Here is a 56,395-nt window from a genome sequence, read left to right as displayed (position 1 = left end):
GGCTCGAAACGGGCGACGTGGTGCGCGTGCCGCCCATCCGGGTCGCGCAGACATCGGGCCCGGTATACCCCGCGCCGGCCGCGCACTTCACCACGCTGTTCGAAGACGACTACATGATCGTCATCGACAAACCCGCGGGCGTCGCGGTGCATGGCGGCAGCGGCGTCGCGTTCGGCGTGATCGAGCAGATGCGCGAGGCGCGGCCGAGCACCAAGTTCCTCGAACTGGTGCACCGGCTGGACCGGGAGACGTCCGGCGTCCTGATGCTCGCGAAAAAACGCACGGCGCTGGTCGGCCTGCACGAGCAGATTCGCGAGAACCGCATGGACAAGCGCTACCAGGCCTGCGTGCACGGCGACTGGGCGAGCGACTGGGGCCGCCGCCGCGCGGTGAAGGAGCCGCTGCACAAGTACCTGACGCCGGACGGCGAGCGCCGCGTGCGGATCCAGCCGGACGGGCTGCCGTCGCACACGGTGTTCAACCTGCTCGAGCGCTGGCAGGATTACGCGCTCCTCGAAGCTGAACTCAAGACGGGGCGCACGCACCAGATCCGCGTGCATCTCGCGCATCTCGGTCTGCCGATCGTCGGCGACGCCAAATACGGCGATTTCCCGCTGAACAAGGCGCTCGCGCGGGCCGACGCGATGCCGGGCATCAAGCGCATGTTCCTGCACGCGTACCGGCTGAAGCTCACGCACCCGGTGACGGGCGAACCGCTGCAGTTCGACGCGCCGCTGCCGGCGGAATGTCAACGTTTCATCGATCAACTGAACTCACTTGGCAACCTCAAGAACGGGACGACGACGCATGGCTCGCCAGCAATTTGACCTGATCGTGTTCGACTGGGACGGCACGCTGATGGATTCGACCGCGCACATCGCGCGCAGCATCCAGTCGGCCTGCCGCGACCTCGGCCTGCCGGTGCCGGCCGACGAGGCCGCCAGCTACGTGATCGGGCTCGGTCTGCGCGACGCGCTCCAGATTGCGGCGCCGACGCTCGATCCGGCCGACTACCCGCGGCTCGCCGAGCGCTACCGCTACCACTATCTGGTGAAGGATCCGCATACCGAACTCTTCATCGGCGTGCGCGAGATGCTTCAGTCGCTGCGCGACGAGGGCTACCTGCTCGCGGTCGCGACCGGCAAGAGCCGCGTCGGCCTGAACCGGGCGCTCGATCAGGTGCGCTTGACGAGTCTCTTCGACGGCACCCGCTGCGCGGATGAAACGTTCTCGAAACCTCACCCGGCTATGCTGCACGAATTGACGCGCGAACTGGGGCAGGATCCTGCGCGCACGTTGATGATCGGCGACACGACGCACGATCTGCAGATGGCGATCAATGCGGGCGTGGCCGGCGTCGGCGTGACGTATGGCGCGCATCCGGCGCAGTCGCTGGTGGCGCTCGGGCCGAAATACGTTGCCGATAGCGTCGACGCGCTCGCGGCCTGGCTGCGCGAGTACGCATGATGGCCGATACCAACGAAGCCGTGCGTGTGTGTGCTGCCGCGGAACTGGTCGACGGCGGGATGGGTATCCGGCGCGACGCGCAGGTGGCCGACGGCACGGCAGTGGTGTTCTTCGTGCGCTACGACGGCAAGCCGCACGGCTACCTGAACCGCTGCGCGCACGTGCCGATGGAGCTCGACTGGGCCGAAGGGCAGTTCTTCGAATCGTCCGGCTTATACTTGATGTGCGCCACTCACGGCGCGATCTATGAACCCGACACGGGCAGGTGCGTCGGTGGTCCGTGCCGCGGCGGCAGGCTGCGCAAGCTGCAGGTGGAAGAGCGCGATACGGCGGAAGGCCCCGCTGTCTTCTGGTTGCCGGATGGCGATCTGAAGCCCGTCCAGTCGTGATCTCCGTTTAATTTCCCTTATCTCCCCGACTACTCGCATGGCCGACAATCAGACCCCCGACGCCCCCGAACCGTCCGCGCCGCGCCGCGAGCCGCCCGCGGGCGCGGAACCCGGCTGGGAGCGCGCGGCGCTCGAACGCATCGCGCTTGCCGCGATCAACGAGCAACGAGCCGCCCGGCGCTGGCGCATCTTCTTCCGCTTCGCGTTTCTGGTGGTGCTGCTCGTGATCGCGTGGGGCGTGTTCGATTTCTCGGTGGACAAGGTGTCGACCAGCGGCCGGCATACCGCGCTCGTCACGCTGGATGGTGAGATCTCGTCAGATACGTCCGCGAACGCCGACGATATCGACAGCGCGCTGCAGGATGCGTTCGAAGACGACGGCACGGTCGCGGTCGTGCTGCATATCGACAGCCCGGGCGGAAGTCCGGTGCAGGCGGGCATCATCAACCGCAACATCCGCCGGCTGCGCGCGGCGCATCCGTCGATTCCGCTGTATGTGGTGGTCGGCGACATGTGCGCGTCGGGTGGCTACTACATTGCCGCTGCGGCCGACAAGATCTATGTCGACAAGGCGAGTGTGGTCGGCTCGATCGGCGTGCTGATGGACGGCTTCGGGTTCACCGGACTGATGGACAAGCTGGGTATCCAGCGCCGTCTGCATACTTCGGGGGAGAACAAGGGTTTTTTCGATCCGTTCTCGCCGGAAACGCCGCAGATGGATGCACATGCGCAGGAGATGCTCGACCAGATTCACGCGCAGTTCATCGATGCCGTCAAACAGGGGCGCGGCAGCCGGCTGAAGGAAACGCCGGATATCTTCTCGGGCCTGTTCTGGACGGGCGAGAAGAGCGTCGAGTTGGGGCTGGCCGACGGTTTCGGCGATACGGATTACGTCGCGCGCGACGTCGTGAAGGCGCCGGACATCGTCGACTACACGGTCAAGGAAAGCCTGAGCGATCGCGTGGCGAAAAAGTTTGGCGCATCGGTTGGCGCGGGCGCGATTCACGCGCTGATCGCCACAGGCAAGCTGAAACTTCGCTGAGTGTAAGAGGGCGCTGTTCGGCGCTAATGTTATGCGATCAGCGCCGAAATCCGCTCAATTTGCCAGTATCAGGAAGATCGCAGGGCGCTTCTGCAGGTCCGGCGCCTGAGCCTTCTTCCAGTCGCTCACGTTGCGGCTCGCGATCGTCTCGCCCGGCAAGGTCAGGTCGACGGCCACGCAGACGAGCGTCGACGGCGCACACGTGGCGAGCAACGTGTCGAGCAGCGCGCGGTTCCGGTACGGCGTCTCGATGAAAATCTGCGTCTGCTTCGCCTTGCGCGACTGCTGTTCGAGTTCGCGCAGGCGTTTCGCGCGTTCGCCGGCATCCACCGGCAGATAGCCGTGGAACGCGAAGCTCTGGCCGTTCAGGCCGGATGCCATCAACGCCAGCAGGATCGAACTCGGGCCGACGAGCGGCACGACCTTGATACCTTTCTCGTGCGCGCGCCGCACGAGCAATGCGCCCGGGTCCGCGACGGCCGGGCAGCCCGCTTCGGATACGAGCCCGCCGTCCGTGCCGGCGAGAATCGGCGCGAGCAGCCGGTCGATCTCGCCGGCGGGCGTGTTCACGTTCAGTTCGCGGATCTCGATTTCCTGGATCGGCCGTTCGGTGCCGGTGCGCTTGAGGAAGGCGCGCGTCGTCTTCGCGTTCTCGCCAATGTAATAGGCCAGCGATGCCGCCCGGGCGCTGACCGGTGCGGGCAGCACGGCGGCGAGCGCGTCCGCGTCGCCATCGCCGAGCGTGTTCGGGATCAGGTAGAGGGTGCCGGTCATGCTGCCTCCGCTTTCAGGATCGGATAGCTCACCGCCATCAGCATGCGCGTCAGCGCGATCAGCGGCAGGCCGATCAGCGCGGTCGGGTCGTCGGAATCGATCGCGTCGAGCAGCGCGATGCCAAGGCCCTCGGACTTCGCACTGCCCGCGCAGTCGTACGGCGTTTCGGCGCGCAGGTAGGCGTCGAGCGCCGTATCCGGCAGGTCGCGAAAGCGCACGCGGGTAATTACGTCGACGGTCTGCGCGGCGTCGGTGGCGCTATCGACCAGGCTCAGCGCGCTATGGAACAGCACTTCGCGGCCGCGCATCGCCTGCAGTTGCGCGAGCGCGTTTTCGTGCGAACCGGGCTTGCCGATCTGATGGCCATCGAAGGTAGCGACCTGGTCGGAGCCGATCACAAGTGTGCGCTCACTACGCGAGGTACCGACCTGCAATTCGGCTGCGACCTTGCGTGCTTTCGCTTCCGCAAGTCGCAGCGCGGTCGCTTCGGGCGTCTCGCCGGCGTGCGGCGTTTCGTCGATCGCGGGCACGATCACGTCGAACGGAATGCGCAGGCGCTCCAGCAGTTCGCGCCGGTAGCGCGAGCTGGAGGCCAGCACGAGGCGCGGGCGCGCCTGATTTGACAGGGGTTTCAGCGAATCGGGCATGGTTGGACGGCAGGGGTGGAACGGGCCCGCTGGACGATTCGCAAAAGCGGGCTTAAGTGATTGACTCGAAAAGACAAAACGGATATGATTTTGGGCTTTTCATCGGTACGATGCTTTGCCGACGCAGGAGCGCACATGAGTTCACACCCTGGCAAACCTGCTGGTCCCGCCGATCCGCTTCACGCTGGCCGCGAAATCGACCTGTTCGAATTCGCACGGACCGGGCGGCAGGCAGCGGGCGCGGTGCGCGTCTCGCAACTGCCGCGCATGTTAAACGAAGTGCCGGCCGACGCGCCAGACCGCGACACCACGTTCACGTGGCAAGCCGAAGGCTCTACCCAGCCGGAATTGCAGGACGACGGCACCGAGGGGCCGCAGCCGTATCTGCGGCTCGCGCTGCACGGTTCGGCGTGGCTCGAATGTCAGCGGTGCCTGTCGCCGTATCTGCAGGCGTTCGATGTCGATGCGGTCTACCGGATCGTCAATACCGAGGCCGAGGCGGAAGAGTTTCCGCTCGACGAGGATGAAGTCGACGTGATCGTGGGTTCGAAGCAGTTCGATCTCGTCGACCTGATCGAAGAGGAGTTGTTGCTGGCGCTGCCGCTCGTGCCCAAGCACGACGTCTGTCCGTCGGTGCACGAGAGTCTCGTGTCGGGTGTGGCGGGTGAAGAGGGTAGTGACCCGGGCAGTGACCCAGACAGCGATCCCGAAGCCGGGGATCAAGCAGCGGGAAGCGAAGGTGACGAGGCGCACAAGCCCAATCCGTTCGCAGCGCTCGAAGCGCTGAAGCGGGGCGGGCCGGGCGGCAAGCACTGAACAGGTTGCAGGTGGGTGCGAAACGTGGCGGTCGGTCACCTGGATGGTGACGGCGCGCGGATCGCGCTGTGTTAGAATTCGGAAAATTTTCAGGAGTTATCATGGCAGTTCAACAAAACAAGAAGTCGCCGTCGAAGCGCGGCATGCACCGCTCGCACGATTTCCTGTCGGCAGCGCCGATCGCCGTCGAACCGAGCACGGGTGAAGTGCATCTGCGTCACCACATCAGCCCGAATGGCTACTATCGCGGCAAGAAAGTCGTCAAGACGAAGAACGACTAATCGCTTCACTGCGTTGCGCTCCCCAGCGTTTCGCGTGGCGACCGGCTCGCTTGACATTTTCCCGGCTTGGCAAAAAGGCGGCAGTCTACTGCCGCTTTTTTGTGCCTGAAATCCGTCGCATTCCATGACCGTAAAGCTCACGATAGATTGCATGGGAGGCGACCACGGGCCATCCGTGACCGTTCCCGCGGCCGTCAGCTTCGTTCGTTCGCATCCCGACGCGCAGTTGATGCTCGTCGGCATCGAAGGTGCGATCCGCGCGCAGTTGAAAAAATGCAAGGCGCAGGATGAGCCGGCCTTGACCGTCGTGCCCGCGTCGGAAGTCGTCGCGATGGACGATCCGGTCGAGATCGCGCTGCGCAAGAAGAAAGACTCGTCGATGCGCGTCGCGCTGAACCGGGTCAAGGAAGGCGAAGCGCAGGCCTGCGTGTCCGCGGGCAACACCGGCGCGCTGATGGCCGTGTCGCGCTACGTGCTGAAGACGCTCACTGGTATCGAGCGTCCGGCCATCGCGTTCGCGATGCCGAATCACACCGGCTATACCACGATGCTCGATCTGGGCGCGAACGTCGACTGCGAGCCGCAGCATCTGCTGCAGTTCGCGGAGATGGGGCACGCGCTCGTCGCCGCGCTCGAAGGCAAGGACCGTCCAACCATTGGACTCCTGAACATCGGCGAAGAGGTCATCAAGGGCAACGACACCATCAAGCGCGCAGGCGAACTGCTGCGCGCGAGCACGCTCAACTTCCGCGGCAACGTCGAAGGCAACGACATTTTCAAGGGCACCGTCGACGTGATCGTCTGCGACGGTTTCGTCGGCAATGTCGCGCTGAAGACTTCGGAAGGACTCGCGCAGATGCTTTCCGATATGATCAAGGAAGAATTCGGCCGCTCGTTTCTCACGAAGCTGATGGCCGTCTTCGCGCTACCCGTGCTGCTGCGCTTCAAGAAGCGCGTCGATCACCGGCAGTACAACGGCGCGGCGCTGCTCGGCCTGCGCAGTCTCGTGATCAAGAGCCACGGTTCGGCGGATGCGTACGCGTTTGAGTGGGCTATCAAACGCGGGTATGATGCCGTCAAAAATGGCGTGCTGGAGCGCCTCGCGCGGGCGATGGAGGAAAATGCCGGTCCTCTCGAACAGGCCGCGCGCGACGCCGGCGGTGGCGGGGGCTACGCTAGCCCCGTCGCGGGCCAGCCGGCCGAGCCCTACGCTGCGTTATCCTCGAAGGCATAATGGCTGCTCAATCTATTTACTCCCGCGTGCTGGGCACCGGCAGTTATCTGCCGCCCAACCGCGTCTCGAATCAGGATCTGGCGGACCGTCTCGCAAAGCAGGGTGTCGAGACGAGCGATGAATGGATCGTCGCGCGCACGGGCATCCATGCGCGTCACTTCGCCGATCCGGATGTCACCACCAGCGACCTCTCGCTGATCGCCGCGCAGCGCGCGATCGAAGCGGCGGATGTTGATCCGCAATCCATCGATCTGATCATCGTCGCAACGTCCACGCCGGACTTCGTGTTTCCGAGCACGGCCTGCCTGCTGCAGAACAAGCTCGGCATCCGCAACAACGGCGCCGCGTTCGACGTGCAGGCTGTCTGCTCCGGCTTCGCCTACGCGGTCGCGACGGCGGACAGCTTCATCCGCAGCGGCCAGCATCGCACGGCGCTCGTGATCGGCGCGGAGACGTTCTCGCGCATTCTCGATTTCAGCGACCGCACCACTTGCGTGCTGTTCGGCGACGGCGCCGGCGCGGTCGTGCTGCAGGCATCGGACACGCCGGGCGTGCTCGCGAGCGCGCTGCACGCGGACGGCAGCCATTCGAACATTCTGTGCACGCCGGGCAACGTGAACGGCGGCGTGGTTGCGGGCAGCGCGTTCCTGCACATGGACGGCCAGGCGGTCTTCAAGCTCGCGGTCAACGTGCTCGAGAAGGTCGCGGTCGAGGCGCTGGAAAAAGCGAACCTCGCGCCCGGGCATATCGACTGGCTGATTCCGCACCAGGCCAACATTCGCATCATGCAGAGCACGTGCCGCAAGCTCGGGCTGCCGCAGGAACGCATGGTCGTCACGGTCGGCGAGCACGGCAACACGTCGGCCGCATCGATCCCGCTCGCACTCGACGTCGCGGTGCGCGACGGCCGCATCAAGCGCGGCCACAACGTGCTGATCGAAGGGGTCGGCGGCGGCTTCACATGGGGCGCGTCCGTGATCCGCTACTGAGCGCGATCGCAGGACCATCGCTCGAGGGTACGCAGGCGGGCCGGCCGGACCGGCCCGATTCCGGCGGCCCGTGAACGGCGGACGGCCGGCGGCCAGTGCTTCACGCATGACCAGCCTCGCATCGCCCACCTCCGCACACAACGATTTTTGGGGACGATATGAAATTCGCGTTCGTTTTTCCCGGTCAGGGTTCGCAAGCCGTCGGCATGCTGAATGCATTCGCGGACAGCGCCGTCGTGCGCGATACTGTGCAGGAAGCCTCCGATGCGCTCGGTCAGGATCTCGGCAAGCTGAGCGCCGAAGGTCCGGCCGATGAACTCAATCTCACCACCAACACCCAGCCCGTGATGCTGACCGCCGCGTACGCGATGTACCGCGCGTGGCAGACGGCAGGCGGCGCGGCGCCCGCGCTCGTCGCGGGTCACAGCCTCGGCGAATACACGGCGCTCGTCGCGGCTGGCGCGCTCGCGTTTCGCGACGCCGTGCCGCTCGTGCGTTTCCGTGCGCAGGCGATGCAGACCGCGGTGCCGGTCGGCGAAGGCGGCATGGCCGCGATCCTCGGGCTCGACGACGACACGGTGCGCGCGGTGTGCGCGGAAGCGGCGTCGGCGGGTATCGTCGAAGCGGTGAACTTCAATGCGCCGGCGCAGGTGGTGATCGCGGGCCACAAGGCCGCGGTCGAGAAGGCGTGCGAAGTGGCGAAGGCGAAGGGCGCGAAGCGCGCGCTGCCGCTGCCGGTGTCCGCGCCGTTCCACTCATCGCTCCTGAAACCCGCGTCGGACCAGTTGCGTGAATATCTGTCGAACGTCGAGGTCAAGGTGCCGCAGATTCCGGTGATCAACAACGTCGACGTCGCGATCGCCAGCGAACCGACCGCGATCAAGGACGCGCTCGTGCGCCAGGCGGCCGGCGCGGTGCGCTGGGTCGAATGCGTGCAGGCGATGGCGCAGCAGGGCGTCACGCATGTGATCGAATGCGGTCCGGGCAAGGTGCTGTCGGGCCTCACGAAGCGCATCGATGGCAATCTGGTCGGCGTATCGATCACCGATCCCGCTTCGCTCGACGAAGCGCTGAAGCTCGTGAGCGCGGCAGCGTAAGTTACGCACGCGGCAGCTCCGGTCATTCCGGCGGACGGCGAGAAGCCGTGCCGCGCGGAATGCCCGCAATGATGTCAATCTACCCAGATCGGGTACTCCGGAAACAGAGATGGATAAGAGCCTCGACAAACAGATCGCGATCGTCACGGGCGCTTCGCGCGGCATCGGTCGCGCGATTGCGCTGGAACTGGCGCGCCAGGGCGCCACGGTGATCGGCACGGCGACGAGCGAAAGCGGCGCCGCGGGCATCGGCGAAGCACTCAAGGCCGAAGGGCTGGCGGGTCGCGGCGCGGTGCTCAACGTGAACGACGCCGCGGCGGTCGAAGCGCTGATCGACGGCACTGTGAAAGAATTCGGCGGCCTGAACGTGCTCGTCAACAACGCGGGCATCACGCAGGACCAGCTCGCGATGCGCATGAAGGACGACGACTGGGACGCGGTGATCGACACGAACCTGAAGGCCGTGTTCCGGCTGTCGCGCGCGGTGCTGCGCCCGATGATGAAAGCGCGCGGCGGTCGCATCATCAACATCACGTCGGTGGTGGGTTCGGCGGGCAATCCCGGGCAGATGAACTACGCGGCCGCCAAGGCGGGCGTGGCTGGCATGACACGTGCGCTCGCCCGCGAGATCGGCAGCCGCAACGTCACGGTGAACTGCGTCGCGCCGGGCTTCATCGATACCGACATGACCAAGGTGCTGCCGGAAGAGCAGCAGGCGGCGCTGAAGACGCAGATTCCGCTCGGCCGCCTGGGCAGCCCGGAGGACATCGCGCATGCGGTCGCGTTCCTCGCGTCGCCGCAAGCCGGCTACATTACCGGCACCACGCTGCATGTGAACGGTGGAATGTACATGTCGTAACCGGTTTCGGTTACTATCCGCGCCGTGATGCGCATCGTGATGCGCTCATTCTGCCTTTCGCGCGGTGGCAACCGACGCTTCTGCGGTGCCGTTGGTTAGCCTTTCGGCCAGCTTTTCTGCAAAGGCAAACCTGATAAAATGCGCGCACCTGTATTTTTGAACTTCTTTCCCTTGGAGGGGTAATGGACAACATCGAACAGCGCGTCAAGAAGATCGTCGCGGAACAACTCGGCGTCGCCGAAGCGGAAATCAAGAACGAAGCTTCGTTCGTGAACGATCTCGGCGCAGACTCGCTCGACACGGTCGAACTCGTGATGGCCCTCGAAGACGAATTCGGCATGGAAATTCCGGATGAAGAAGCCGAGAAGATCACGACGGTTCAGCAGGCAATCGACTACGCTCGCGCGAACGTCAAGGCCTAAGGTCATTCGCGTCGGTTTTGCGGGCTTCGTGGCGGGCGGCTGCAGTGCGCCGCACGAAGCCGTGGGACTGACGGGCGCCCGGGCGGCATGGCCGAATCGCACGTCTGGCGCGGCGAACACGCCGCATATTTGTACCGTGCCGCTTCAGCCGGCGCGGCAGGCGTCCATGCAGTTGCCGGCGAAGTTGCCAGCGCAGTTGCCACAGCGGTTGCCACACTAAACAGCCACAGGGCAGACGGGGCCGGTCCCTGTCGGCGCTGTGGCTTTTGTTTTTGTCATTCTTTGGAAAGGGGTTACCGTGAGCCGTCGTCGTGTGGTTGTTACAGGACTGGGCCTGATTTCGCCGGTGGGCAATAACGTCGCCGACGGATGGGCCAACCTGGTGGCCGGCAAGTCCGGCATCGCCGACATCACGAAGTTCGACGCTTCGAACTTCTCGACCCGTTTTGCCGGCGAAGTGAAGGGCTTCAACATCGAGGAGTACATCCCCGGCAAGGAAGCCCGCCATATGGATACGTTCATCCATTACGGCATCGCCGCGGGTTTCCAGGCCATGAAAGATAGCGGCCTCGAAATCACGGAAGAGAACGCAGAACGCGTAGGCGTCGTGGTCGGCTCCGGTATCGGCGGTCTGCCGATGATCGAAATCACCCAGACCGAGCTGCTCAACCGCGGTCCGCGCCGGATCTCGCCGTTCTTCGTGCCGGCTTCGATCATCAACATGATCTCCGGCCATCTGTCGATCAAGTTCGGCCTGAAAGGCCCGAACCTCGCGATCGTCACCGCCTGTACCACCGGTCTGCACTGCATCGGCGAGGCGTCGCGCCTGATCGAATACGGCGACGCGGACGTGATGATCGCGGGCGGCGCGGAATCCACGGTCTCGCCGCTCGGCATCGGCGGCTTCGCGGCGGCGCGCGCGCTGTCGCAACGCAATGACGACCCGGCCACGGCGAGCCGTCCGTGGGACAAGGACCGCGACGGATTCGTGCTCGGCGAAGGCGCCGGCGTGATGGTGCTCGAGGAGTACGAGCACGCGAAAAAGCGCGGCGCGAAGATCTACGCGGAAGTCGCCGGCTACGGCATGAGCGGCGACGCGTATCACATGACCGCGCCGCTCGAAGACGGCGACGGCGCGCGCCGCTGCATGCTGGCCGCGATGAAGAACGCGGGTATCAATGCCGATCAGGTGAACTACCTGAACGCGCACGGCACGTCCACGCAGCTCGGCGACCTCGCCGAAACCACGGGCATCAAGCGCGCGTTCGGCGATCACGCGAAGGGCATCGTCGTGAACTCCACGAAGTCGATGACGGGTCACCTGCTGGGTGGCGCGGGCGGCCTCGAATCGGTGTTCACGGTGCTCGCCGTGCATCATCAGGTGTCCCCGCCGACCATCAACATCTTCAACCAGGACCCGGAATGCGATCTCGACTACTGCGCGAACACCGCGCGGGAGATGAAGATCGATGTCGCGTTGAAGAACTCGTTCGGCTTCGGCGGCACCAACGGCACGCTGGTTTTCAAGCGCGCCTGAGCGTCGGTCCGACCGCTTGAGTCTGTCCGACGCACTTCCCAGGGCTGATCGATCCGACGGACTGCCGCGGCACTTCGTGCTGCGGCGGTCCGCGTCGCTGCACGCTTGCGCGATCGCATTCGCCATCTGTGCGACTATCGCCTTTCACGTGACTTTCGGTGCACGCTTCGGCACGTGGCAAGTTGTGCCGCCGAGCTGCGCCGTCATGGCGCTCTTCGGCATCGGTATCGTGCGCTGGAGCCGCGCCCAGCCCGTCTCGCTCCAGATCGGAGCCGACATGCTGACGCTGCGGAACCGCGCCGGCACGAAACTGGCGGAAGGGCCGGTCGCGGCATGCGGCCAGTGGAGCGGACACCTCCTGATGCTCACGCTCGCGGCGGGCGGCAGCCGGTCCCGCCCATTTCTGATCGCCGCCGACATGCTCGATGCCGACGCGTTTCGCAGGCTCGCGGTGCCAGGCCGGCGCGGTGCGCGGGCGGCACTGTAAAGACTGTAACCGTCGTTAGCAGCTTCACGTGACAGCATGAAGGGGACGCTACAATGGTGCCCCCGTCGACATCGAAGGCAACCCAGGCAAACGGATTCATCAGGTGAGCGAAAAAGAAATCGACCAGGTGCTGGTCGAACGCGTGCAGAAAGGTGACAAGGCCGCGTTCGAGCTGCTGGTCGCCAAATACCACCGCAAGATCATCCGGCTGATCTCGCGCCTCGTGCGCGACCCCGCAGAGGTCGAAGACGTGGCCCAGGATGCCTTCATCAAGGCATACCGGGCGCTACCCCAATTCCGCGGCGAATCCGCCTTCTATACGTGGTTGTACCGGATTGCGGTCAATACGGCCAAGAATTACCTTGCCACCCAGGGCCGGCGGGCGCCCACTTCCACCGAAGCGGACGCCGAAGAAGCTGAAACTTTCTCGGATGCCGACCAACTAAGGGATATCAACACGCCCGAGTCGATGTTGATGAGCAAGCAGATCGCACAGACGGTCAATGCTGCGATGGCGGTTTTACCGGAAGAGCTGCGCACCGCCATAACTCTTCGTGAAATTGAAGGTTTGAGCTACGAGGAAATCGCCGAGATGATGGGGTGCCCGATCGGCACCGTCAGATCGCGAATTTTCCGTGCTCGCGAGGCCATTGCGGCAAAATTGCGTCCATTGCTGGACACACCCGAAGGTAAGCGCTGGTAAGGAATCCGGCGGCACCGCAGGGGCAGGGGCGCAATATCTGGGTCAGTTGGTGTCACTACCGGTGTCAACTACCGGTGTCAGTCAGGAATGGGGATCATCATGGGGTCGGTCTCGGTGCAATCGCAAAGAAACTCGCAAAGCAACGCGCAGGCAGGCTCGCGAGGCGAGCGTCTGTCGGCATGTGTCGACGGCGAGCTGTCGGGCGAAGCGCATCTCAACTCGCTGTTTTCGGAACTGGATCATGAAGATCGCGCGGCCTGGTCGTGCTATCACCTGATCGGCGACGCATTGCGTTCCGACGATCTGGCGGTCAGTCCAGCCACGAGCAGCGCGTTTCTCGCGAAATTTTCCGCGCAGCTGGAAAGCGAGCCGCATGTGCTCGCGCCGGCCGCGCTGTCGGCCGCGCGGCGCCTTGCCGTGCTGCGCCGGCGCGTCGTGCCGGCGTTCGCGGTTGCCGCGGCGGCCGCCACGCTCACCTGGATCGTCGTGCCGCAGCTGCAGGGCGTGCCGGGCGCGGGCGGCAATGTCGCGCAGATGGCATCGGCAGGTTCGCACGGCGACAGCGTCCAGCATGTGGCCATGACGGCGGCGGTCGCACCCGCGCAGCCGGTGGCGCAGGCGCAGGACGTGAACATCATCCGTGACGCGAGTCTCGACCAGTATCTGGAAGCACATCAGCAGTTCGGCCAGCAGCCCGTCATGCCGGGCGCTCCGCTGATCCGTGCAGCCATGACTTCGCAGGGCCAATAGTTCGATGCAGGCATCGCGGTTGAAAAAAACAACGTATTGGGGGCGGCTGCCGGCGTTTCTGTTCTGCGCAGCCGTAATGCTGTCAGGGGCGTCGCACGCGTTCGCGCAGGGTGACGCTTCATCGGCAGCGTCAACCGCCATGCCGCGCAGCGCGGCGGCCGCCTGGCTCGATCGCATCCACGAGGCGGCCCAGCAGCAGAACTACGTCGGCGCCTTCGTCTATCAGCGCGGCAATTTCGTGCAGTCGTCGAAGATCGTCCACTATGCGACGCGTAGCGACGGCGAATTCGAGCAGCTCGAAAGCCTCGACGGCAAGCCGCGCAAGATGCTCCGCCATAACGACGACCTTTACACGTTCGTGCCCGAGCGGCATATGTGCGTCGTCGAAAAACGCCAGAACAAGGACGCGTTCCCCGCGCTGATGCAGTCGAGCGGCGACGACGTGATGAACGTCTACGACGCGAAGACGATCGGCAACGACCGTGTGGCGGGCGTGGACAGCCAGGTCGTCGAGCTCGATCCGAAAGATTCGTACCGCTTCGCATACCGGCTGTGGGCGGATACGAAAACCGGCCTGCTGCTGCGCGCGCAGACGCTCGACTCAAACGGCCAGGTGCTCGAACAGCTGTCGTTCTCGCAGATCAGCATTGGCGTGCCGGTCGACAAGACGCCGATCGTCAACGGCATTCGCGATATCTCCGGGTGGACGGTGGTGCGGCCGCCTGTCGAGCCGGCCGACATCGAAGCGCAGGGCTGGCAGTTCGCGCCGACGGTGCCGGGCTTCCACAAGATCCGCGAACTGCGCCGGCCGATGGCCGCGCGCGACGCGAACGAGCCGGCGATCGAAGTCGATCAGGCGGTCTTCTCCGATGGCCTGTCGGCGGTGTCGATCTTCATCGAGCCGGTCAAGAACAACTCGCGCAAGGAAGGCTCGGGAAGCAGCGGCGCGACGCATGTCCTCGTGAAGCGCGAAGGCGACTTCTACATCACGCTGCTGGGGGAAGTGCCCCAGAGTACATTGCAGCAATTTGCGTCTGCCATAGAATACAAGGCTCCCAGGTAAATTCCTTCGGCTGACTACGATATGACGAACTTCCCGGTGCGAAATTTCTTCGCGGCCGCGCTGGTGGCAATGTGTCTGTCGCTGACGTCCCACACGGCGTCGGCAACGAATGCAGCGAACCTCCCCGATTTCACCGATCTCGTCGACAAGGTCGGGCCAGCGGTCGTCAATATCCGCACCACGACCCGGGTATCGACATCGAAGAACGGCCTGCCTCCGGGCATGGACGACAACGACATGTCGGAGTTCTTCCGGCGCTTCTTCGGTATTCCGATGCCGCAGTCGCCGCAGCAGACGCCGCCGGGCAATGGAAACGGCGGCAACGGCGGCAATGGCGGCTCCGATTCGCCGGACAACGGCGGCAATGACACCGAGCAGAACACCGGTGTGGGCTCCGGCTTCATCCTGTCGGCCGACGGCTACGTGATGACGAACGCGCACGTGATCGACGACGCGGACAGCATCTACGTGACGCTCACCGACAAGCGCGAGTTCAAGGCGAAGCTGATCGGCGTCGACGATCGCACCGACGTCGCGGTCGTGAAGATCCAGGCCGAAAACCTGCCGGTCGTGACGATCGGCGATTCGAACAAGGTGCGCGTCGGCGAATGGGTTGTCGCGATCGGCTCGCCGTTCGGCCTCGAAAACACGGTGACGGCCGGCATCGTCAGCGCGAAGGGCCGCGAAACCGGCGACTACCTGCCGTTCATCCAGACCGACGTCGCGGTGAACCCGGGCAACTCGGGCGGCCCGCTGATCAACATGCAGGGCGAGGTGATCGGCATCAACTCGCAGATCTACAGCCGTACCGGCGGCTTCATGGGCATTTCGTTCGCGATCCCGATCGACGAGGCGATGCGCGTGGCCAACCAGCTCGAAACCACCGGCAAGGTGACGCGCGGCCGCATCGCGGTGGCGATCGGCGAAGTGACGAAGGACGTCGCCGATTCGCTGGGTCTGCCGAAGGCCGAAGGCGCGCTCGTCAGCAGCGTCGAGCAGGGCGGTCCGGCGGACAAGGCGGGCGTGCAGCCGGGCGACATCATCCTGAAGTTCAACGGCCAGCCGGTCGATACCGCGACCGACCTGCCGCGCATGGTGGGCGATACGAAGCCGGGCACCAAGGCCACGATTACCGTGTGGCGCAAGGGCCAGACGCGCGATCTGCCGATCACCATCGCCGAGACGCAGACCGACAAGACCGCCAAGGCGGACGAGAAGAAGGCGCCGCCGCCGAAACCGCGCGCGCTGAACTCGCTCGGCATCGCGGTGACGGACGTCCCCGCGGACCAGCAGAAGTCGCTGAAGCTGCACGGCGGCGTGCAGATCGACCAGGTCGACGGTCCGGCCGCGCGCGCCGGTCTGCAGAAGGGCGACATCATTCTGCGCGTCGGCGATACCGACATCACCAGCGCGAAGCAGTTCGACGAAGTGACTGCCCATCTCGATTCGTCGAAGATGACCGCGATCCTCGTGCGGCGCGGCGACAACACGCAGTTCGTACCGCTGCGCCCACGCGCCGGCGGCAAATGACGCACCCCGCGCGGATGGTGCCGCTCACGCTCTACGGGCGCGCGTGGTGTCATCTGTGCGAGGACATGCAGGCGGCGCTCGCGCCGCTTCTCGCCGAATTCGGCGCGACGGTCGAGGTGATCGACATCGACGCCGATCCGCTCCTCGAAGCCCGCTACAACGACTGGGTACCGGTGCTCGTCTGCGACGGCGAGGAGCTGTGCCACTACCATCTGGACGTCGAGCGCGTACGTATCGCGTTGGCGGCACGCCTTTTCGGCTAAAATAGACGGGTTTTTCTTTCTATCAGCAAGGCGTGCTCCGCAATCGTCCGAGCGCGCCTTTTTCGCTTGATCGGCACTGAATGGATCATATTCGTAACTTTTCGATCATTGCGCACATCGACCATGGCAAGTCGACGCTCGCCGATCGCATCATCCAGCTGTGCGGCGGCCTGTCCGACCGCGAAATGGAATCGCAGGTGCTCGACTCGATGGATCTCGAGCGCGAGCGCGGCATCACCATCAAGGCCCAGACGGCCGCGCTGTCGTACCGCGGCCGCGACGGCAAGCACTACAACCTGAACCTGATCGACACGCCGGGGCACGTCGACTTCTCGTACGAAGTCAGCCGTTCGCTGTCCGCGTGCGAGGGCGCGCTGCTCGTGGTCGACGCGAGCCAGGGCGTCGAGGCGCAGACGGTGGCGAACTGCTACACGGCGATCGAACTCGGCGTCGAGGTCGTGCCGGTGCTCAACAAGATCGACCTGCCAGCTGCGAACCCCGAGAACGCGATCGAGGAAATCGAGGACGTGATCGGCATCGACGCGACCGATGCCACCCGCTGCAGCGCGAAGACGGGTCTCGGCGTCGAAGACGTGCTGGAAGCGCTGATCGCGAAGGTGCCGCCGCCGAAGGGCGATCCGGACGCGCCGCTGCAGGCGCTCATCATCGACTCGTGGTTCGACAACTACGTCGGCGTCGTGATGCTCGTGCGCATCGTGAACGGCACGCTGCGCCCGAAGGACAAGATCAAGCTGATGGCCACCGGCGCGCAGTATCCGGTCGAGCACGTCGGCGTGTTCACGCCGAAGTCGAAGGATCTCGAACAGCTGTCGGCGGGGCAGGTGGGCTTCATCATCGCGGGCATCAAGGAGCTGGAGGCGACGAAGGTCGGCGATACGGTCACCCATGTGGCGAAGCCGGCTGAAGAACCGCTGCCGGGCTTCAAGGAAGTGAAGCCGCAGGTGTTCGCGGGTCTCTATCCGGTCGAGGCGAACCAGTACGATGCGCTGCGTGAATCGCTCGAAAAGCTGAAGCTCAACGACGCTTCGCTGCAATACGAGCCGGAAGTATCGCAGGCGCTCGGCTTCGGTTTCCGCTGCGGCTTCCTCGGCCTGCTGCACATGGAGATCGTGCAGGAGCGGCTCGAGCGCGAGTTCGACATGGACCTGATCACCACCGCGCCGACGGTGGTGTACGAGGTCGTCCAGCGCGACGGTTCGCTGATCATGGTCGAGAACCCGGCGAAGATGCCCGATCCGTCGAAGATCGAGGAAGTTCGCGAGCCGATCGTGACCGTCAACCTGTACATGCCGCAGGACTACGTCGGTTCGGTGATTACGCTGTGCACGCAGAAGCGCGGCAACCAGATCAACATGCAGTACCACGGCCGCCAGGTGCAGCTCACGTACGAAATCCCGATGGCGGAAATCGTGCTCGACTTCTTCGACCGGCTGAAGTCGGTGTCGCGCGGCTACGCGTCGATGGATTACGAGTTCAAGGAATACCGCGCGTCCGACGTCGTGAAGGTCGACATGCTGATCAACGGCGACAAGGTGGATGCGCTGTCGGTCATCGTGCACCGCTCGCAGTCGCAGTATCGCGGCCGCGAGGTTGCCGCGAAGATGCGCGAGATCATCCCGCGCCAGATGTACGATGTCGCGATTCAGGCGGCGATCGGCGCGCACATCATCGCGCGTGAAAACATCAAGGCGCTGCGCAAGAACGTGCTCGCGAAGTGCTACGGCGGGGACATCACGCGAAAGAAGAAACTGCTGGAAAAGCAGAAAGAGGGCAAGAAGCGGATGAAGCAGGTTGGGTCAGTGGAAATCCCGCAGGAGGCATTCCTCGCGATCCTGCGCGTCGAAGACAAATAAGTCGAATAACGGAAACTCCCCATGAATTTTGCGCTGATTCTTTTTGTGCTCGTCATCGTGACGGGCATCGCCTGGGTTGCTGACAAACTGATTTTCCTGCCGCAGCGGCGCCGTGCCGCAGAAGCCGCCGTCGTCGAATTCGACCGGCAGCAGGCCCGCATCGGCGAACGCTTCGCCGACGAAAACGCGCCGCAGACGCGCGCGCGCCTTCGCGACGAAAAGCTGCGCCAGCCGTGGTGGCTCGAGTACACGGCGAGCTTCTTTCCGGTGATCCTCGTGGTGTTCGTCGTGCGCTCGTTCGTGGTCGAGCCGTTCAAGATTCCGTCGGGCTCGATGGTGCCGACGCTGCTCGTCGGCGACTTCATCCTCGTGAACAAGTTCGACTACGGCATCCGCCTGCCGATCACCAACACGAAGATCACGCAGGGCCGTCCGCTGCAGCGTGGCGACGTGGTGGTGTTCCGTTACCCGAAAGACGAATCGGTCGACTACATCAAGCGCGTGATCGGCCTGCCGGGCGACACGATCGCCTATCAGGACAAGCAGCTCACGATCAACGGCAAGCCGGTGCCCGAAACGCAACTGCCCGACTACTTCGACGAAGAACGCATCGGCTACGCGAAGCAGTTCGAGGAAGACCTCAACGGCCGTCAGAATGCGATTCTCAATAATCCGCAGGTGCCGCCGTACGTGATCGGCGCCGAAGACTATCCGTATCGCGACAACTGCACGTACAACGCGCGCGGCGTGATCTGCAAGGTGCCGCCGGGCAACTACTTCATGATGGGCGACAACCGCGATAACAGCGCGGACAGTCGTTACTGGGGTTTCGTGCCGGACGCGAACCTCGTGGGCCGCGCGTTCTTCATCTGGATGAACTTCAGCAACCTCAAGCGCATCGGTAGCTTCCACTGATTCACCGAACGCGTTTTCGCATGACCGCACAACACGCCGCAATCGATCGCGGCGTGTTGTGACGACACTTTAAGAACCATCGATAAAGTCGCTTCGCGACGCTTTTTCGTCCGCCGTCGCGCGTTTTCGCCGGGGCTGGCGCCCGCGTTATACTCTGCCCATGCCCCTATCTCCGCTGGAAAGCCGGTTGCGCTACGAATTTCGCAATGCGGAATTGCTGCGCCAGGCTTTAACCCACCGCAGTCACAGCTCCTCGCATAACGAACGGCTCGAATTTCTCGGCGACTCCGTTCTGAATTGCGGGGTGGCGGCGCTTTTGTTCCAGCGCTTCGGCAAGCTGGACGAAGGCGATCTGTCCCGGGTACGGGCGAATCTGGTCAAGCAGCAGTCGCTGTATGAAATCGCTCAGGCCCTGAATATCTCCGAAAGCCTGCGCCTTGGCGAAGGCGAACTGCGCAGCGGCGGCTTCCGCCGGCCGTCGATCCTCGCCGATACGCTCGAAGCGATCCTCGGCGCGATCTTCCTCGACGGCGGTTTCGACGCCGCGCAGACGGTGATCAAGCGGCTCTACGTGCCGATCCTCGACCACATCGATCCGCGCACGCTCGGCAAGGATGCGAAGACGCTGCTGCAGGAGTATCTGCAGGGCCACAAGATCGCGCTGCCGGCCTACACGGTCGTCGCGACCCATGGTGCGGCGCACAATCAGCAGTTCGAAGTCGAATGCACGGTGCCGAAGCTGGAGGTGAAGGTGTCCGGCTCCGGCGCGAGCCGGCGCGCAGCCGAGCAGGCCGCCGCCCGCAAGGCGCTCGACGAAGTGATGGCGCTGGCGCCCGCGCTCGGCGCGAAGCCGAAGCGTTCGCGCAGCGCGCGCGGCACGCGTAACGTCGAGCAGGAAGTGGTGCCAGGCGTGACGGGCGTGCAGGGCGCGCTGGATCTGCGCGCGCCGGATCGCAAGGGCGAGCGCGCGGCGCGAGGCGAAGCGTCGAAGGTTGCCGCCGGCGAAGCGGCTGCCGAGCGCGCGGGCGCCGTGCCGTCCGCAGCGGCGGCAGCGGCGCCGCTCGCGGTGATTCGCGCGGCGCACGTCGAGTACAGCGGTCACTCGTCGTCGAACTCGGGTCAGCAGGGCGGCTCGGGTGGGCAGCACGACCGGTCCGAGCGTACCGACAAAGACCGCGGCGGCGACAGGTCCGCGTCCGACAAGCCGTCGGAGAAGGCGGAGCGCGCCGTCGACAAGCCCGTGGACAAAGCGTCCGACAAGGCTACGGACAAAGCGGCAGCGGACAAATCGGCGGACAAACCCGTCGCCCGCCACCGCGAAACATTGCTGCCTGAAGCGACGGCGGCGACAGCAGCAACGACCGCGGCCGCAACCGAACCCGGCGACGCCAGCTTCGAAGCTGGCGTTGCGGGCAGCGCGGTCCGCATGCGCGCCGCCGACACCGGCCACTGATTCCGATGCGCGCGCCGCTGCCTGCGCCGCGCGATCGCACCACCATTCCGCAGTGATCCGAACATGAATCATCCCGACTCCCAAGACCCGACCGGCACGCCGGACCCGGCAGCCCCGTCCGGCGCGACGCAACCGAGCACCGCGAGCGGCTTCCGCTGCGGGATGGTCGCGATCGTCGGCCGTCCGAACGTCGGCAAGTCGACGCTGATGAACGCGCTCGTCGGGCAGAAGATCAGCATCACGTCGCGCAAGGCGCAGACCACGCGCCACCGCATCACCGGCATCCATACGCTCGACGACGCGCAGTACATCTTCGTCGACACGCCCGGCTTTCAGACGCGTCACAGCACCGCGCTGAACCGCTCGCTGAACCGCGCGGTGACGTCCACGCTCACGTCGGTGGACATGATCCTGTTCGTGATCGAAGCCGGCCGTTTCGGTCCCGACGACCAGAAGGTGCTCGACCTGATTCCGCCGAAGGTGCCGACGCTCTTGATCGCGAACAAGCTCGACCGCGTGTCGGATAAGGACTCGCTCTATCCGTTCATGAAGCAGATGAGCGAGCGCCACGCGTTCAGCGAGATCGTGCCGCTGTCGGCGAAGCATCCGGACGACATCACGCGGCTGATGGCCACCGTGAAGCCGTATCTGCCGGAAGGCGAGCCGATCTACGGCGAAGACGATCTGACCGATCGCAGCGAACGTTTCCTCGCCGCCGAGATCCTCCGCGAGAAGGTGTTCCGCTGGACCGGCGACGAGCTGCCGTACACGAGCACCGTGCTGATCGACCAGTTCGAAGCCGAAGGCCGGCTGCGCCGCATTTTCGCGACGATCCTCGTCGAGCGCGCGTCGCACAAGGCGATGGTGATCGGGCAGAAGGGCGCGAAGCTGAAGCAGATCAGCACCGAAGCGCGGCTCGACATGGAGAAGCTGTTCGACGGCCCGGTGTACCTCGAGACCTTCGTGAAGGTGAGGAGCGGCTGGGCTGACAACGAAGCGGGACTCCGCGCCTATGGGTACGAATGACCCCTGGGTGACCATGTCAGCCGATGCCGACCCGGATGCCTCCGGGCCGGCGCCCACCGCGCCGGTCCGTCCGGACGCGCCCGATAGCGATAGCGCGGAGCAGCCCGCCAGCTCCAGTTCTAACCCCAGCCCCGCGGCAGAAGCGCCAAACCGCGCGCCCGCGCCCGCAAAGAAAGGCGAGCGCCGCGCAAGCTCCAAACCACGCGCTCCCCGCAGTCCTTCCACCTCCGACTTCCGCGTCGCCGAACAGCCCGCGTTCGTGCTGCACAGCTATCCGTATCGCGAGACGAGTCTCGTGATCGACGTGCTGTCGCGCGATCACGGCCGCCTCGCGCTTGTCGCGAAAGGCGCGAAGCGTCCGCATTCCGCGCTGCGCGGCGTGCTGCAGACGTTCCAGCCACTGTCGCTGTCGTGGACCGGCAAGGGCGAAGTCCGCACGCTGACCGGCGCCGAGTGGGTGGGCGGCATGCTGCCGCTCGCGGGCGATGCGCTGCTGTGCGGCTTCTATGTGAACGAGCTGCTGGTGAAGTTCTGCGCGCGCGAGGATCCGCACCCGCAGCTCTTCCGTCACTACGTCGTCACGCTGACGCGTCTCGCGCACGACGAACCCGCGGTGCAGGTGCTGCGCTCGTTCGAACGCGTGCTGCTGCGCGAGACCGGCTACGCGATGGCGCTGAACCGCACGGTGTCGCGGCAGAGCGTGCAGCCCGACGGCCGCTACGTGTTCGACCCGGAACGCGGCGTGCGTGAGGCTTCGGACGACTATCCCGCGCAATGGCCCGTGATCTCGGGCCAGACGTTGCTCGATATGGAGCAGGACGATTACCATCGTCCCCAGACGATCGCGCAGAGCAAGACGCTGATGCGCTTTCTGCTGAACACTTACCTTGGCGGCGCGCCGCTCGCGACGCGCCAGATCCTGATCGACCTGCAGAGTCTATGAGCTTCTTCCTCGTCTCGCCAAACGTGATCGACCTCGGTGTGAACATCGACCACGTCGCCACGCTGCGCAACGTGCGCGGCACGTCCTACCCCGATCCGATCCGCGCCGCGCTCCTCGCCGAAGAAGCGGGCGCCGACGCGATCACGCTGCATCTGCGCGAAGACCGGCGACATATCGTCGATGCTGACGTGCGCTCGCTGCGCGGTCAGCTGAAGACGCGCATGAACCTCGAATGCGCGGTCACGCAGGAGATGCTCGACATCGCGTGCGAAGTGAAACCGCACGACGTCTGCCTCGTGCCGGAGAAGCGCCAGGAGCTGACCACCGAGGGCGGTCTCGACGTCGCCGGGCATTTCGCAGCGGTGCAGGCGGCATGCAGGCAGCTTGCCGATGCGGGCTCGCGCGTATCGCTCTTCATCGATGCCGACGACGCGCAGATCCGCGCCGCGCACGAAGCCGGCGCGCCGGTGATCGAGCTGCACACCGGCGCCTACGCGGAAGCGCACGACGAAGCCGGACAGCAGCGCGAATTCGAACGCGTGGTGCGCGGTGTGGAGCTGGGCCGCTCGCTGGGCCTGAAGGTCAACGCGGGCCATGGGCTGCACTACACGAACGTGCAGCCGATCGCGGCGATTGACGGCATCGTCGAGCTGAACATCGGTCACGCGATCGTCGCGCAGGCGATCTTCACGGGCTGGGACAACGCGGTGCGCGAGATGAAGGCGATCATGGTCGCCGCGCGTCTCGGCGCGCGCGCCTGAGGCCGCCCCGCACATGGCGATCTACGGCATCGGTACCGACATCGTGCAGGTGAGCCGCGTCGCGGCCGTGATGACGCGCACGAACGGACGCTTCGCCGGGAAGGTGCTCGGCGCCGACGAGCTGCGCATCTACCACGCGCGCAACGCACGTTCCGAAGCGCGCGGCCTCGCGTTCCTGGCCACGCGTTTCTCCGCGAAGGAAGCGTTTTCGAAAGCGATCGGGCTCGGCATGCGCTGGCCGATGACGTGGCGCGCGATGCAGACGCTCAACGAGCAGAGCGGCCGGCCGGTCGTCGTCGCGTCGGGCGAGCTGAAGACCTGGCTCGACGAACGCGGGATCACCGCGCGCGTGACGATCAGCGACGAACGCGATTACGCGGTGTCGTTCGTGATCGCCGAAACGCCGGATACGATTCCGTTCCCGTCCTGACGCCCGCCGGCGCACGCTGCGTGCCGCGCGGCACATGAAGCGGCGCGCCGCTGCGTCTCGATCCATCACTTCACTTCATTCCAGCACAACAGAGATGCCATTCAGTCCCGGACCCGTGATGCTCGACGTGGTCGGCAAGACGCTGACCAAAGACGACGTGCGCCGCCTCGCTCACCCGATGACGGGCGGCGTGATCCTGTTCGCGCGTCACTTCGAAAGCCGCGAGCAGCTGGTCGCGCTGACCGGCGCGATCCGCAAGGTGCGCGACGACCTGCTGATCGCGGTCGACCACGAAGGCGGCCGCGTGCAGCGCTTTCGCACGGATGGCTTCACCGTGCTGCCGTCGATGGGCAAGCTCGGCGCGCTGTGGGACGCAGACGTGCTGCTCGCCACGAAGGTCGCGACCGCGGTCGGCTACGTGCTCGCGTCGGAGCTTCGTGCGTGCGGCATCGACATGAGCTTCACGCCGGTGCTCGATCTGAACTACGGGCAGTCGCAGGTGATCGGCGATCGCGCGTTCCATCGCGATCCGCGCGTCGTGACGATGCTCGCGAAGAGCCTGAATCACGGTCTCGCGCTCGCCGGCATGGCGAACTGCGGCAAGCATTTCCCCGGGCATGGTTTTGCGCAGGCGGACTCGCACGTCGCGATGCCGGTCGACGAGCGCTCGTTCGACGAGATCTTGCAGCAGGACATCGCGCCGTACGACTGGCTCGGTCTGTCGTTGCAGGCGGTGCTGCCCGCGCACGTGATCTATCCGAAGGTCGATGGGAAACCGGCGGGGTTTTCGAGCGTATGGCTGCAGACGGTACTGCGCGAGCGCCTGCGTTTCACGGGCGCGATCTTCAGCGACGATCTGTCGATGGAAGCCGCGCGCCAGGGCGGCACGCTGACGGAAGCGTCGATGGCGGCGCTTGCAGCCGGGTGCGACATGGTGCTGATCTGCAACCAGCCGGACGAAGCCGGCAAGGTGCTGGACGCGCTGCGTGACAAGCGTCCGAAGGCATCGCGGCAGCGCCTGAAGGCCATGCGCCCGCGCGGCAACGCGCTCGAATGGGACAAGCTGATGAAGCAGCCGATGTATGTGGAAGCCCAGGCGACGTTGAAAGCCGCGCTGGGCTGAACCGTGGCGTAATCACCGCACCAAAAAAATGGGAGCCGCAGCTCCCATTTTTCGTTCCGGCGTCCACGCACTGCGCGGCGCGATCAGTTCAACCGCATCCGCTGCAGCTTGTTGTAGAGCGTCTTCGGGCTGATGCCCAGCAGCGACGCCGCGCGATGCCGCGTGCCGCCCACCGCGTCGAGCGTCGCGCGGATCAGCATCTCTTCCACATCCGCGAGCGGCGTGCCGACGGTCACCTGCACGCGGTTGCCGTTCAGCTCGCGCGAACCCGACGGGCTCGCATCGTCGACCTGCAGCGACTCGATCACGTCGCCGGATGCCGCATACGCGTGCCGCACGCGCTCCTGCAGCTCGCGCACGTTGCCCGGCCACTCGTACGCAAGACATTCGCGCACGAAGTTCGGGCTGATCAGGCGCGTCGGGCCCGTCATGCCGTGCGCGTCCGTTTCGTTGTTCAGCTCGTCGACGATCGCCTGCGCGAACAGCGCCGGATCGTCGCCGCGCTCGCGCAGCGGCGGCAACGCGAGCGCGGCCGCATCGAGACGCAGCCAGAGGTCCTCGTGCAGCGTGCCGTCCGACACCGCGCCGCGCGGGTTCTTGCTCGTCGACGCGATCAGCCGGCAGTCCGCCACTACATGGTTCGCGCCGCCGACGCGCATGAACGTCTGCGAATCGAGCGCGCGCAGCAGCGCTTCCTGCTGCGGAATCGGCAGCTCGGTGATCTCGTCGATGAAGAGCGTGCCGCCGATCGCCTGTTCGAAGAAGCCCGATTCGCGCTGCTCGACGCCGCCCGTGAGGCCGCGTTCGTGGCCGAACAGCAGGCTGTCGAGCGAACGTGTGCCGGCGAGCTGCGCGGCGGTCCGGCAATCGAACACGACGAACGGGCCCTTGCGGCGCCGGCTCATGTCGTGCAGCGTGCGCGCGGCCACTTCCTTGCCCGAGCCCGGTTCGCCGGAGATCAGCACCGCGGCTTCGGTCGGCGCCAGCTGTTCGAGCGCGTCGTACACGTGCTGGATCGCGCTGCTGCGGCCGATCATCGGCCCGTAGCGGCCGAGTTCGCGCAGCTTCATGCGCAGCTTCTGCACTTCCTCGGTCAGCTCGTACGGACGCGGGATGCGCGCGAGCAGGCTGCGCAGGCGCGGAATGTTGACGGGCTTCAGCAGATAGTCCCAGATGCCGTGCCGCAAGCCTTCGATCGCACTTTCGACGGTCGCGTTGCCGGTCATCACGATCACCGGCAGCGCGCCGCCGGGCGGTTGCGTCGGCAGATGCTGGAGCAGGTCGAGACCGCTGCCGTCCGGCAGGTTCAGATCGACCAGTGCGACGTCGGGAATGAAGCGTGTCAATGCGGCCCGCGCGTCCGCGAGCGTGATCGCGGTGTCGACGGAAAAGCCGTCGGCCGCGAGGATCGCGGACAGGCCGGAAAGGCTGTTGGGATCGTCTTCGACAATCAATGCGTGTGGCATGGGTGCGTTACTCGCTAGGTGTTCATGGACCGCGCGTGGCGCAATCCTGTTCTCTCATATTGACCCGCCGCCTGGCGGCGCCGGAAATCGACCGCGCGCGGTACGCCCGCGCTCCCCGCCGGCGACACCCGTCGCCGTTGTGGTCGAATGGGCATCCTTCGTTCGCTAGAGGATGTCCCGGTTGTTTTCAAAGAACCTGCGCACTTCGAGCTCGGCCTGGTCGCGCGTGCGGCCATAGCGTTCCTGAATCAGGCCCGCGAGCCGTTCGGTCCGTCCTTCGGCCCGCGTGAGTTCGTCGTCGGTCAATTCACCCCAGGCCGCCTTGGCCTTGCCGATCATCTGCTTCCACTTTCCTTCCGCGATGTCGTGGTTCATGGTCAGTCTCCCTGTTTTGTGGTTCGGGCTTCATCAGCCACGCATAACCCGAGCAGGGTTCGTGCCATCTTGGAATCGTCTGCTGAATCAACCGCTTACACAGTTTCTGCGGCGTTTTTCCCGCCATTCGTCCGCAAAATTGAACCGCAGGCCGGTAAAGTTTGCCTGATTTACAAAAATGTACACAACCGCGCGAAAAATAAAAAGCGCCCCGAAGGGCGCTTTTGGTAACTAACTGTAGTTTGACTACGCGGGCGGCCGATGCCGGGCCCCGCGCGCCACTACGTCGCGACGCTGCGCTTACGCGCGGCTGCGGTACTCGTTCGTACGCGTGTCGATTTCGATCTTGTCGCCGATGTTGCAGAAGAGCGGCACCTGCAGTTCGAAGCCGGTGTTCAGCTTCGCGGTCTTCAGCACCTTGCCCGACGACGTGTCGCCCTTGACGGCCGGTTCCGTGTAGATGATTTCGCGGACCAGCGTGGTCGGCAGTTCGACCGAGATCGCCTTCTCGTTGTAGAACACGACTTCGCAGCCCATGCCGTCCTGCAGGTAGTTCAGCGCGTCGCCCATCATTTCGGCTTCGACTTCGAACTGGTTGTAGTCGGCGTCCATGAACACGTACATCGGGTCGGCGAAGTACGAGTACGTCACTTCCTTGCGGTCGAGCACGACGACGTCGAACTTGTCGTCGGCCTTGTACACGGTTTCCATGCCGGCGCCGGTCAGCAGGTTCTTGAACTTCATCTTCACGACAGCCGAGTTGCGGCCCGACTTGTTGTATTCGGCCTTTTGCACGACCATCGCGTCGTTGCCGATCATCACGACGTTACCGGTGCGGAGTTCCTGGGCGATCTTCATAAAAACAATCCTGTAGATAAATAGCTCAACGATGCTTCGAACGGCATGGCGCCAAACGGGAGGACCTGTAGACGACCTGCTGCCCATCCTCCCGGCGTCGTCACGAACGCGGATCAGCGCCGGAAAATCTGTTGCGCTTGCGTCGTCTGCCGCTGGATAACCGCTTATTTTAACTGAGTTTTTGCGAATTCGGCGAGATTTCCGGCCAGGTCGCCGATCGCCGCGAGCTCGCCGGCCCATGCCCGCGCGCGCGCCTCGAGCGCCGGGCGATAACGCAGAAACTCGGTCCAGTCGGGGCCGGATCCGGGCTTCGCTGTGTTCCACGCGTCCCAGAAGCGGGCGAGCGCGGCGGCGGCATCGGCGTCGAGGGACGTCGTGTAGTGCGCGAGCGCCGCATCCAGCTTCGGCAGGTGCGCGTCGTCGGCCTGCGGGTAGATGTGCCAGACGAACGGCCGCGCCGCCCACTGCGCGCGGATGAACGAATCCTCGCCGCGCACGAAATTGACGTTGCTGGCCCACAGCAGCCGGTCGTAGCCGCTCTGGTCCGTGAACGCGAGCCCGTGCGCGCGCAGCCGGCCGGATTCGGCCCGCGCGCCCGCGCTGAACGACGGCAGCCCGAAAAAGCGCGCGACCGCGCCCGAGATCCGGCCCTCCGGCACGAGCAGCACGACCGGCTGGCTGCCGTCGCGCCACTGTTCGAGGAGCGCGTCGACCGCGGGATTCTCATACGCGAACAGTGACACGACGATGGCGTCGCGCTCCGGCGGCGCGCTGCCCACGACGTCGTGCCACCAGCGCTCCCGGACGGGAGGCGACGCTTCGAACGCCGCGCGCGCCGCGTCGAGATCGCGCTCCTTCAGCACACCGCCCGTGCCGCGGCCAAGGCCGGGAAAGAAGAAATGCTTGAGCAGCGGATAGCGCGGATGCGGCGACGGCCGTAGATGGAATTCGGCCACCCAGTCCTCGCCGCTCAGGTACTCGAGGTTGAACCACACCGGCGTGCGCTCGCGCCGCGCCATCGCGGCGAGGTAGGCGGGCGGCAGCTCGCACGCGAACGCCTCGATCACGACGTCCGCGACCGCGAGCGTCTCTCCCGCATGGGCCGGCTCGTGCCAGTGCTCGATCTCGATGCCGTCGATCTGCTGCCTGGCGCGCGCGGTGTCGAGGTTGGGGCAGAGCCGCTGGAACGCGTGCAGGTCGTCGATGAAGACGCGCACCTGCCAGCCATGCTCGGCCGCCAGCTGCCGCGCGAGCCGCCAGCAGACGCCGATGTCGCCGAAGTTGTCGATCACCGCGCAGAAGATGTCGCAGGCAACGGCGCCGGCGTTTGGGGGCGCGATGCCCGAGGCACGGGAAAAACCGGAAGACGAGGACACCATGATGTCGGGCGGGCCTCGCGTGAACGGCGGCGGCGCGGCCGGCCGGGCGCTCGCGCACGCTGCGCCGCATGGTTCGGCCACGGGCGGAATGTTCTAAACTGGCGATTCTAAAGCACCACCCGCCACGATACAGACCTCCGTGCGAGCGCATCGCGCACCGGAGGCATCCGACCCGACCTGCATGACCGAATCCGCTACTCCCGAGTCCGCCGACACCTTCGAGCCGAAGAAAGTGCTCGCGCAACTGCCGCATCTGCCGGGCGTGTACCGCTACTACGACGAGCACGGCGCCGTGCTCTACGTGGGCAAGGCACGCGACCTGAAGAAGCGCGTGTCGAGCTATTTCACGAAGACGCTGCTGTCGCCGCGCATCGCGATGATGGTCACGCGGATCGCGCGCGTCGAGACGACGGTCACGCGGTCGGAAGCGGAAGCGCTGCTGCTCGAGAACAACCTGATCAAGGCGCTCGCGCCGCGCTACAACATCCTGTTTCGCGACGACAAGTCGTACCCGTACCTGAAGCTGACGGGCCACACGTATCCGCGCATGGCGTACTACCGCGGTACCGTCGATCGCAAGAACCAGTACTTCGGGCCGTTTCCGAGCGCGTGGGCGGTGCGCGAGAGCATCCAGATCCTGCAGCGCGTGTTCCAGCTGCGCACCTGCGAAGACTCCGTGTTCAACAACCGTACGCGGCCGTGTCTGCTGCACCAGATCGCGCGCTGCTCGGCGCCGTGCGTCAAGGCGATCAGCGAGGAGGACTACGCGCGCGACGTGTCGAACGCGTCGCGCTTTCTGCTCGGGCGGCAGAACGAGGTGATGAAGGAACTCGAGGAGAAGATGCACGCGTTCGCCGCGGAGCTGAAGTTCGAGCAGGCGGCAGCGGTGCGCAACCAGATGAGCTCGCTGTCGACGGTGCTGCACCAGCAGGCGATCGAAACCGGCGGCGACAACGACGTCGATATTCTCGCGGTGGTCGCGCTCGGCGGACGCGTGTGCGTGAACCTCGCGATGGTGCGTGGCGGCCGCCATCTCGGCGACAAGGCGTACTTCCCGGCGCACGTGGAGAGCGCGCTGGCGGCGGAAGACGATCTCGCGCTGGCGGATCACGAAGCGGCGGGTCTGGCTGCGCTTGAAGATGGCGCGGCGGCGGGCGGCGACGATGAGCGTGAACACGCGGCCGCGCGCGGTGCTGGCGGCGGTGGCGCCTCCGGAGATGCAGACGCCGAATACGATCTGCTCGCGTTCGCCCAGGATCTGGGCGATGAGGACGATGACGGCGATGCGTCCGCTGACGACGATAGCGACGACGCCAGCCTCGTCGCATCCGAAAGCGCCGACACCGCGGCTTCATCGGTCAGCGATGCTTCGACGTCTTCAACCGAAGCCCCATCGTCACGACGCAAAAAGCGCCGCGCGGACAGCGACGGCATCGAGGCCGAAGTGCTCGAAGCGTTCATCGCGCAGCACTATCTCGGCAACCGCATTCCGCCGGTGCTCGTTGTCAGTCACGCGCCGGCCAATCGCGAGCTGGTCGAGCTGTTGACCGAGCAGGCGGGGCACAAGGTCGCCGTGCTGCGTCAACCGCAGGGGCAGAAGCGCGCGTGGCTCGGGATGGCCGAGCAGAATGCGCGGCTCGCGCTCGCGCGGTTGTTGTCCGAGCAGGGCTCGCAGCAGGCGCGCACGCGCTCGCTTGCGCAGACGTTGAGCCTCGAGCCGGACGATCTCGCGCGGCTGCGCATCGAGTGCTTCGACATCAGCCACACGATGGGCGAGGCGACCCAGGCGTCGTGCGTGGTCTATCACCATCACAAGATGCAGTCGTCCGAGTACCGGCGCTACAACATCGCCGGCATCACGCCCGGCGACGATTACGCGGCGATGCGCCAGGTGCTGACGCGCCGCTACGAGAAGATGGTCGCGCAGGCGGCCGGCAATGCGACCGACGACGCGACCGCGCCAGCGGATGCGCCCGCGGCGGAGCACGCGGACGAAGCGGTGGCGGATGCGTCGGGCGATCCTTCGGTGTCCGGTGAAATCGCCGCGGCGGATGCAGCGGGCAAGGTCGCCGAGGATGCCGCGGTCGAGAAGACGACGCCCGCCGGCACGCTGCCGAACATCGTGCTGATCGACGGTGGCAAGGGCCAGGTCGAAATTGCGCGGCAGGTGTTCACGGAGCTCGGTCTCGATCACTCGATGCTGGTCGGTGTCGCGAAGGGCGAGGGGCGCAAGGTCGGCCTCGAAACGCTGATCTTCGCCGATGGCCGCGCGCCGCTCGAACTCGGCAAGGAAAGTGCGGCGCTGATGCTGGTTGCGCAGATCCGCGACGAGGCGCACCGCTTCGCGATCACCGGCATGCGGGCGAAGCGCGCGAAAGCGCGGCAGACGTCGCGGCTCGAGGAACTCGAAGGCGTCGGCGCGAAACGCCGGCAGCGGCTGCTCGCACGGTTCGGCGGTCTGCGCGGCGTGGTGGCGGCGAGCGTCGACGATCTGGCGAGCGTGGAGGGCATCTCGCGCTCGCTCGCCGAGCAGATCTACCGGCAGCTGCATTGACGTTCGCCGTCCGGACGACACCTGCGAGCCGATACGCGCGTATGTCGGACAGGCCGCTCACGCAGCCTGACGTTGCTTGTGGCAGGCGTGTCGACGCGGCACAATTGCATCTCTCTTTCAGGATGGCGTCAGCCCATGCCGTTTAATTTCCCGATTTTTCTGACGTGGCTGCGGATTGTGCTGATCCCGCTGATCGTCGGCGTGTTCTATCTGCCGTCGATGATGATGACGCTGCAGCATCGCGACATGGCCGCCGCGGCGATCTTCATCGTCGCTGCGCTGACCGACTGGTTCGACGGCTACCTCGCGCGGAAATGGAACCAGACGTCGGCGTTCGGTGCGTTTCTCGATCCTGTCGCCGACAAGTTGATGGTCACGGCCGCGCTGCTCGTGCTCGTGCAGCTGTCGCGGATCGACGCGGCGATCGCGCTCGTGATCGTCGGCCGCGAGATCGCGATTTCTGCGCTGCGCGAATGGATGGCGCAGATCGGTGCATCGAAGAGCGTCGCGGTGAATTCGCTCGGCAAGTTCAAGACCGCCTGCCAGATGGTCGCGATTCCGATGCTGCTGTTCTACGGCCCGTTGCCGTTCGGCGGCGGCATCGCGATCGACACGCGCGTGTGGGGCTTGTGGCTCATCTACGTGGCTGCGTTCCTGACGATCTGGTCGATGCTCTACTACATGAAGCTCGCGTGGCCGCAGATTCGCGAGCGCGGCGGCATTGCGTGACGGTGCTCGTAGCGGAAAACAAACGTGGCAGGGGGTTGACACGTTTCAGCGGTTTATACATAATCTCGTCTCTCCGGTGAACGCGGTTCTGAACGCCGGAGCAGCAAAACGCGGGAGTAGCTCAGTTGGTAGAGCGCAACCTTGCCAAGGTTGAGGTCGCGAGTTCGAGACTCGTCTCCCGCTCCAGAATTTTGAAGCAGCGTTTTGTACCCGGTTTTGACTCCATGCGGGAGTAGCTCAGTTGGTAGAGCGCAACCTTGCCAAGGTTGAGGTCGCGAGTTCGAGACTCGTCTCCCGCTCCAGTTTTATCAGGTAGCGACCAAGGGGAAGCAACGCTTCCCTTTTTATCAGGTCGACCGCCCGCTTACGGCGCGATAGCAAAGCGGTTATGCAGCGGCCTGCAAAGCCGTGTAGGCCGGTTCGACTCCGGCTCGCGCCTCCAAGGAAAAAGAAAAGCCCCGCACAGTCGGGGCTTTTCTTTTTTCGTCGCCGTTTCGTTGCGATGAAGCGCGGCTCCGTGTTTTCAATGGTGTCGACCACCCGCGCAATCGTGGCATCATGCCGCCATCAGCTTTCGGGATGTCCCATGAATACCCGTTCTACCGACGATCCGAATTCCACCTCCACCGAAGCCGAACTGTCCGCCATCGAGTGGCGCTGGAAATCGTTCGACGACCTCACGAATGCCGAGGTCTACGACATGCTCGCGGCGCGCACAGCGGTCTTCGTGATCGAGCAGCAGTGTCTGTATGACGACGTCGACGGACTCGACATCGGCGCGTGGCATCTGTTCGCATACGGCAGTGACACGCGCGACAACCGTGATAACGATGGAAGCGGCGCGGCGCCGAAACTGGCCGGCTATCTGCGTGTGCTGCTGGCTGAAGCAGACGGTGCCGACGAGACCGAGACCGACATCCGCATCGGCCGCGTGCTGACTACTGCGGGATTTCGCGGCATTGGGCTCGGCAACGCGATGCTTCATCGCGCGATCGCCCATATCCGCGAGCAATGGCCGCACACGCCGATCCGTCTGCACGCGCAGGCGCATCTGCAGAAGTTCTACGGCGCGTTCGGCTTCGCGGCGATCTCCGACATTCACGAGGAAGACGGCATCCCGCACGTGTGGATGCGCGCGGCGTAACGCTGCGTTACGCGCTCATTGCGTCATCAATGCGGCATTCACTGCGCGGCGTCAGGCGTGCCGAGCACGTGTGATCGCGACTCCGGCGCAGCGCGCTGTTCTTTCGCCCGTTTCTCCGCCCGTTCCTCGCGCAGCCGCGTACGGGCCGACAGACGCATCCAGTGGCGCAGCGCGATCAGCGCGGCGATCACGCTCATCATCGAAGCTGGAATCCACACCAGCAGCCCGCCGATCTGCTGATCGCGCATCGGGCTCAGCCACGTGAATGCACGCCCACAGATCGAGTAGATCGGATAAAGCTCGTGCGACGAAAAGAAGATGAACGCGCCGAGCAAAATTTGCGGCGGAATCACGGCGATCACCAGCAGCACGCGTCGCCCGGGCGCGAGCCGCGCGGGCGGTGCGGGACGCGGATCGAGCACGAGCCACCAGAACATCAGCCCGTCGATCGCCATGCTCCAGTTCATCACGCGATAGAGCCGCCAGTCGAGCATCGCCGCGAAGTGGATCGACGAGGTCAGCCAGAAATAGATCAGCCCGACGAACAGCAGCCCCGCGATCACCGGATGCAGCAGGAAGTCGATCGCGAGACGCACCGGCCGCGCCGCGAGCACTGGCCGCACGAAGCGCTGGCGCCAGCGAAACGGGATGCCCGCGCGCATCGCGGCACCCGGATACGACAACGCAATGAAAAACGGTCCCAGATGATGCAGCACCAGGTGCTGCAGTCGATGCATGAAGAACTCGTGCTCGAAGTAGTAGTCGAGGCGCGTGTGCAGCACCACGTACAGCGCGATGAGACCGAACCAGAACGACAGTTGCCGGGGCAGCGATACCTTCGCCTTCTTCGTGCCGCGCGCGAACAGCACCGCCGCGACGAGCGTCGCGATCACCACCGTCGGTGACGGTTCCCACGGTTCGAGCCAGTAAAGCAGATTCATCGTGCTGAATGACGTCAGTGAAAAGTGTGGTCCGGTTTCGCCATCGCACGACGCGCGGCAGCGAAGCCGGTCGGCTCAGGTGCTCGAGTCGATGACGCGGCGCAGATCGTGCGCGATCACGTCGGGCGTATCGTTGTCGGTGGCGAGCAGCCGCGCGTGGCCGTCGGCATCGAACACGTAGATCGCGGAACTGTGCGTCACCTCGTAGTCGCCGTTCGGATCGCGCTTCTCCATCTGGTACGCGACCCGATAGCGCTGCGCAAGCCCTTCGATCTGCGCGTCGCTGCCGGTCAGCCCGATCGCGTGCTGCGCATCGAACGCGCCGACGTAGTCGTGCAGTGCTTTCGGCGTATCGCGCGCGGGATCGACGGTGATGAAGAGGATCCGCACGTGATGCGCGTCGTTGCCGAGCTTCCCTAGCACTTGCATCAAACGCGCCATCGTTTCCGGGCACACGTCCGGGCAATGCGTGTAGCCGAAGTAGACGAGCGTGGTGTCGCCGTGAAAGGACTGGGCGGTGACGGGCTTGCCGGTGTCGTCGGTCAGCGAGAAGCGCAGGTCCGGCAGATGGCCGCTCACGTTGGTCAGTTGCCACGGGCCATCGTCGTGCGAACAGCCCGCGAGTGCCGTCGCGGCAAGCACGGCCGCGAGCGCGCAGGCCGCGGGCAAGCCGCGCAGCCGTTTGTATGAAAGTGCAAGTGCTGGGAACAAAGCCGATGTCCGAAAGCTCGATTTCTGGCGAGACGGTGCTGTGTAGGCAATGGCGTCGTCTCGCGTACAAGCGCGTGCGGCGTTGCCGCCGGAGTGCCATGATGGATGCCGACTGTATCGCAAATCAACGCGCGCCGTCGGCGTGGAGGGCGCGCTGCTACGCGGCCGAGGCAATATGACGCATGATGTCGAAAGCCCGCTGTAGTGTTGCTTTCGATGGACCACTTTGGAACGCGGCGCAAAATGGCGGATAGCCGCGAGTCGTACGGCGCGCTCCGCCCCGCGCGTTCTCGATAAAACGGGCGATGCGCGGTAAGATGCGCAAACTTTTCCGGCTGCATGCAGCTGAAAGGCAAATTAGACCGATGCAAGCACTTCCGGCTGAACTGTCTCTGCACGAGACGGCTTTCTTCTTCGATTTCGACGGCACGCTCGTCGAACTCGCGTCCACTCCCGACGGCGTGATCGTGCCGCCGGAGGTGCCGAAGCTCCTGACGGAACTGCGCCGCCTGACGGGCGGGGCGGTGGCGGTCGTGTCGGGCCGCGGCATCGACAGCATCGATTCGTTTCTGCGCATGCCCGATCTGCCGATCGCGGGTCTGCACGGTGCCGAGCGTCGTGACGCGAACGGCGACACGCAGCGCATCGGCTTCGACGACGAGCGCCTCCTGCGCATGGAGCGCGTGCTGGCCGAAGTCGTGCGCGAGCATCCGGGCATGCTGCTCGAGATCAAGGGCGCGGCGCTCGCGCTGCACTACCGCAACGCGCCGGATCGCGAGCGCGTGGCGCGCGAGGCGACGCAGAAGCTCGTCGCGGATTACTCGGGCGCCTATGTGCTGCAGCCGGGCAAGATGGTCTACGAAATCAAGCCGAAGGACGTCGACAAGGGCCGCGCGTTGCGCGCGTTCCTCGACGAGCCGCCGTTCGCCGGCCGCTCGCCGGTGTTCGCCGGCGACGATCTCACCGACGAAAAGGGCTTCGCGGTCGTCAACGACTTCGACGGACTGTCGATCAAGATCGGCGCGGGCGACACGATCGCGGGCACGCGCATCGAATCGGTCGGCGCGCTGCTTGGCTGGTTGACGGCGGTGGTCGCGGCCGTGGGCGGTCACGTCTGATGCGCGCGCTGATTCGCGTGCCGATTCGCGCGCATCACGCTATCGCACAAGCTGCGGTCACGCGTATGCACGTTCCTGCTGCAGGCATCGCGTCATGAGCCGCCTCATCATCGTCTCGAACCGGGTCGCGCCGATTTCCGAGGGTGGTCCCGCGGCCGGCGGGCTTGCCGTTGGCGTGTACGACGCGCTGAAGGAAACAGGCGGCATGTGGTTCGGCTGGAGCGGCGACGTGCTCGCGTCCGGTCAGCCGCAGATCAAGGTCGAAGAGCGCGGGCCCGTCACGTTCGCGACGATCGGTCTCGTGCGCCGCGATTACGATCAGTACTACCGCGGCTTCTCGAACGCGACGCTGTGGCCCGCGTTCCACTATCGCGCGGACCTCGTGCAGTACGACCGTCACGAATTCGGCGGCTATTGCCGCGTGAACGAGTGGCTCGCGCAGCAACTCGTGCCGCTCCTGCGCGAAGACGACGTGATCTGGGTCCACGACTATCACCTGATTCCGTTTGCGCAGGCGCTGCGCGCGCGCGGCGTGAAGAACCGCATCGGCTTCTTCCTGCATATTCCGTTTCCGGCGTCGCAGGTGTTGCTGGCCGTGCCGCCGCATCGCGCGCTCGTCGAGGCGATGTGCTCGTACGATCTGCTCGGCTTCCAGACCAGGCCCGATCTGCGCGCGTTCTGCGACTACGTCGTGAACGAGGCGGACGGTGCGGTCGAACCGGCAACGGGTAACGCGCCGCAGGTGGTGAACGCGTTCGGCCGCACGCTGCACGCGGGCGCGTATCCGATCGGCGTCTATCCGGACGAGATCGCGGAGCTCGCGAAAGCCGGCGCGCGCGGCAAGCCGCTGCGCACGCTGAAGGCGACACTGCATGCGCGCAAGCTGATCATCGGCGTCGAGCGGCTCGATTACTCGAAGGGACTCGTCGAGCGTTTTCGCGCGTTCGAGCGGCTGCTCGAACACATACCGTCGATGCACGACAAGGTGTCGCTGCTGCAGATCGCGCCGCCGACGCGCGCCGACATGCACGCGTATCAGGACATCCGGCTGCAGCTGGAAGCCGAGTCCGGCCGCATCAACGGCCGCTTCGCGGAGCTCGACTGGACGCCGATCCGCTATATCCATCGGCAATACGAACGATCGGTGCTGGCCGCCTTGTTCCGCGCGGCGAACGTCGGTTACGTGACGCCGCTGCGTGACGGCATGAACCTCGTCGCGAAGGAGTATGTGTCCGCGCAGGATCCGGACGATCCTGGCGTGCTGGTGCTGTCGCGTTTCGCAGGCGCCGCGCAGGAGCTGCAGGGCGCGCTGATCGTCAATCCGATCGATATCGACGGCATGGCGGAAGCACTCGCGCGCGCGCTCGACATGCCGCTCGCCGAGCGGCAGTCACGCTATCAGGACATGATTGCGCAGCTGCGCGAGAACAACGTGTCGGTGTGGCGCGACAACTTCATGCGCGATCTGGCGGGGAGCGGCAGGGGAGCGATGCCTCCCGATGTGCCGCAAGCGGATACGGATGCGTTGCCGGCCGCGCAATAAAACATCAATCGCCGCCGGCGCATTCCGTCATCCCATCGCAGCAGCACGACCTCACACCACGTGCTGCTGCTCGTCGACCTTCTTTCCGCTGGAGTGGAACGGGGCCATGCCCTTGCCGTGCTGCTTCGCGAGCAGCTCGCGATAGAGGCCCGGACGGTTGCGCAGCTCTTCGGGGCTGCCGTCGTCGATCACCTTGCCGGCGTTCATCACGATGATGCGGTCGAAGTTGTTGAGCGTCGACAGCCGGTGCGCGATCGCGATCACCGTGCGGCCCACCATCAACCGGTCGAGCGCCTGCTGGATCGCTTCTTCCGATGCGCTGTCGAGCGCGGACGTCGCTTCGTCGAGCAGCAGGATCGGCGAGTTCTTCAGGATCGCGCGCGCAATCGCGATGCGCTGACGCTGGCCGCCCGACAGCTTCACGCCGCGGTCGCCGACGATGGTGTCGAAGCCTTCCGGCATCGCCTCGATGAAGTCCGTGCAGCGCGCGTCGCGCGCCGCCGCGAGCACTTCCTCGCGCGTCGCCTCGGGGCGGCCGTACGCGATGTTCTCGTAGACGGTGCGGTGGAATAGCGAAATGTCCTGCGGCACCAGCGCGATCGCCTGGCGCAGACTCTGCTGCGTGATCGCCCCGATGTCGGCGCCGTCGATGCGGATCGCGCCGCCCTGGGTGTCGTAGAAGCGTTGCAGCAGCGCGAGCACGGTGGATTTGCCCGCGCCCGACTTGCCGATCAGCCCGACGCGCTGCCCCGGCTCGATATGCAGATCGAAGTGATCGAGGATCGGCTTGCGGCGCGGATACGCGAACGTCACGCTTTCGAAATCGACGCGGCCGCCTTGCGGCACGAGTTCCGTTGCGTCGTTGCGGTCGGGCATGCCGTGCGGTTCGAGCAGCGTCTGCACGGCCTCCGCGAGACGCGCGATGTGCTGCGTCACGTCGACGAGCGCCACCGCGAGGTCGCGCGTGCCGTGCAGGATCGTGAAACCGAGCGAGCTGACCAGCACGATGTCGCCGGAGGTCGCCTTGCCCTGGGTCCACAGCCACAGCGCCCAGCCGAGCAGCCCGGCCGACAGCAGCGCGGTGATCACCGCGTGCAGCAGCCGCAGCTTCTCGAGGTACAGCAGGCTCTGCTGGCGCGCGTCGAGTTCCGCTTTCACGGTCGCGCCGAAGCGCGCCTGCTCGCTGAACGTCATGCCGAACGCGCGCACCAGCGACATGTTGCCGATCACGTCGACGAGTTCGCCGTCCACCGACGCGGCCCGGGTCGCGAACGCATGGTGGCGAGCGGAGCCGCGGCCCGCGAGCTTGTACAGCACGATAGAGAGTATGGCGGACGAGATCAGCAGGCCCGCCGCCATCAGCGGATTCACGCTGATGATCATCACGATCGCGCCAGCCACCGCGATGCACGGCGGCAGCACGTTCCACGCGGTGGTGTTCTCGGCCGTGTAGACGGCGTTCGAGGTCGCGGTGATACGGCTCGCGAGCATGCCCGGCTGCTTTTCGGCGTAGTAGGTCGGCGAGTGGCCGCTCAGGTACTGGAACAGGTCGCGGCGCAGGTCGCCCGTCACGGCGACGAACGTATGCGCGGCCATCCAGCCGCCGATCCGCCAGAGCAGATTGTCGGCGGCGATCAGGCCGACCAGGATTGCGAACGCCGTCCAGAGCGGGCCCTGGTGCGCGCGGCCGCCGGCGAGCACGTCGATCAGGTGCTTGATCGCGTACTGCGAGGCAAGCGCGCATCCGACGGCCGCAAAGACGCTGCACAGCACGATCAGGTGTGCGAGCGGATGGCGCCGGATGAACCGGAAGAGGAACGCGAGCGGCCGGTGCGCGTAGCTCGAGAGCTTGGCGTTGTGGGCGTTACGCTGGGCGATGGTCAAATGTTCCAATTGATCGTGTATTGGTCGAAAAAACGGTCGTTGCTGTAAATGTGGCCACGCATGTCCTTCATGCGAAACCATAGTGGATGTCCCGGCATTGTAAACACCCATGCGACGTTCCGGAGGCCCGATCGCCGTCTGGCGGGGCTTTTAACGAGATAGTGCCGTGCGGTGCCGACGGCTGCAGAGCCCCTGTGCACCATGGTGATTCATGCGGGATAGCGGCAATTTCGGGATATAATTGACAGGTTGCACGCATCGTGCCCGGAAGCGGCACGGTCTCATGCCCCATTTCCCCTCCCGCCGGCGGAGCGAACAGGTGCGGCAGCGGTCTTCGACAGGACGAACGCCCAGAGTAGAACTGTCTTGAAAAACAAGGGTTTGCAAAGTGTTTCGCCCTTGTAACAACGTAAAGACTTTGAAATGTAGGGTTCTCCCTGACCTCGAAAACCCGATAATTCATACCCCACGGGGTTTCGGATTTTTCTGACAGCTATTTGTCAACGACGGCACGGCAAATGCGTTAACCGCACAGTGCCGCCGTCGGCGAGCGTCAGCTCCGATGTCCGTGCCAGGCGATCCATCGCAGGATTTCTCGAACGAAACAGGCCCCGGCGGGCGCAAGCGTCCGCCAACTTGCCAAGGCGAGCCACGCGAGTCGCTTTCACTTCACCGAAGTTTTGCCTGATTTTTTACGAGGAGTTCCTCATATGCGTATCGCTCAAATCGCTCCGTTGCACGAGGCGGTTCCACCCAAGCTCTATGGCGGCACCGAACGGGTGGTGTCCTACCTGACCGAAGCGCTGGTCCAGCAAGGACATGACGTGACGCTTTTCGCCAGCGGCGATTCGAAGACGTCCGCGAAGCTCGAAGCTTTCTGGCCGCAGGCGCTGCGCCTCGACCCGACGATTCGCGACGTGATGGCGCCGCACATGCTGCTGCTCGAAGAAGTACGCCGCCGCGCGGAAGAATTCGACGTGCTGCATTTCCACATCGACTACTACCCGTTCTCGCTGTTCGCGCGCCAGCCGGTGCCGTTCCTGACGACCATGCACGGCCGTCTCGACCTGCCCGAACTGCAGCCGATCTTCAGCACCTTCAACGACGTGCCGGTGGTGTCGATCTCCGACAACCAGCGCCAGCCGCTGCCGCAGGCGAACTGGCTGTCCACCGTCTACCACGGTCTGCCGGAAGACGTGCTCACGCCGATCCCGAACGTCGAGCCGGGCTACCTCGCATTCCTCGGCCGCGTGTCGCCGGAGAAGGGCCTCGACCGCGCGATCCGCATCGCCGGCCAGGCAGGCATGAAGCTCAAGGTCGCCGCCAAGATCGACAAGGCCGACCGCGCGTACTACGAAGAAGTGATCAAGCCGCTGATGGCGCTGCCGCACGTCGAGTACATCGGCGAAATCGGCGAAGCGGAAAAGCGTGAGTTCCTCGGCAACGCGCACGCGCTGGTGTTCCCGATCGACTGGCCGGAGCCCTTCGGTCTGGTCATGATCGAAGCCATGGCCTGCGGCACGCCGGTGATCGCGTTCAAGCGCGGCTCGGTGCCGGAAGTGATCGAGAACGGCGTGTCGGGCTTCGTCGTCGAAGACGAGATCAGCGCGGTGGCCGCGTTGAACCGTCTGCACACGCTGCCGCGCGCGAAGGTGCGTGAAGCGTTCGAGCAGCGTTTCTCGTCGAAGGTGATGGCGCAGAACTACGTCGCCACGTACGAAGAGCTGCTGCGCCAGAAGCGCCGCACGGTGCTGCGCGAAGTCAACGCAGGCTAAGCCGACGCAACGGCAGGCACGCCGCGTGAGCGCGCGCTGTGCCTGAAGCACTGAACGCAACGCCCCGCATGGTTTGCCACGCGGGGCGTTGTTGCATCTGCGCGTCAACTTTGGCCGGATCGCCGCGCGATGAATCGTTTTCGTTACCGCGCCGTGAGGGGCTTGAGCAATGTCCCTATAATGGCCGTGCCGTAAATTCCGCGTAGCCGCGCCGACACTGGAGGACCCCTTGCCGAGAACGAAAGAGACGCGCGCCGCCGCCGTACCGGGCGCCGGCTTGATGTTCGCGTTGCGTGCGATCGGGCTCGTTCTTCTCGCACGGTGGCTCTTTTCGATGTCGTCGATGGATCTGTTCGGCGCGCTGTCCGCGATGGCGTCGTCGCCGTGGGCCTGCATCAATCTCGTCTTCCTGTTCCTGCTGATCTTCCTGCCCGGCGCGAAGGCGCGCGCCGAGCGGCCGTTCCATCCGCTGCCGCAGTGGCTGCGGCAGGCGCTGCGCCTGTTCGCGTTCCTCGGCTTCCTGTTTGCCGCGTGGTCGATCGGCGCGTTCGTGTGGGCGGCCGGCTGGAAACGCACCGTCAACACGGTGGCCGCCACCAATGGCTGGCTGATCGCAGCGCCGGCGCTCTATGCGCTCGTCACATGGCTGTGCCGGCCGCGCGCGCTGTGGCGCACGAATCCGGCCGCGCGACGCTTCGCGATCGGCCGCTACGCGGTGTCGATCGACGTCAACACGCGCACCGCGATTGTTTGGGCCGAGAGCCGCAAGGTCGGTCAGTACGATGCGCGCGAATTGTCGGTGAGCTGGCCGGAAGACGAGCGGCCGGCGTCATCCGTCACCCCTCCCGCTACGCCATCACCCCGCACCGATCGCGGCCGGATCGGTGCGCTGGGCCGTCACCATCAGACTTCGGCGCTGCCGGGCTTCGCGAACTGGCGCAAGCGGCCGCTCGTCGAGCTGACGTGGGATTCCCCGGCAGCGGGCGGCCACAACCATCAGACGGTGTTTCGCGCACCGCTCGTCACCGAAGGCGACCGCGTCGCTGCCCGCGCGCTCGACGCCAGCCTGCAGCAGGAGTGACCCGTCGCGGCCTCGCGGCGGAACAGACCGCCACCCTCGGGCTGTCGTGACTTTTCCTTAGGGTCGGAAAACGCTTAACGCCTGCCGGCGTCCGATCTCAAGCCCTGAGACATCGGTATTTTCCCTCTGTAGCTGCAAGTGACGGTTGCCCTACAATGCGCCAGAAGGAAAACGTTTTCCAGCATCTCGGACCAACGTTGAACGGGCACCACCTCTTCCAACGCAGCGCGGCGCAAGCGGAGCCCACCTGGGCATCCGGCGAAAAGCCGCCACGGAGACTTTCATGCAACCTGCCGTTATGAGCATCGCGCGCACGGCCAGCCGGTATCGCTGGACGGTGTGCGGACTGCTGTTCTTCGCGACCGTCATCAACTACATGGACCGGCAGATCCTCGGTCTGCTCGCGCCGGTCCTTCAGCACGACATCGGCTGGACCCAGCTGCAGTACGGCCGCATCGTGATCGCGTTCTCGGCGTTCTATGCGGTGGGTCTGCTCGGCTTCGGCAAGGTGGTCGACCGGATTGGCACGCGGTTGTCGTACGCGGTCGCGATGGTGATGTGGAGCGTGGCCGCGGTGCTGCATGCGGCCGTCAGCAGCGTGATGGGCTTCGCGGTGGTGCGGGCGCTGCTCGGCATAGGCGAGGGCGGCAACTTCCCGTCGGCGATCAAGGCCACCGCCGAATGGTTTCCGCGCCGCGAGCGCGCGCTGGCCACCGGCATCTTCAACTCCGGCGCGAACATCGGCGCCGTGTTCGCGCCCGCGATCATTCCGCCGCTCGCGGTGGCGTTCGGCTGGCGCGCGGCGTTCGTCGTGATCGGCGCGCTCGGTCTCGTGTGGATGGTCGCGTGGCTCGCGATCTACCGCCCGGCCGACCAGCATCGCGCCGAATACGAAGAAGCGCATGAGGACGAACCCGTCGAAGTTGCCGGTCCCGCACCGACGTGGCGCTCGCTGCTGAAGATGCGCGAGACGTGGGCGTTCATCATCGGCAAGTTCCTGACGGATCCGGTCTGGTGGTTCTACCTGTTCTGGCTGCCGAAGTGGCTGAACGAGTCGCGCGGCATGGACCTTCAGCACATCGGGCCGCCGCTCGTCGCGATCTATGCGTTGACGACGGTGGGCAGCGTGGGCGGCGGCTGGATCTCGTCGGCGCTCCTGCGCCGCGGCTATTCGGTGAACTTCTCGCGCAAGACCGCGATGCTGATCTGCGCGTGCTGTGTGCTGCCGATCGTGTTCGTGTCGCAGGTCGACAGCCTGTGGGGCGCGGTGGCGATCGTCGGTCTCGCGGCGGCTGCGCATCAGGGCTGGTCGGCGAATCTCTTCACCACGCCGTCGGACATGTTCCCGCAGCGCGCGGTCGGCGCGGTGGTCGGCATCGGCGGGATGGCGGGCTCGATCGGCGGCGTGCTGTTCTCGGAAGTGATCGGCCAGGTGCTGCAGCGCACGGGCCACTACTGGGTGCTGTTCGCGATCGGCGCGCTCGGGTATCTCGCCGCACTGGGTGTGATGCATCTGCTCGTGCCGGACATCAAGCAGCGCAAGCTCGCGCAATAGTTTCAGGTTCTGGGTGGACCTTGCGGCGCGCGCCGGTGGCGAGACCGGCGCGCGTTTTTTTATCGCGCGAGGTTCAGCGCGCGACGTTTAACGCACGAGACAAGGCCGCTTGTTGTCGAACGTCCAGCCCGGAATCAGGAACTGCATCGCGACTGCGTCGTCGCGTGCGCCGAGCGCGTTCTGCTGGTAGCACTCGTGCGCCTTCGCCACTTCGTCCATATCGAGCTCGATGCCGAGCCCCGGACGCTTCGGCACCTCGACCATCCCGCCGACGATCTTCAGCGGCTCGCGCGTCAGGCGTTCGCCTTCCTGCCAGATCCAGTGCGTATCGATCGCGGTGATCTTGCCGGGCGCCGCCGCGGCCGCATGCGTGAACATCGCAAGCGACACGTCGAAGTGATTGTTCGAATGCGAGCCCCACGTGAGGCCCCAGTCGTTGCACATCTGCGCGACGCGCACCGAGCCCTGCATGGTCCAGAAGTGCGGATCCGCGAGCGGGATGTCGACCGACTGCAGCGTGATCGCATGCCCCATCTGCCGCCAGTCGGTGGCGATCATGTTGGTGGCCGTGCGCAGGCCGGTCGCGCGGCGGAATTCGGCCATCACCTCGCGGCCCGAATAGCCGTTCTCCGCGCCGCACGGGTCTTCCGCATACGCGAGCACGTCGTGCTGGTCGCGGCACAGCCGCACCGCTTCCGCGAGCGACCACGCGCCGTTCGGATCGAGCGTGATGCGCGCCTCCGGAAACCGCTCGGCGAGCGCGGTGACGGCCTCGATTTCCTCGTCGCCCGAAAACACGCCGCCCTTCAGCTTGAAATCGTTGAAGCCGTAGCGCGCATGCGCCGCTTCTGCGAGTTTCACGACCGCTTCGGGCGTCAGCGCCGCTTCGTTGCGCAGGCGCGTCCAGTCGTCCGTCGCGTTCGAGCTGTCGCGATAGGGCAGGTCGGTCTTGCCGCGATCGCCGATGTAGAACAGGTAGCCGAGCATCTCGACGCGATCGCGCTGCTGGCCTTCGCCGAGCAGTGCCGCGACGGGCACGTCGAGGTACTGGCCGAGCAGGTCGAGCAGCGCGGCCTCGAGCGCGGTGACCGCGTGAATGGTCGTGCGCAGGTCGAAGGTCTGCAGCCCGCGTCCGCCGGTATCGCGGTCGGCGAAGCGTTTACGCACGTCGTTCAGCACGTTGTTGTAGCGCCCGATCGACTGGCCGACGACGAGCGGCCGCGCGTCGTCGATGGTCTGGCGGATCTTCTCGCCGCCCGGCACTTCGCCGACGCCGACGTGGCCGGCGCTGTCCTTCAGGATCACGATGTTGCGCGTGAAGAAGGGGCCGTGCGCGCCGCTCAGGTTGAGCAGCATCGAGTCGCGGCCGGCGACCGGGATGACCTGGAGTTCGGTGACGCGCGGCGCGTCGTGATGAGAGGCGGACTGGACGGATGGCATGATGTTCATCGATCGGTGGTTGGAACGGACGGCGCAAATCGCATGCTTGGCATGCATGCTGCGCCGTGGAAACGGAACACGCGAGCTTCGTTCGACCGAAGCTCGCGCGGATTGCGGATACCGGTACGGTAGCTCAGCCTGCGATCACCGACTCCTTCAGCTCGACGCGCTTGATCTCGCCGACCACGAACAGATACGACGCGATCGCGACGAGCGCATTGATGCCGATGAAGACCAGCGCCGCGGCGAACGAACCGGTGCCCGCCACGAGGTAGCCGATTACGATCGGCGTCGTGACGCCGGCGGTGTTGCCGAACATGTTGAAGAGCGAGCCGCACAGGCCGTTCGCTTCCTTCGGCGCGGTATCCGCGACGACGGCCCAGCCGAGCGCGCCGACACCCTTGCCGAAGAACGCGAGCGCCATGATCGCGACGACGAGCCACTGCGCGTCGACGTAGTTGCACGCGATCATCGACGTCGACAGCAGCATGCCGGCGACGATCGGCAGCTTGCGCGCGAAGGTCGTCGAATAGCCGCGGCGCAGCAGCGCGTCGGAAATCACGCCGCCGAGGATGCCGCCGAGAAAGCCGCAGATCGCCGGAATGGCCGCGACGAAGCCTGCCTTGAGGATCGACATGTGGCGGCCCTGCACGAGGTAGATCGGGAACCACGTGAGGAAGAAGTAGGTGAGCGTTGTGATGCAGTACTGACCGATGAAGATGCCGAGCAGCATGCGGCTCTTCAGCATCTCCTTGATGCAGGCCATGGTGTGGACCCTGGCCACGGGCTTCGTGATCGATGCCGCGGCCGTCGGCGAACCCGTGCGGGCGCGCGGCGCATCGAGGTCGACGAGGCCGCCGCCGGCTTCGATGTAGCGCAGCTCGGCGTCGTTGATGCGCGGATGGGTCTTCGGCGTATGGATGATGCGGACCCATGCGAGCGCCGTGACGAGCCCGAGCACGCCCATCACCCAGAACACGTGCGGCCAGCCGAACGCGTGCGTGATCCAGCCCATCAGCGGCGTGAAGACCACGGTCGCGAAGTACTGCGACGCGTTGAAGATCGCGGCGGCGGTGCCGCGTTCCTTCAACGGAAACCACGACGCGACGATGCGGCTGTTGCCCGGAAACGCGGGCGCTTCGGCAAAGCCGATCAGGAACCGCAGCATGAACAGCGCGGCGACCGCGGTGCCGACCGCGAGCCCCGCCACCCAGCCCTGCATCATCGTGAAGACGGACCACAGCACGATGCTCGCGAGGTAGGTGCGCTTCGAGCCGAAGCGGTCGAGCAGCCATCCGCCCGGCACCTGCGCGATCACGTAGGCCCACGCGAGCGCCGCGAAGATGTAGCCCATCGCCACCGAGGAAAGTCCGAGCGAATGCTCCATCGCCGTGCCGGTGATCGACAGCGTGGCGCGGTCCGCGTAGTTCAGCGTCGTGACGAACAGCAGCATCAACACGATCGTGTAGCGCACACGCGTGCGCCGGCTGGCGCTGGCGAGCGCGGCCATCGCGGAGCGGGCGAACGCGGCGGTGTCCGTTTCCGTGGATGCCGTGGCTGGCGAAATGGACGAGGAGGGCGAGGCGACCCGTTTGTTCAGTTCCGTCATGACAATCTTGCCGGCGTCGGGAATGCACGCCGGTTGTCTCCTTCGTTGCGAGGGGCGGTTAGACGCGACGACGGCTCGATCACGCAATTGCGGGGCAACTGCGCTGCCGGTTGCGTACGGATTATCATCAACCTATCATCAGTCATCAGACGACATGTAACGCAGTATAATGAAATCAGCTTCAGTCGTCCTACCCCGCGTAAACCCTGAAAAACTCACAGGCCCACCATGTCCGTGCCGTCACTTCCCGCCGCTCCCCGCCGACGCAGCAGTCTCGCGCAGGAAGTCGTCGATGCGCTGACCGCGCAGATCGACGCCGGCGCGCTGCGTCCCGGCGACAAGCTGCCGACCGAGACCGAGGTGATGCTCTCGCAGGGCGTGAGCCGCACGGTCGTGCGCGAGGCGATTTCGCGGCTGCAGGCGAGCGGCCTCGTCGAGACCCGGCACGGCATCGGCAGCTTCGTGCTGGAGCGCACGCAGCGTCCGCTCGGCATCGATCCCGCCACCATCACGACGTTGCGCGACGTGCTCGCGATCCTCGAGCTGCGCATCAGCCTCGAGAGCGAGTGCGCGAGTCTCGCGGCGCAGCGCGCGACACCCGACGATCTCACGGCGCTGCGCCGCGCGCTCGACGCGATCAACGCCGCCGCGCTGGCTGGCCTGGAAACCGCGTCGCTCGATTACGAATTCCATCTGCAGATCGCGCGGTCAACCGGCAACCGCTATTTCGTCGACATCATGTCGCAGCTCGGCACGACGCTGATTCCGCGGGCGCGCGTGAACGCCGCACGCTTCGCCGACGAGGGCCCGGAGCGCTACGCCGCGCGCCTCGCACATGAGCACGACGACATCTTCGATGCGATTGCGCGGCACGATCAGGAAGCCGCGCGCGCCGCGATGCGCACGCATCTGACGAAGAGCCGCGAGCGGCTGCGCCGCGCGCACGAGGCTGCGGAGAAGGCGGGCACGGCGGGCTGAGTTCGCATGCGGTCGTGAAGCATGATGTTCCATTCGCGGCTGCGCACGTCAGCGCGCGCGAACCTAAGCGTGGATACGAAAAAGCGCGACGTGATACGGAATCACGCCGCGCTTTTTTCATCGTCCCGCCGCGATGGCGCTGAACGTCATTGCGCGCCGAGCGCCTTGATCAGCGCGTCGAGCTTCGCGCTTTCTTCCTCGGTGAGATCGGTCAGCGGCGAGCGCACCGGACCCGCATCGTGACCGACGAGTCGCGCGCCGGCCTTCACGATACTCACCGCATAGCCCGCGCGGCGATTGCGGATCTCCAGATACGGCAGGAAGAACTGGTCGAGCAGGCGGCCGGTGGTGGCCGTGTCGCCGTTCGCGACCGCGTGATAGAACTCGAGCGCCGTCTTCGGAATGAAGTTGAACACCGCCGACGAATACACCGGCACGCCCAGGGCCTTGTACGCTTCCGCGTAGACCTCGGCCGTGGGCAGGCCGCCGAGATACGTGAAGCGGTCGCCCAGCTTGCGGCGGATCGACACCATCAGTTCGATGTCGCCGATGCCGTCCTTGAAGCCGATCAGGTTCGGGCAGCGGTCAGCCAGACGCGTGAGCGTCTCCGGCGTCAGGCGGCACGCGCCGCGGTTGTAGACCACCACGCCGAACGACACCGACTGGCACACCGCCTCGATATGTGCCGCGAGACCGTCCTGCGAGGCTTCGGTCAGATAGTGCGGCAGCAGCAGCACGCCCTGCGCGCCGACGCGCTCGGCTTCGCGCGCGTAGTCGATCGCGAGACGCGTCGGGCCGCCGGCGCCCGCGAGAATCGGCACCTTGCCGCGGCAGGTTTCGACCGCGGTGCGCACGATGTCCGTGAATTCGCCCGGCACGAGCGAGAAGAACTCGCCGGTGCCGCCGGCCGCGAACAGCGCGCTGGCGCCATACGGCGCGAGCCATTCGAGACGCTCGATATACGCGTCGGCGCGAAACTCGCCGTTCGCGTCGAAATCGGTGACCGGGAAGGACAGGAGACCCGACGACAGGGTCGCTTTCAGCTCTTGAGGACTCATGGTTGCGGCGCGCCACGCGCAATGGGGTGATCAATGTCAGTCATCGTACATCATGGTTTAAGCGATGACAATGCGAATCTCTATCGCTCGCGCGTTCGTCCGCGCGCTCGGGGTGCTCCCAGTCAGCCGCGGTGCATCGTCGAATCGCGCACGATGAGGCGCGGCTCGAACGTCACGTGGCCGACCGCGTCGCGTTTGCCGGCGAGCGCGTCGATCAGGCGCAGCATCGCGGTTTCGCCCATCTTTTCGCTTTGAATGTCCACCGTGGTGAGCGCCGGCGATGCGTATTCGCCGTACGGCACGTTGTCGATGCCGGTGACCGAGACGTCGCGCGGCAGCTTGAAGCCGAGCGAGGTGGCTTCCTTCATGAAGCCGAGCGCGATCAGGTCGTTGTAGCAGATCACCGCGTCGGGCTGGTTCGGGCCGAGCATCACCGCCGAGCAGCTGCGCTCGCCGGCTTCCGCCGTCGGCGCGTGCGCGTCGTGCACGTCGAGCGTGAGGCCGGCTTCCGCGAGGCACTGACGCGCGCCTTCGATCCGCTCCTCGTTCAGGCGCGCCTGGCCGAAGCCGAGATACGCGAAGCGGCGATGTCCCTGGTTCAGCAGATGCCGCGCGAGCATGTAGGTGGTGAGGTGATTGTCGATGCCGAGGCTCGGCAGCCCGAGGCTGTCGGCGCGCCGCATCAGCACGACCGGCTTGCGCAGTTCCGTCATCCACTGCGAGCTTTCCTCCGGCATCCGCGAACTGACGATCAGCCCGTCGACGCGCTGCGCGAGCGCCTCGATCAGCGTCCGCTCGCGCGCCTGGTTCTCTTCCGTGTCGACGAGCAGCAGCGTGTAGTCGTGGCGCAGCGCGATCCGGTTCGCGCCTTTCACGACGTTGGTGAAGTGCGGATTGCTGATGTCGAGAATCGCGAGGCCGATGGTGCGCGTGCGCCCCGTGATCATCGAGCGCGCGAGCGGATTCGAGCGGTAGCCGAGGCTGTCGATCGCGGCCCTCAGCTTCGCTTCGACGGGCGCCGAGAAACGCTGCGCGCCGTTGATGAACTTCGACACCGTCGCGACCGAAACGCCGGCCGCCGCTGCAACGTCGCGAATCGTGGGAGAAGCTTTTTTCATTGCCGGAGGTAACGTTTTCTCGTTTTGTTAACCGGATTTTCGCACGATATGGAATCGCTGCGGCGAAATCGTCGATGACGTCTGGTTGGGTCGGGCATCCCTGCGCGGTTCGTTTGGCTGAAACCGGCGGTAATAAAGGGCGCCACGGCCGGCGCGGACGCCTGGCGCGGAACCCGATTGACTTGTCGGAGCGTGAACCCTATAGTTGGAAAACGTTTTCCACAACCCGCCATCGAGCAGGCAATCAGGTGACCCAGATGAATTCATCGTCAGCAGCGCGCAAACCCTTCCGACGTCTCCTTCTCACCGGCGCCGCCGGCAACCTCGGGCGCCAGCTGCGTGCCGCGATGGGCGAGTGGGCCGACGTCGTGCGGGTGACCGACATCGCGCCGCTCGGCGAAGTCGCGCCGCACGAGGAGGCGACGGTGCTGGACCTCGCGGACCGCGACGGGCTGCATGCGCTGCTCGAAGGTGTGGACGCGGTCGTGCACCTGGGTGGCATTTCGGTCGACGCGCCGTTCGACGACATCCTCGAAGCCAACCTTCGCGGTGTGTACAACCTGTACTCGGGCGTGCACCGGCACGGCGTGCGGCGCGTCGTATTCGCGAGCTCGAATCACGCGATCGGTTTCCACGAGACCACCACCGTGCTCGATGCCGACGCGCCGCTGCGTCCGGACAGCCTGTACGGCGTGTCGAAGTGCTTCGGCGAATCGCTGTCGCGCTACTACTTCGATCGCTTCGGGCTCGAAACCGTGTGCCTGCGTATCGGCTCGTCGTTCGAGGAGCCGAAGAATCCGCGCATGCTCGTCACCTACCTGAGCTACCGCGACTTCATCGAACTCGTGCGCTGTTCGCTCTTTACCAACCGGGTCGGGCACGCGATCGTGTACGGCGCGTCGGACAATCCGGTGAAGTGGTGGGACAACACGAAGGCGGGCTTTCTCGGCTTTCGGCCGCAGGACAGTTCGGCGCAGTTCAATCACCTGTTCGCGGACCGCGCGCCGACAACGGATCTCGACGATCCCGCGCAGCGCTATCAGGGCGGACCGTTCGTGCTCGGCGAGCCGATGGAGCGCCAGGGGTGACGGTCACGCAGCGTGTGACCGTCGAGCGGCTCGACGCGGCAGGTTGCGCGGACGTTGGCGAATGCCCGGTCTGGCGCGGCGACGAGGCGGCGCTGTACTGGGTCGATATTCCGGCGCGCAAGCTGGTGCGCCTGAAAGTGGACAGCCAGACGCGCACCGAATGGACGTTTCCCGAACAGATCGCCTGCTTCGCGTTCGATGCGGAGGGCGGGGTGATCGCGGGGCTCGAAACCGGCGTGTTCGCGGCGACCTTGCCGGCAGCGGGCGGCGCGGCCAGCGCGCGCCGGCTCGCCGCGCCGGCGTTTCCTGCGCCGGGCATGCGCTTCAACGACGGCCGCTGCGACCGTCAGGGACGCTTCTGGGCCGGCACGATGGTAATGGACATGTCGCTCGCGCAGCCCGCCGGCGCGCTGTTCCGCTTCGACGCGATGCGCGGTCTGTCGGCGCCGGTCGTCGACGGACTGGTCACGCAGAACGGGCTCGCGTGGTCGCCTGACGGCACGACGATGTATCTGTCCGACTCGCACCCCACGCGCCGGCTGATCTGGGCGTTCGATTTCGACACCGCGGACGGCACGCCGCATCGCCGCCGCGTGTTCGCGGACCTGCATCACTACGCGGGGCGGCCGGATGGCGCCGCGGTCGACGCCGACGGCTGCTACTGGACCTGCGCGAACGACGCGGGTCTGCTGCTGCGGTTCACGCCCGACGGGCGCGTCGACCGGCAGATCGGCTTGCCGGCGCGCAAGCCGTCGATGTGCGCGTTCGGCGGTTCACGGCTCGACACGCTGTTCGTCACGTCGATCCGCCCGTCAGGCCAACCGGCCGATGACGACGGTGCCGTGTTTGTCGTTCATCCAGGTGTTCAAGGTCTCCCCGAACCGCGATTTGCCGGCCGGCTGTGAAGTCGCCGCTCATATTGATTCCTCATACTTGAGCAACTGCTGAGGCGCGTGCTGCCTGGTTCGCGATAAGCGAGGCAGCTTCGTGGCATGAGCGCAATGCATGCGTTGCGTGGACGCCGGAATCAATCGACGGCACGGCGGATGCTCACAACCGTTATGCTGCAGCGATCGGGTAAACGCGTAACCGACGCATAACCGGATTTGTCTGGTCATCAGGCATCACCCTTATGCATTCCTTTCTCATATTGCAATGACCTGACGGTCGCTCTAGTGTTCGGGCATCGCTCATTCAGTTTGAGCGTAAAACCGCGCCATATGTGTTCGTCAAGCATATTTGGCGGGAGACCAGACAACGGCGGCCGCAGTCCACGGGCGGCCGGCAAAAGAGTCGTACAGGAAGGAGAATCATTGTGAACAGTGTGGCCGGATCCAAGGGTGGCGCGGGCGCGCCGCCGTTTTTCTCGAAGGAGGCGACCGTCGCGCAGCCGGGATTTTCCCGCTGGATGGTGCCCCCCGCGGCGCTCGCCGTGCATCTGTGTATCGGTCAGGCGTATGCGTTCTCCGTGTTCAACGGACCGCTGACGAAAGTGATCGGCATCACGCAGTCCGCGCCCGATGACTGGTCGCTGACCACGCTGGGCTGGATCTTCTCGCTCGCGATCGTGTTCCTCGGGTTGTCGGCGGCATTTGCCGGCAAATGGCTCGAGCACGTCGGTCCGCGCCGCACGATGTTCACCGCGGCCTGCTGCTTCGGCGGCGGCTTCCTCGTGTCCGCCGTCGGCGTGTGGCTGCACCAGATCGTGCTGCTGTATCTCGGTTACGGCGTGATCGGCGGGATCGGCCTCGGTCTCGGCTATGTGTCGCCGGTGTCGACGCTGATCCGCTGGTTCCCGGACCGCCGCGGCATGGCGACCGGCATGGCGATCATGGGCTTCGGCGGCGGTGCGATGATCGCGGCGCCGCTGTCCGTTGCGCTGATGAGCCACTTCAAGAGCGCGACCAGCGTGGGCGTGGCCGAAACGTTCATCGTGCTCGGTATCGTGTACTTCATCTCGATGTCGATCGGCGCGCTCGCGATCCGCGTGCCGCCGACGGACTGGAAGCCGGCCGGCTGGACGCCGCCGGACACGTCGCACAAGCTGATTTCGCGCAACCACGTGCATATCGACGAAGCGCTGAAGACGCCGCAGTTCTATCTGATCTGGCTCGTGCTGTTCCTGAACGTGACGGCCGGTATCGGCATTCTGGGTCAGGCTTCGGTGATGATCCAGGAGAGCTTCAAGAACACCGTGACGGCGGCTGCCGCCGCGGGCTTCGTCGGCCTGCTGTCGCTCTTCAACATGGGCGGCCGTTTCGTGTGGGCATCGGCGTCCGACTGGGTCGGCCGCAAGAACACCTACTACATCTTCTTCGTGCTCGGCGCGGTGCTGTACTACTTCGTGCCGACGTTCGCGACGACCGGCAATATCGCGCTCTTCGTGCTGTGCTACTGCGTGATCCTGTCGATGTACGGCGGCGGCTTCTCGACAGTGCCTGCGTATCTTGCGGACATGTTCGGCACGGCGTTCGTCGGCGGCATTCACGGGCGTCTGTTGACCGCGTGGGCCGCGGCGGGCGTCGCGGGTCCGGTGCTCGTCAACTACATCCGCGCGTATGAAGTGGCGCACGGCGTCGCGAAGGCGGACGCCTACACGATGACGGTGCACATCATGGCCGTGCTGCTCGTGGTCGGCTTCGTCTGCAACGTGCTCGTGTCGCGCGTCAACGAGAAGCACCACATGACCGACGCGGATGTCGCGAAGGGCGCCTGAGTCTGCGATCAAAGGAGAATGGAATGAATGCTGGCCAAACGGATCACGCGCTCAACGCGCATCCGACCAACAAGGCGCTGCTCGCGGTGTTCTGGCTGTACGTGCTGATCCCGCTCGTGTGGGGCGTCTCGAACACGCTGATGCAGGCGATGAAGCTGTTTTGATGTTGCGTTATGCCTGAGCGCTGCCTGCCGCGTGGGGATGAGCCCGCGTGGTGGGTGGCTCGGTGAGAGAAAGAAGCCGGATGCTTTGGTGTTCGGTTTTTTTGCGTCTGAACGACGCAGACAAAGACAAAAGAAAACGCCCTCTGGCTTTCACCAGAGGGCGTTTGGTCTTCGGTGTCTTGGCTTTACCAGCACCAGAATTCTGGTGGGTAGTACTGGGATCGAACCAGTGACCCCTGCCGTGTGAAGGCAGTGCTCTACCGCTGAGCTAACCACCCGAAGAGCTGCGAATTATGTCATGCATCCGCAGCTTCGACAAGCGTTTTTTAAGCGGACTGCGCATCCGCAGCTTCGGTTCCTGCCGGCGCCGGTTCGACGCGCCACACGCTCGTGCCCTTGATCGACTTGTCGAGATCGTTGAGCACCGCCTCGTGCGCGGCGAGTTCGTCTTCGCTCGCGACGAGCACCGGCAACGCGAGCGACGCGACCTTCACGCGCGGCGCGCCCGCTTCGCCCGTGTCCTGCTGGCTGTCGCCGAGCATATCGATAACGAGGCTCTCCTGGCCGCGCGTCATCGACAGATAGACCTCGGCGAGCAGTTCCGAGTCGAGCAGCGCGCCGTGCAGCGTCCGGTGTGCGTTGCTGATGCCGAAGCGGTCGCAGAGCGCGTCCAGCGAGTTGCGCTTGCCGGGGAACATCTGTTTCGCCTGCACGAGCGTGTCGATCACGTTCGTGCAGTGGCTCGTGAAAGTGGGCAGGCCGAGCAGCCCGAACTCGACGTCGAGGAAGCCCAGGTCGAACGGCGCGTTGTGGATGATCAGCTCGGCGCCGTCGATGAAATCGCGCAGTGCATTCGCGATTTCCGCGAACTTCGGCTTGTCGCGCAGGAACTCGGTGGTGAGGCCGTGGACGGCGAGTGCGCCCGGGTCGCTGTCGCGTTCCGGGTTGATGTAGAAGTGCAGGTTGTTGCCCGTCAGCCGGCGGTTCATCAGTTCGACGCAGCCGATTTCGATCACGCGGTCGCCGGTGCGCGCGTTGAGGCCGGTGGTTTCGGTATCGAGGATGATCTGGCGCATGGGTGCTTGATGGGTTGTGCGTGAGTGACGTGATGCGTGGTGGCGTCCGGTACGGTGCGCGTGGCTACGTTGCGGCGAGCGTGGCGACGCCGCGGTTCGCGAGCGCGTCGGCGCGCTCGTTCTCCGGATGGCCAGCGTGGCCCTTCACCCAGCGCCACTCGATCTCATGCTGCTGCACGAGGCCGTCGAGCCGCTTCCACAGGTCGTCGTTCTTCACCGGTGTTTTCGCGGCCGTCATCCAGTTCTTTTTCTTCCAGCCGTGGATCCACTCGCTGATGCCTTTCTGCACGTACTGCGAGTCGGTATGGACGACCACCTTGCACGGGCGCTTCAGCGCATCGAGCGCGGCGATCACGCCCATCAGCTCCATCCGGTTGTTGGTGGTGTTCGCTTCGCCGCCGAACAGTTCCTTTTCCTGCGTGCCGAAGCGCAGCAGCGCACCCCAGCCGCCTGGGCCGGGATTGCCCTTGCAGGCGCCGTCGGTGAAGATTTCGACGAAATCGGGAGTCATGAGTCCTGGGGTTGGGGGTGAACGCCGCGGCCCGTCTGGGCTGCCACGTGCACGGGTTGGGGCGTGGGCGCGGCGGGCTGCACGCGGCCATGCGGCGTGGCAGCGGGCGCCAGGCCCGCCGACAGCACGGACTTCTTGACCTTCATGGGACCGACGAGACGCATGCCGCGCACGCGCTTGATCGCGGTGACCATGTAGGCCGCGCCGAAGATTGGCCACCAGCGGTCGCCGGCGGCTTCCATGAACGCATAGCGCGACAGCCACTGTTCGCTGACGAGGGGCGGACGATAGCAGCCAAAGCGTCCGCGTTCAAGGTCGAAACCGAGCAGCTTGATCCAGTCCTTCAATCGCGTGAACGCGATCAGGTCGTGCGCAGTGGGCACGAACGGCTTGCCGGTCATCCTGCCGACCGACTGGCGCGCGCCCCACAGCGACAGCGAATTGAACCCGAGGATGATCAGTTGCCCCTCGGGCATCAGCATGCGTTCGGCTTCGCGCAGCAGACGGTGCGGGTCGCTCGTGAATTCGAGCGTGTGCGGCATCACGATCAGATCGACGCTCTGCGCTTCGAAGGGCAGGTCGAGCAGGTCGCACCAGACCGTGCTGCGCCCGGCGGGCGCATGACGGTGCACCGACGGCGGCCCGTGCG

55 protein-coding genes and 4 tRNA genes (2 of these 59 running past the window's edge) are annotated in these 56,395 nt (G+C 65.4%); 42 read left to right on the top strand and 17 right to left on the bottom strand.

The genetic code is table 11. The features are described from left to right. The 4 genes in view from DVS29_RS12260 to DVS29_RS12245 are tightly spaced (at most 37 nt apart) and all read left to right on the top strand, a layout consistent with a single transcriptional unit that may run on beyond the window. A protein-coding gene (locus DVS29_RS12260) for an RluA family pseudouridine synthase (RefSeq protein ID WP_118180724.1) crosses the window boundary here: on the top strand, positions 1–827 show its 3' portion. It extends 202 nt beyond the left edge of the window; the window shows 827 of its 1,029 coding nt (coding positions 203–1,029); the start codon falls outside the window, past its left edge; the stop codon is at positions 825–827. Next, entirely contained in the window at positions 808–1,467 is a 660-nt protein-coding gene (locus tag DVS29_RS12255) for an HAD-IA family hydrolase (RefSeq protein WP_118180723.1), read from the top strand. Before DVS29_RS12260 ends, DVS29_RS12255 begins: the two co-directional genes overlap by 20 nt. Then, entirely contained in the window at positions 1,464–1,856 is a 393-nt protein-coding gene (locus DVS29_RS12250) for a Rieske (2Fe-2S) protein (RefSeq protein ID WP_420816101.1), read from the top strand. The genes DVS29_RS12255 and DVS29_RS12250 overlap by 4 nt, the downstream gene beginning before the upstream one ends. A 37-nt stretch (positions 1,857–1,893) precedes the next feature. Further along, on the top strand, positions 1,894–2,898 hold the full coding sequence (locus tag DVS29_RS12245) for a S49 family peptidase (RefSeq protein ID WP_118180721.1): 1,005 nt from the start codon (positions 1,894–1,896) through the stop codon (positions 2,896–2,898). Positions 2,899–2,952: 54 nt separating this feature from the next. Here DVS29_RS12245 and DVS29_RS12240 read toward each other — a convergent pair whose 3' ends face one another. Together DVS29_RS12240 and DVS29_RS12235 are read right to left on the bottom strand one after the other, a co-directional pair. Beyond that, positions 2,953–3,672 carry an SAM-dependent methyltransferase gene (locus DVS29_RS12240; RefSeq protein ID WP_118180720.1) on the bottom strand — a complete coding sequence of 240 codons (720 nt, stop codon included), beginning with the start codon at positions 3,670–3,672 and terminating at the stop codon, positions 2,953–2,955. Then, positions 3,669–4,319, bottom strand: coding sequence for a Maf-like protein (locus DVS29_RS12235; protein ID WP_118180719.1), 651 nt, complete (start codon positions 4,317–4,319; stop codon positions 3,669–3,671). The genes DVS29_RS12240 and DVS29_RS12235 overlap by 4 nt, the downstream gene beginning before the upstream one ends. A 135-nt stretch (positions 4,320–4,454) precedes the next feature. On the opposite strand from DVS29_RS12235, the gene DVS29_RS12230 reads away from it, so the two are divergent. From DVS29_RS12230 to nagZ, 22 genes are all read left to right on the top strand, one after another. After that, complete coding sequence (locus tag DVS29_RS12230) at positions 4,455–5,135, top strand: DUF177 domain-containing protein (protein WP_118180718.1); 681 nt, start codon at positions 4,455–4,457, stop codon at positions 5,133–5,135. A 101-nt stretch (positions 5,136–5,236) separates the two neighbouring features. Further along, the gene (rpmF, locus tag DVS29_RS12225; protein ID WP_118180717.1) at positions 5,237–5,416 is read left to right on the top strand and encodes a 50S ribosomal protein L32; all 180 of its coding nucleotides are present in this window, start codon (positions 5,237–5,239) and stop codon (positions 5,414–5,416) included. A gap of 124 nt (positions 5,417–5,540) precedes the next feature. After that, a complete protein-coding gene (gene plsX, locus DVS29_RS12220) occupies positions 5,541–6,650 on the top strand; it encodes a phosphate acyltransferase PlsX (protein WP_118180716.1) in 1,110 nt (369 codons plus the stop codon). Beyond that, the gene (locus tag DVS29_RS12215) at positions 6,650–7,639 is read left to right on the top strand and encodes a beta-ketoacyl-ACP synthase III (protein WP_118180715.1); all 990 of its coding nucleotides are present in this window, start codon (positions 6,650–6,652) and stop codon (positions 7,637–7,639) included. The genes plsX and DVS29_RS12215 overlap by 1 nt, the downstream gene beginning before the upstream one ends. A 158-nt stretch (positions 7,640–7,797) precedes the next feature. After that, on the top strand, positions 7,798–8,736 hold the full coding sequence (gene fabD, locus DVS29_RS12210) for an ACP S-malonyltransferase (RefSeq protein ID WP_118180714.1): 939 nt from the start codon (positions 7,798–7,800) through the stop codon (positions 8,734–8,736). A 109-nt stretch (positions 8,737–8,845) separates the two neighbouring features. Further along, positions 8,846–9,595 (top strand): 3-oxoacyl-ACP reductase FabG, encoded by a 750-nt coding sequence (fabG, locus tag DVS29_RS12205; protein ID WP_118180713.1) that lies wholly within the window; start codon positions 8,846–8,848, stop codon positions 9,593–9,595. Positions 9,596–9,777: 182 nt separating this feature from the next. Beyond that, a complete protein-coding gene (gene acpP / locus DVS29_RS12200; RefSeq protein ID WP_004197638.1) occupies positions 9,778–10,017 on the top strand; it encodes an acyl carrier protein in 240 nt (79 codons plus the stop codon). A 298-nt stretch (positions 10,018–10,315) separates the two neighbouring features. Beyond that, complete coding sequence (gene fabF, locus DVS29_RS12195) at positions 10,316–11,554, top strand: beta-ketoacyl-ACP synthase II (protein WP_118180712.1); 1,239 nt, start codon at positions 10,316–10,318, stop codon at positions 11,552–11,554. A 16-nt stretch (positions 11,555–11,570) separates the two neighbouring features. Further along, on the top strand, positions 11,571–12,041 hold the full coding sequence (locus tag DVS29_RS12190) for a hypothetical protein (RefSeq protein WP_124800632.1): 471 nt from the start codon (positions 11,571–11,573) through the stop codon (positions 12,039–12,041). A 103-nt stretch (positions 12,042–12,144) separates the two neighbouring features. Further along, entirely contained in the window at positions 12,145–12,744 is a 600-nt protein-coding gene (gene rpoE, locus DVS29_RS12185; RefSeq protein WP_035925408.1) for an RNA polymerase sigma factor RpoE, read from the top strand. Between the two features lie 99 nt (positions 12,745–12,843). Further along, entirely contained in the window at positions 12,844–13,494 is a 651-nt protein-coding gene (locus tag DVS29_RS12180; protein ID WP_118180710.1) for a sigma-E factor negative regulatory protein, read from the top strand. Positions 13,495–13,498: 4 nt separating this feature from the next. Next, positions 13,499–14,557, top strand: coding sequence for a MucB/RseB C-terminal domain-containing protein (locus DVS29_RS12175; protein WP_118180709.1), 1,059 nt, complete (start codon positions 13,499–13,501; stop codon positions 14,555–14,557). 21 nt (positions 14,558–14,578) lie between these two features. Beyond that, positions 14,579–16,087: a DegQ family serine endoprotease gene (locus DVS29_RS12170; RefSeq protein WP_118180708.1), complete on the top strand. Its 1,509-nt coding sequence runs from the start codon at positions 14,579–14,581 to the stop codon at positions 16,085–16,087. Then, on the top strand, positions 16,084–16,350 hold the full coding sequence (locus tag DVS29_RS12165) for a glutaredoxin family protein (RefSeq protein WP_240655556.1): 267 nt from the start codon (positions 16,084–16,086) through the stop codon (positions 16,348–16,350). The genes DVS29_RS12170 and DVS29_RS12165 overlap by 4 nt, the downstream gene beginning before the upstream one ends. Before the next feature lie 80 nt (positions 16,351–16,430). Beyond that, positions 16,431–18,224, top strand: a complete 1,794-nt coding sequence (gene lepA / locus DVS29_RS12160; RefSeq protein WP_118180707.1) for a translation elongation factor 4 — start codon at positions 16,431–16,433, stop codon at positions 18,222–18,224. 21 nt (positions 18,225–18,245) lie between these two features. Next, positions 18,246–19,139, top strand: coding sequence for a signal peptidase I (gene lepB, locus DVS29_RS12155; protein ID WP_118180706.1), 894 nt, complete (start codon positions 18,246–18,248; stop codon positions 19,137–19,139). Positions 19,140–19,299: 160 nt separating this feature from the next. Next, positions 19,300–20,592, top strand: coding sequence for a ribonuclease III (gene rnc / locus DVS29_RS12150; protein WP_118180705.1), 1,293 nt, complete (start codon positions 19,300–19,302; stop codon positions 20,590–20,592). A 162-nt stretch (positions 20,593–20,754) separates the two neighbouring features. Then, positions 20,755–21,618, top strand: coding sequence for a GTPase Era (era, locus tag DVS29_RS12145; protein ID WP_118180795.1), 864 nt, complete (start codon positions 20,755–20,757; stop codon positions 21,616–21,618). After that, complete coding sequence (recO, locus tag DVS29_RS12140; RefSeq protein ID WP_118180704.1) at positions 21,605–22,561, top strand: DNA repair protein RecO; 957 nt, start codon at positions 21,605–21,607, stop codon at positions 22,559–22,561. Before era ends, recO begins: the two co-directional genes overlap by 14 nt. After that, positions 22,558–23,322, top strand: a complete 765-nt coding sequence (pdxJ, locus tag DVS29_RS12135) for a pyridoxine 5'-phosphate synthase (protein WP_118180703.1) — start codon at positions 22,558–22,560, stop codon at positions 23,320–23,322. Before recO ends, pdxJ begins: the two co-directional genes overlap by 4 nt. 13 nt (positions 23,323–23,335) lie before the next feature. Further along, on the top strand, positions 23,336–23,752 hold the full coding sequence (gene acpS, locus DVS29_RS12130; protein ID WP_118180702.1) for a holo-ACP synthase: 417 nt from the start codon (positions 23,336–23,338) through the stop codon (positions 23,750–23,752). A 94-nt stretch (positions 23,753–23,846) separates the two neighbouring features. Further along, positions 23,847–24,875: a beta-N-acetylhexosaminidase gene (gene nagZ / locus DVS29_RS12125; RefSeq protein WP_118180701.1), complete on the top strand. Its 1,029-nt coding sequence runs from the start codon at positions 23,847–23,849 to the stop codon at positions 24,873–24,875. An 83-nt stretch (positions 24,876–24,958) separates the two neighbouring features. Here nagZ and DVS29_RS12120 read toward each other — a convergent pair whose 3' ends face one another. The 4 genes from DVS29_RS12120 to earP form a co-directional block, all read right to left on the bottom strand. Then, positions 24,959–26,341 (bottom strand): sigma-54-dependent transcriptional regulator, encoded by a 1,383-nt coding sequence (locus DVS29_RS12120; RefSeq protein ID WP_118180700.1) that lies wholly within the window; start codon positions 26,339–26,341, stop codon positions 24,959–24,961. 165 nt (positions 26,342–26,506) lie between these two features. Beyond that, complete coding sequence (locus DVS29_RS12115) at positions 26,507–26,716, bottom strand: CsbD family protein (RefSeq protein ID WP_118180699.1); 210 nt, start codon at positions 26,714–26,716, stop codon at positions 26,507–26,509. Between the two features lie 300 nt (positions 26,717–27,016). Further along, entirely contained in the window at positions 27,017–27,574 is a 558-nt protein-coding gene (gene efp, locus DVS29_RS12110; RefSeq protein WP_118180698.1) for an elongation factor P, read from the bottom strand. 164 nt (positions 27,575–27,738) lie between these two features. Next, a complete protein-coding gene (gene earP / locus DVS29_RS12105; RefSeq protein ID WP_118180697.1) occupies positions 27,739–28,953 on the bottom strand; it encodes an elongation factor P maturation arginine rhamnosyltransferase EarP in 1,215 nt (404 codons plus the stop codon). Positions 28,954–29,134: 181 nt separating this feature from the next. Here earP and uvrC point away from each other — a divergent pair, with 181 nt between their 5' ends. The 6 genes from uvrC (at position 29,135) to DVS29_RS12075 (ending at position 33,380) form a co-directional block, all read left to right on the top strand. After that, positions 29,135–31,507 carry an excinuclease ABC subunit UvrC gene (gene uvrC / locus DVS29_RS12100; protein ID WP_118180696.1) on the top strand — a complete coding sequence of 791 codons (2,373 nt, stop codon included), beginning with the start codon at positions 29,135–29,137 and terminating at the stop codon, positions 31,505–31,507. 135 nt (positions 31,508–31,642) lie between these two features. After that, on the top strand, positions 31,643–32,236 hold the full coding sequence (pgsA, locus tag DVS29_RS12095) for a CDP-diacylglycerol--glycerol-3-phosphate 3-phosphatidyltransferase (RefSeq protein ID WP_118180695.1): 594 nt from the start codon (positions 31,643–31,645) through the stop codon (positions 32,234–32,236). A gap of 110 nt (positions 32,237–32,346) precedes the next feature. Further along, positions 32,347–32,422: transfer RNA gene (locus tag DVS29_RS12090), tRNA-Gly, on the top strand. A gap of 40 nt (positions 32,423–32,462) precedes the next feature. Continuing rightward, positions 32,463–32,538 (top strand) — tRNA-Gly (locus tag DVS29_RS12085). A 66-nt stretch (positions 32,539–32,604) separates the two neighbouring features. After that, a tRNA-Cys gene (locus DVS29_RS12080) sits at positions 32,605–32,678 on the top strand. A 144-nt stretch (positions 32,679–32,822) separates the two neighbouring features. Next, positions 32,823–33,380, top strand: coding sequence for a GNAT family N-acetyltransferase (locus DVS29_RS12075; protein WP_118180694.1), 558 nt, complete (start codon positions 32,823–32,825; stop codon positions 33,378–33,380). A 38-nt stretch (positions 33,381–33,418) separates the two neighbouring features. Here the strand turns inward: DVS29_RS12075 and DVS29_RS12070 are convergent, their stop codons facing one another. Both DVS29_RS12070 and DVS29_RS12065 read right to left on the bottom strand, forming a co-directional pair. After that, positions 33,419–34,321, bottom strand: coding sequence for a cytochrome c oxidase assembly protein (locus tag DVS29_RS12070; RefSeq protein WP_118180693.1), 903 nt, complete (start codon positions 34,319–34,321; stop codon positions 33,419–33,421). Positions 34,322–34,396: 75 nt separating this feature from the next. Beyond that, a complete protein-coding gene (locus tag DVS29_RS12065) occupies positions 34,397–35,032 on the bottom strand; it encodes an SCO family protein (protein ID WP_420816100.1) in 636 nt (211 codons plus the stop codon). A gap of 365 nt (positions 35,033–35,397) precedes the next feature. Here DVS29_RS12065 and otsB point away from each other — a divergent pair, with 365 nt between their 5' ends. Further along, positions 35,398–36,150 carry a trehalose-phosphatase gene (gene otsB / locus DVS29_RS12060; RefSeq protein WP_118180691.1) on the top strand — a complete coding sequence of 251 codons (753 nt, stop codon included), beginning with the start codon at positions 35,398–35,400 and terminating at the stop codon, positions 36,148–36,150. Between the two features lie 94 nt (positions 36,151–36,244). Continuing rightward, the gene (otsA, locus tag DVS29_RS12055; protein ID WP_118180690.1) at positions 36,245–37,693 is read left to right on the top strand and encodes an alpha,alpha-trehalose-phosphate synthase (UDP-forming); all 1,449 of its coding nucleotides are present in this window, start codon (positions 36,245–36,247) and stop codon (positions 37,691–37,693) included. A 51-nt stretch (positions 37,694–37,744) separates the two neighbouring features. On the opposite strand, the gene DVS29_RS12050 is transcribed toward otsA, so the two are convergent. Next, complete coding sequence (locus DVS29_RS12050; RefSeq protein ID WP_118180689.1) at positions 37,745–39,586, bottom strand: ABC transporter ATP-binding protein; 1,842 nt, start codon at positions 39,584–39,586, stop codon at positions 37,745–37,747. A 701-nt stretch (positions 39,587–40,287) separates the two neighbouring features. Between DVS29_RS12050 and DVS29_RS12045 the strand changes: the two genes are divergently transcribed. The 3 genes from DVS29_RS12045 (at position 40,288) to DVS29_RS12035 (ending at position 43,988) form a co-directional block, all read left to right on the top strand. After that, a complete protein-coding gene (locus DVS29_RS12045; RefSeq protein WP_118180688.1) occupies positions 40,288–41,352 on the top strand; it encodes a glycosyltransferase family 4 protein in 1,065 nt (354 codons plus the stop codon). Between the two features lie 229 nt (positions 41,353–41,581). Beyond that, the gene (locus DVS29_RS12040; protein ID WP_118180687.1) at positions 41,582–42,433 is read left to right on the top strand and encodes a hypothetical protein; all 852 of its coding nucleotides are present in this window, start codon (positions 41,582–41,584) and stop codon (positions 42,431–42,433) included. Between the two features lie 283 nt (positions 42,434–42,716). Next, positions 42,717–43,988, top strand: coding sequence for an MFS transporter (locus DVS29_RS12035; RefSeq protein WP_118180686.1), 1,272 nt, complete (start codon positions 42,717–42,719; stop codon positions 43,986–43,988). A gap of 87 nt (positions 43,989–44,075) precedes the next feature. Here the strand turns inward: DVS29_RS12035 and gudD are convergent, their stop codons facing one another. Together gudD and DVS29_RS12025 are read right to left on the bottom strand one after the other, a co-directional pair. Next, positions 44,076–45,428 carry a glucarate dehydratase gene (gudD, locus tag DVS29_RS12030; protein WP_118180794.1) on the bottom strand — a complete coding sequence of 451 codons (1,353 nt, stop codon included), beginning with the start codon at positions 45,426–45,428 and terminating at the stop codon, positions 44,076–44,078. Between the two features lie 133 nt (positions 45,429–45,561). After that, positions 45,562–46,938, bottom strand: coding sequence for an MFS transporter (locus DVS29_RS12025; RefSeq protein WP_118180685.1), 1,377 nt, complete (start codon positions 46,936–46,938; stop codon positions 45,562–45,564). Positions 46,939–47,265: 327 nt separating this feature from the next. On the opposite strand from DVS29_RS12025, the gene DVS29_RS12015 reads away from it, so the two are divergent. Then, positions 47,266–48,015 carry a FadR/GntR family transcriptional regulator gene (locus DVS29_RS12015; protein WP_118180683.1) on the top strand — a complete coding sequence of 250 codons (750 nt, stop codon included), beginning with the start codon at positions 47,266–47,268 and terminating at the stop codon, positions 48,013–48,015. A 146-nt stretch (positions 48,016–48,161) separates the two neighbouring features. Here DVS29_RS12015 and kdgD read toward each other — a convergent pair whose 3' ends face one another. Next, positions 48,162–49,073 carry a 5-dehydro-4-deoxyglucarate dehydratase gene (gene kdgD, locus DVS29_RS12010; protein ID WP_118180682.1) on the bottom strand — a complete coding sequence of 304 codons (912 nt, stop codon included), beginning with the start codon at positions 49,071–49,073 and terminating at the stop codon, positions 48,162–48,164. 122 nt (positions 49,074–49,195) lie between these two features. Continuing rightward, complete coding sequence (locus tag DVS29_RS12005; RefSeq protein ID WP_118180681.1) at positions 49,196–50,191, bottom strand: LacI family DNA-binding transcriptional regulator; 996 nt, start codon at positions 50,189–50,191, stop codon at positions 49,196–49,198. Positions 50,192–50,448: 257 nt separating this feature from the next. Here DVS29_RS12005 and DVS29_RS12000 point away from each other — a divergent pair, with 257 nt between their 5' ends. The 4 genes from DVS29_RS12000 to DVS29_RS11985 all read left to right on the top strand — a co-directional run bounded on the left by DVS29_RS12000 (position 50,449) and on the right by DVS29_RS11985 (position 54,159). Further along, positions 50,449–51,279: an NAD-dependent epimerase/dehydratase family protein gene (locus tag DVS29_RS12000; RefSeq protein WP_118180680.1), complete on the top strand. Its 831-nt coding sequence runs from the start codon at positions 50,449–50,451 to the stop codon at positions 51,277–51,279. Then, entirely contained in the window at positions 51,276–52,184 is a 909-nt protein-coding gene (locus tag DVS29_RS11995; protein ID WP_205962437.1) for an SMP-30/gluconolactonase/LRE family protein, read from the top strand. The genes DVS29_RS12000 and DVS29_RS11995 overlap by 4 nt, the downstream gene beginning before the upstream one ends. Positions 52,185–52,603: 419 nt before the next feature. Next, positions 52,604–53,995 carry an L-lactate MFS transporter gene (locus tag DVS29_RS11990; RefSeq protein ID WP_420816099.1) on the top strand — a complete coding sequence of 464 codons (1,392 nt, stop codon included), beginning with the start codon at positions 52,604–52,606 and terminating at the stop codon, positions 53,993–53,995. A 23-nt stretch (positions 53,996–54,018) separates the two neighbouring features. Beyond that, positions 54,019–54,159: an MFS transporter small subunit gene (locus tag DVS29_RS11985; protein WP_118180678.1), complete on the top strand. Its 141-nt coding sequence runs from the start codon at positions 54,019–54,021 to the stop codon at positions 54,157–54,159. Between the two features lie 203 nt (positions 54,160–54,362). On the opposite strand, the gene DVS29_RS11980 is transcribed toward DVS29_RS11985, so the two are convergent. The 4 genes from DVS29_RS11980 to DVS29_RS11965 form a co-directional block, all read right to left on the bottom strand. After that, a tRNA-Val gene (locus DVS29_RS11980) sits at positions 54,363–54,437 on the bottom strand. Positions 54,438–54,485: 48 nt separating this feature from the next. Continuing rightward, on the bottom strand, positions 54,486–55,235 hold the full coding sequence (dnaQ, locus tag DVS29_RS11975) for a DNA polymerase III subunit epsilon (RefSeq protein WP_118180677.1): 750 nt from the start codon (positions 55,233–55,235) through the stop codon (positions 54,486–54,488). A gap of 64 nt (positions 55,236–55,299) precedes the next feature. Beyond that, entirely contained in the window at positions 55,300–55,746 is a 447-nt protein-coding gene (rnhA, locus tag DVS29_RS11970) for a ribonuclease HI (RefSeq protein ID WP_118180676.1), read from the bottom strand. Next, a protein-coding gene (locus tag DVS29_RS11965; RefSeq protein ID WP_118180675.1) for a class I SAM-dependent methyltransferase crosses the window boundary here: on the bottom strand, positions 55,743–56,395 show its 3' portion. It continues 238 nt past the right edge of the window; 653 of the gene's 891 nt are visible here — the last part of the coding sequence; the start codon falls outside the window, past its right edge; the stop codon is at positions 55,743–55,745. The genes rnhA and DVS29_RS11965 overlap by 4 nt, the downstream gene beginning before the upstream one ends.

Origin of the sequence: Paraburkholderia phosphatilytica, assembly GCF_003443895.1 — a bacterium.
Taxonomy (GTDB): Bacteria; Pseudomonadota; Gammaproteobacteria; order Burkholderiales; family Burkholderiaceae; genus Paraburkholderia; species Paraburkholderia phosphatilytica.
The sequence above is the reverse complement of the archived record's forward strand: the minus strand, read 5'-3'. Positions and strand labels throughout refer to the sequence as shown.

Bases quoted from the DNA above. Each gene is read 5' to 3' on its own strand.
- DVS29_RS12015 (WP_118180683.1), top strand. From the start codon at position 47,266: ATGTCCGTGCCGTCACTTCCCGCCGCTCCCCGCCGACGCAGCAGTCTC.
- DVS29_RS12005 (WP_118180681.1), bottom strand. From the start codon at position 50,191: ATGAAAAAAGCTTCTCCCACGATTCGCGACGTTGCAGCGGCGGCCGGC.
- era (WP_118180795.1), top strand. From the start codon at position 20,755: ATGGTCGCGATCGTCGGCCGTCCGAACGTCGGCAAGTCGACGCTGATG.
- DVS29_RS12215 (WP_118180715.1), top strand. From the start codon at position 6,650: ATGGCTGCTCAATCTATTTACTCCCGCGTGCTGGGCACCGGCAGTTAT.
- DVS29_RS12240 (WP_118180720.1), bottom strand. From the start codon at position 3,672: ATGACCGGCACCCTCTACCTGATCCCGAACACGCTCGGCGATGGCGAC.
- lepA (WP_118180707.1), top strand. From the start codon at position 16,431: ATGGATCATATTCGTAACTTTTCGATCATTGCGCACATCGACCATGGC.
- plsX (WP_118180716.1), top strand. From the start codon at position 5,541: ATGACCGTAAAGCTCACGATAGATTGCATGGGAGGCGACCACGGGCCA.
- rnc (WP_118180705.1), top strand. From the start codon at position 19,300: ATGCCCCTATCTCCGCTGGAAAGCCGGTTGCGCTACGAATTTCGCAAT.
- DVS29_RS12170 (WP_118180708.1), top strand. From the start codon at position 14,579: ATGACGAACTTCCCGGTGCGAAATTTCTTCGCGGCCGCGCTGGTGGCA.
- DVS29_RS12120 (WP_118180700.1), bottom strand. From the start codon at position 26,341: ATGCCACACGCATTGATTGTCGAAGACGATCCCAACAGCCTTTCCGGC.
- DVS29_RS12245 (WP_118180721.1), top strand. From the start codon at position 1,894: ATGGCCGACAATCAGACCCCCGACGCCCCCGAACCGTCCGCGCCGCGC.
- DVS29_RS12180 (WP_118180710.1), top strand. From the start codon at position 12,844: ATGGGGTCGGTCTCGGTGCAATCGCAAAGAAACTCGCAAAGCAACGCG.
- DVS29_RS12175 (WP_118180709.1), top strand. From the start codon at position 13,499: ATGCAGGCATCGCGGTTGAAAAAAACAACGTATTGGGGGCGGCTGCCG.
- DVS29_RS12070 (WP_118180693.1), bottom strand. From the start codon at position 34,321: ATGAATCTGCTTTACTGGCTCGAACCGTGGGAACCGTCACCGACGGTG.
- otsB (WP_118180691.1), top strand. From the start codon at position 35,398: ATGCAAGCACTTCCGGCTGAACTGTCTCTGCACGAGACGGCTTTCTTC.
- DVS29_RS12000 (WP_118180680.1), top strand. From the start codon at position 50,449: ATGAATTCATCGTCAGCAGCGCGCAAACCCTTCCGACGTCTCCTTCTC.
- rnhA (WP_118180676.1), bottom strand. From the start codon at position 55,746: ATGACTCCCGATTTCGTCGAAATCTTCACCGACGGCGCCTGCAAGGGC.
- DVS29_RS12025 (WP_118180685.1), bottom strand. From the start codon at position 46,938: ATGGCCGCGCTCGCCAGCGCCAGCCGGCGCACGCGTGTGCGCTACACG.
- kdgD (WP_118180682.1), bottom strand. From the start codon at position 49,073: ATGAGTCCTCAAGAGCTGAAAGCGACCCTGTCGTCGGGTCTCCTGTCC.
- DVS29_RS12230 (WP_118180718.1), top strand. From the start codon at position 4,455: ATGAGTTCACACCCTGGCAAACCTGCTGGTCCCGCCGATCCGCTTCAC.
- DVS29_RS12045 (WP_118180688.1), top strand. From the start codon at position 40,288: ATGCGTATCGCTCAAATCGCTCCGTTGCACGAGGCGGTTCCACCCAAG.
- DVS29_RS12255 (WP_118180723.1), top strand. From the start codon at position 808: ATGGCTCGCCAGCAATTTGACCTGATCGTGTTCGACTGGGACGGCACG.
- recO (WP_118180704.1), top strand. From the start codon at position 21,605: ATGGGTACGAATGACCCCTGGGTGACCATGTCAGCCGATGCCGACCCG.
- efp (WP_118180698.1), bottom strand. From the start codon at position 27,574: ATGAAGATCGCCCAGGAACTCCGCACCGGTAACGTCGTGATGATCGGC.
- DVS29_RS12250 (WP_420816101.1), top strand. From the start codon at position 1,464: ATGATGGCCGATACCAACGAAGCCGTGCGTGTGTGTGCTGCCGCGGAA.
- fabG (WP_118180713.1), top strand. From the start codon at position 8,846: ATGGATAAGAGCCTCGACAAACAGATCGCGATCGTCACGGGCGCTTCG.
- pgsA (WP_118180695.1), top strand. From the start codon at position 31,643: ATGCCGTTTAATTTCCCGATTTTTCTGACGTGGCTGCGGATTGTGCTG.
- acpS (WP_118180702.1), top strand. From the start codon at position 23,336: ATGGCGATCTACGGCATCGGTACCGACATCGTGCAGGTGAGCCGCGTC.
- DVS29_RS12165 (WP_240655556.1), top strand. From the start codon at position 16,084: ATGACGCACCCCGCGCGGATGGTGCCGCTCACGCTCTACGGGCGCGCG.
- earP (WP_118180697.1), bottom strand. From the start codon at position 28,953: ATGGTGTCCTCGTCTTCCGGTTTTTCCCGTGCCTCGGGCATCGCGCCC.
- rpmF (WP_118180717.1), top strand. From the start codon at position 5,237: ATGGCAGTTCAACAAAACAAGAAGTCGCCGTCGAAGCGCGGCATGCAC.
- otsA (WP_118180690.1), top strand. From the start codon at position 36,245: ATGAGCCGCCTCATCATCGTCTCGAACCGGGTCGCGCCGATTTCCGAG.
- uvrC (WP_118180696.1), top strand. From the start codon at position 29,135: ATGACCGAATCCGCTACTCCCGAGTCCGCCGACACCTTCGAGCCGAAG.
- DVS29_RS12075 (WP_118180694.1), top strand. From the start codon at position 32,823: ATGAATACCCGTTCTACCGACGATCCGAATTCCACCTCCACCGAAGCC.
- DVS29_RS11985 (WP_118180678.1), top strand. From the start codon at position 54,019: ATGAATGCTGGCCAAACGGATCACGCGCTCAACGCGCATCCGACCAAC.
- dnaQ (WP_118180677.1), bottom strand. From the start codon at position 55,235: ATGCGCCAGATCATCCTCGATACCGAAACCACCGGCCTCAACGCGCGC.
- lepB (WP_118180706.1), top strand. From the start codon at position 18,246: ATGAATTTTGCGCTGATTCTTTTTGTGCTCGTCATCGTGACGGGCATC.
- DVS29_RS12035 (WP_118180686.1), top strand. From the start codon at position 42,717: ATGCAACCTGCCGTTATGAGCATCGCGCGCACGGCCAGCCGGTATCGC.
- DVS29_RS12235 (WP_118180719.1), bottom strand. From the start codon at position 4,319: ATGCCCGATTCGCTGAAACCCCTGTCAAATCAGGCGCGCCCGCGCCTC.
- gudD (WP_118180794.1), bottom strand. From the start codon at position 45,428: ATGCCATCCGTCCAGTCCGCCTCTCATCACGACGCGCCGCGCGTCACC.
- DVS29_RS12115 (WP_118180699.1), bottom strand. From the start codon at position 26,716: ATGAACCACGACATCGCGGAAGGAAAGTGGAAGCAGATGATCGGCAAG.
- nagZ (WP_118180701.1), top strand. From the start codon at position 23,847: ATGCCATTCAGTCCCGGACCCGTGATGCTCGACGTGGTCGGCAAGACG.
- fabD (WP_118180714.1), top strand. From the start codon at position 7,798: ATGAAATTCGCGTTCGTTTTTCCCGGTCAGGGTTCGCAAGCCGTCGGC.
- pdxJ (WP_118180703.1), top strand. From the start codon at position 22,558: ATGAGCTTCTTCCTCGTCTCGCCAAACGTGATCGACCTCGGTGTGAAC.
- acpP (WP_004197638.1), top strand. From the start codon at position 9,778: ATGGACAACATCGAACAGCGCGTCAAGAAGATCGTCGCGGAACAACTC.